Origin of the sequence: Amycolatopsis sp. NPDC051106 (assembly GCF_040682775.1) — a bacterium.
GTDB lineage: Bacteria > Actinomycetota > Actinomycetes > Mycobacteriales > Pseudonocardiaceae > Amycolatopsis.
Map to the genome: position 1 here is coordinate 57,226 of NZ_JBFBBQ010000009.1, position 54,207 is coordinate 111,432.

Annotated in this window: 57 protein-coding genes and 1 pseudogene (2 of these 58 cut by a window edge); 39 read left to right on the top strand and 19 right to left on the bottom strand. The window is 71.4% G+C overall.

Annotation, left to right across the window (positions count from 1 at the left end):
- Together AB0M83_RS10060 and AB0M83_RS10065 are read right to left on the bottom strand one after the other, a co-directional pair.
- Positions 1 to 1,514 carry the 5' portion of a SpoIIE family protein phosphatase gene (locus AB0M83_RS10060; protein WP_364515188.1) on the bottom strand. The gene continues 481 nt to the left of window position 1, outside the view, so only the first 1,514 of its 1,995 coding nucleotides appear in the window; its start codon is at positions 1,512 to 1,514; the stop codon falls past the left edge of the window.
- On the bottom strand, positions 1,511 to 1,897 hold the full coding sequence (locus AB0M83_RS10065) for an STAS domain-containing protein (protein ID WP_364515190.1): 387 nt from the start codon (positions 1,895 to 1,897) through the stop codon (positions 1,511 to 1,513). The genes AB0M83_RS10060 and AB0M83_RS10065 overlap by 4 nt, the downstream gene beginning before the upstream one ends.
- A 361-nt stretch (positions 1,898 to 2,258) precedes the next feature.
- Between AB0M83_RS10065 and ctaD the strand changes: the two genes are divergently transcribed.
- From ctaD to AB0M83_RS10080, 3 genes are all read left to right on the top strand, one after another.
- Complete coding sequence (gene ctaD / locus AB0M83_RS10070; RefSeq protein ID WP_364515193.1) at positions 2,259 to 4,031, top strand: cytochrome c oxidase subunit I; 1,773 nt, start codon at positions 2,259 to 2,261, stop codon at positions 4,029 to 4,031.
- Between the two features lie 412 nt (positions 4,032 to 4,443).
- Positions 4,444 to 5,574 carry a zinc-dependent alcohol dehydrogenase gene (locus AB0M83_RS10075; protein ID WP_364515418.1) on the top strand — a complete coding sequence of 377 codons (1,131 nt, stop codon included), beginning with the start codon at positions 4,444 to 4,446 and terminating at the stop codon, positions 5,572 to 5,574.
- A 14-nt stretch (positions 5,575 to 5,588) separates the two neighbouring features.
- Positions 5,589 to 6,197: a hypothetical protein gene (locus AB0M83_RS10080; protein WP_364515195.1), complete on the top strand. Its 609-nt coding sequence runs from the start codon at positions 5,589 to 5,591 to the stop codon at positions 6,195 to 6,197.
- A gap of 762 nt (positions 6,198 to 6,959) precedes the next feature.
- Here AB0M83_RS10080 and AB0M83_RS10085 read toward each other — a convergent pair.
- Together AB0M83_RS10085 and AB0M83_RS10090 are read right to left on the bottom strand one after the other, a co-directional pair.
- Positions 6,960 to 7,856: an SDR family oxidoreductase gene (locus tag AB0M83_RS10085; RefSeq protein ID WP_364515198.1), complete on the bottom strand. Its 897-nt coding sequence runs from the start codon at positions 7,854 to 7,856 to the stop codon at positions 6,960 to 6,962.
- Positions 7,857 to 8,137: 281 nt separating this feature from the next.
- Positions 8,138 to 8,812, bottom strand: coding sequence for a uracil-DNA glycosylase (locus tag AB0M83_RS10090; protein WP_364515201.1), 675 nt, complete (start codon positions 8,810 to 8,812; stop codon positions 8,138 to 8,140).
- 705 nt (positions 8,813 to 9,517) lie between these two features.
- On the opposite strand from AB0M83_RS10090, the gene AB0M83_RS10095 reads away from it, so the two are divergent.
- Positions 9,518 to 9,880, top strand: a complete 363-nt coding sequence (locus tag AB0M83_RS10095; protein WP_364515204.1) for an FG-GAP repeat protein — start codon at positions 9,518 to 9,520, stop codon at positions 9,878 to 9,880.
- A gap of 152 nt (positions 9,881 to 10,032) precedes the next feature.
- Positions 10,033 to 11,775, top strand: coding sequence for an arabinofuranosyltransferase (locus AB0M83_RS10100; RefSeq protein WP_364515207.1), 1,743 nt, complete (start codon positions 10,033 to 10,035; stop codon positions 11,773 to 11,775).
- A gap of 35 nt (positions 11,776 to 11,810) precedes the next feature.
- On the opposite strand, the gene AB0M83_RS10105 is transcribed toward AB0M83_RS10100, so the two are convergent.
- Positions 11,811 to 12,713 carry an NAD-dependent epimerase/dehydratase family protein gene (locus AB0M83_RS10105; protein ID WP_364515210.1) on the bottom strand — a complete coding sequence of 301 codons (903 nt, stop codon included), beginning with the start codon at positions 12,711 to 12,713 and terminating at the stop codon, positions 11,811 to 11,813.
- Positions 12,714 to 12,837: 124 nt separating this feature from the next.
- Between AB0M83_RS10105 and AB0M83_RS10110 the strand changes: the two genes are divergently transcribed.
- The 6 genes and pseudogenes from AB0M83_RS10110 to AB0M83_RS10135 all read left to right on the top strand — a co-directional run bounded on the left by AB0M83_RS10110 (position 12,838) and on the right by AB0M83_RS10135 (position 16,801).
- Complete coding sequence (locus tag AB0M83_RS10110) at positions 12,838 to 13,455, top strand: TetR/AcrR family transcriptional regulator (protein ID WP_364515213.1); 618 nt, start codon at positions 12,838 to 12,840, stop codon at positions 13,453 to 13,455.
- A 353-nt stretch (positions 13,456 to 13,808) separates the two neighbouring features.
- Positions 13,809 to 14,558: an SRPBCC family protein gene (locus AB0M83_RS10115; RefSeq protein ID WP_364515216.1), complete on the top strand. Its 750-nt coding sequence runs from the start codon at positions 13,809 to 13,811 to the stop codon at positions 14,556 to 14,558.
- Positions 14,555 to 14,812 (top strand): hypothetical protein, encoded by a 258-nt coding sequence (locus AB0M83_RS10120; protein WP_364515218.1) that lies wholly within the window; start codon positions 14,555 to 14,557, stop codon positions 14,810 to 14,812. Before AB0M83_RS10115 ends, AB0M83_RS10120 begins: the two co-directional genes overlap by 4 nt.
- A pseudogene (locus tag AB0M83_RS10125) lies at positions 14,809 to 14,964 on the top strand (alcohol dehydrogenase catalytic domain-containing protein); the annotation flags it as partial. The gene AB0M83_RS10120 and the pseudogene AB0M83_RS10125, both read left to right, overlap by 4 nt.
- Positions 14,965 to 15,062: 98 nt before the next feature.
- Positions 15,063 to 15,962: a zinc-binding dehydrogenase gene (locus AB0M83_RS10130; RefSeq protein ID WP_364515221.1), complete on the top strand. Its 900-nt coding sequence runs from the start codon at positions 15,063 to 15,065 to the stop codon at positions 15,960 to 15,962.
- On the top strand, positions 15,959 to 16,801 hold the full coding sequence (locus AB0M83_RS10135; RefSeq protein WP_364515224.1) for a hypothetical protein: 843 nt from the start codon (positions 15,959 to 15,961) through the stop codon (positions 16,799 to 16,801). The genes AB0M83_RS10130 and AB0M83_RS10135 overlap by 4 nt, the downstream gene beginning before the upstream one ends.
- Before the next feature lie 35 nt (positions 16,802 to 16,836).
- Here the strand turns inward: AB0M83_RS10135 and AB0M83_RS10140 are convergent, their stop codons facing one another.
- On the bottom strand, positions 16,837 to 17,793 hold the full coding sequence (locus AB0M83_RS10140) for an SDR family NAD(P)-dependent oxidoreductase (RefSeq protein ID WP_364515226.1): 957 nt from the start codon (positions 17,791 to 17,793) through the stop codon (positions 16,837 to 16,839).
- 93 nt (positions 17,794 to 17,886) lie between these two features.
- Between AB0M83_RS10140 and AB0M83_RS10145 the strand changes: the two genes are divergently transcribed.
- The 6 genes from AB0M83_RS10145 to AB0M83_RS10170 all read left to right on the top strand — a co-directional run bounded on the left by AB0M83_RS10145 (position 17,887) and on the right by AB0M83_RS10170 (position 21,193).
- On the top strand, positions 17,887 to 18,741 hold the full coding sequence (locus AB0M83_RS10145; protein ID WP_364515229.1) for a helix-turn-helix transcriptional regulator: 855 nt from the start codon (positions 17,887 to 17,889) through the stop codon (positions 18,739 to 18,741).
- Positions 18,742 to 18,808: 67 nt separating this feature from the next.
- On the top strand, positions 18,809 to 19,306 hold the full coding sequence (locus AB0M83_RS10150; RefSeq protein WP_364515232.1) for a helix-turn-helix domain-containing protein: 498 nt from the start codon (positions 18,809 to 18,811) through the stop codon (positions 19,304 to 19,306).
- Positions 19,307 to 19,318: 12 nt separating this feature from the next.
- Positions 19,319 to 19,669 (top strand): hypothetical protein, encoded by a 351-nt coding sequence (locus tag AB0M83_RS10155; RefSeq protein ID WP_364515235.1) that lies wholly within the window; start codon positions 19,319 to 19,321, stop codon positions 19,667 to 19,669.
- 348 nt (positions 19,670 to 20,017) lie between these two features.
- On the top strand, positions 20,018 to 20,380 hold the full coding sequence (locus tag AB0M83_RS10160; protein WP_364515238.1) for a BlaI/MecI/CopY family transcriptional regulator: 363 nt from the start codon (positions 20,018 to 20,020) through the stop codon (positions 20,378 to 20,380).
- Positions 20,381 to 20,489: 109 nt separating this feature from the next.
- Positions 20,490 to 20,813, top strand: a complete 324-nt coding sequence (locus AB0M83_RS10165; protein WP_364515241.1) for a hypothetical protein — start codon at positions 20,490 to 20,492, stop codon at positions 20,811 to 20,813.
- Positions 20,814 to 20,833: 20 nt separating this feature from the next.
- On the top strand, positions 20,834 to 21,193 hold the full coding sequence (locus AB0M83_RS10170; RefSeq protein ID WP_364515244.1) for a hypothetical protein: 360 nt from the start codon (positions 20,834 to 20,836) through the stop codon (positions 21,191 to 21,193).
- Positions 21,194 to 21,197: 4 nt separating this feature from the next.
- Here AB0M83_RS10170 and AB0M83_RS10175 read toward each other — a convergent pair whose 3' ends face one another.
- The 4 genes from AB0M83_RS10175 to AB0M83_RS10190 are packed head-to-tail and all read right to left on the bottom strand — an operon-like array spanning position 21,198 to position 24,925.
- On the bottom strand, positions 21,198 to 23,450 hold the full coding sequence (locus AB0M83_RS10175; protein WP_364515247.1) for a heavy metal translocating P-type ATPase: 2,253 nt from the start codon (positions 23,448 to 23,450) through the stop codon (positions 21,198 to 21,200).
- An 18-nt stretch (positions 23,451 to 23,468) separates the two neighbouring features.
- On the bottom strand, positions 23,469 to 24,380 hold the full coding sequence (locus AB0M83_RS10180; RefSeq protein ID WP_364515250.1) for a hypothetical protein: 912 nt from the start codon (positions 24,378 to 24,380) through the stop codon (positions 23,469 to 23,471).
- 30 nt (positions 24,381 to 24,410) lie between these two features.
- Positions 24,411 to 24,617 carry a heavy-metal-associated domain-containing protein gene (locus AB0M83_RS10185; RefSeq protein WP_364515253.1) on the bottom strand — a complete coding sequence of 69 codons (207 nt, stop codon included), beginning with the start codon at positions 24,615 to 24,617 and terminating at the stop codon, positions 24,411 to 24,413.
- Positions 24,618 to 24,643: 26 nt separating this feature from the next.
- Complete coding sequence (locus AB0M83_RS10190) at positions 24,644 to 24,925, bottom strand: metal-sensitive transcriptional regulator (RefSeq protein ID WP_364515256.1); 282 nt, start codon at positions 24,923 to 24,925, stop codon at positions 24,644 to 24,646.
- Positions 24,926 to 25,505: 580 nt separating this feature from the next.
- On the opposite strand from AB0M83_RS10190, the gene AB0M83_RS10195 reads away from it, so the two are divergent.
- From AB0M83_RS10195 to AB0M83_RS10235, 9 genes are all read left to right on the top strand, one after another.
- Positions 25,506 to 26,558, top strand: coding sequence for an NlpC/P60 family protein (locus tag AB0M83_RS10195; protein WP_364515259.1), 1,053 nt, complete (start codon positions 25,506 to 25,508; stop codon positions 26,556 to 26,558).
- A 191-nt stretch (positions 26,559 to 26,749) separates the two neighbouring features.
- Positions 26,750 to 27,091, top strand: coding sequence for an NADH-quinone oxidoreductase subunit A (locus AB0M83_RS10200; protein ID WP_364515262.1), 342 nt, complete (start codon positions 26,750 to 26,752; stop codon positions 27,089 to 27,091).
- Positions 27,082 to 28,119, top strand: coding sequence for a hypothetical protein (locus tag AB0M83_RS10205; protein ID WP_364515265.1), 1,038 nt, complete (start codon positions 27,082 to 27,084; stop codon positions 28,117 to 28,119). The genes AB0M83_RS10200 and AB0M83_RS10205 overlap by 10 nt, the downstream gene beginning before the upstream one ends.
- A complete protein-coding gene (locus tag AB0M83_RS10210; protein WP_364515268.1) occupies positions 28,112 to 29,041 on the top strand; it encodes a complex I subunit 1 family protein in 930 nt (309 codons plus the stop codon). The genes AB0M83_RS10205 and AB0M83_RS10210 overlap by 8 nt, the downstream gene beginning before the upstream one ends.
- 18 nt (positions 29,042 to 29,059) lie before the next feature.
- Positions 29,060 to 29,623 (top strand): NADH-quinone oxidoreductase subunit J, encoded by a 564-nt coding sequence (locus tag AB0M83_RS10215; RefSeq protein WP_364515271.1) that lies wholly within the window; start codon positions 29,060 to 29,062, stop codon positions 29,621 to 29,623.
- On the top strand, positions 29,620 to 29,925 hold the full coding sequence (gene nuoK, locus AB0M83_RS10220) for an NADH-quinone oxidoreductase subunit NuoK (RefSeq protein ID WP_364515274.1): 306 nt from the start codon (positions 29,620 to 29,622) through the stop codon (positions 29,923 to 29,925). Before AB0M83_RS10215 ends, nuoK begins: the two co-directional genes overlap by 4 nt.
- Before the next feature lie 4 nt (positions 29,926 to 29,929).
- A complete protein-coding gene (locus tag AB0M83_RS10225) occupies positions 29,930 to 31,744 on the top strand; it encodes a proton-conducting transporter membrane subunit (RefSeq protein ID WP_364515276.1) in 1,815 nt (604 codons plus the stop codon).
- Positions 31,745 to 31,761: 17 nt separating this feature from the next.
- Complete coding sequence (locus AB0M83_RS10230; RefSeq protein WP_364515279.1) at positions 31,762 to 33,240, top strand: NADH-quinone oxidoreductase subunit M; 1,479 nt, start codon at positions 31,762 to 31,764, stop codon at positions 33,238 to 33,240.
- Positions 33,241 to 33,245: 5 nt separating this feature from the next.
- On the top strand, positions 33,246 to 34,652 hold the full coding sequence (locus AB0M83_RS10235) for an NADH-quinone oxidoreductase subunit N (protein WP_364515282.1): 1,407 nt from the start codon (positions 33,246 to 33,248) through the stop codon (positions 34,650 to 34,652).
- Positions 34,653 to 34,658: 6 nt separating this feature from the next.
- On the opposite strand, the gene AB0M83_RS10240 is transcribed toward AB0M83_RS10235, so the two are convergent.
- The gene (locus tag AB0M83_RS10240) at positions 34,659 to 35,261 is read right to left on the bottom strand and encodes a TetR/AcrR family transcriptional regulator (RefSeq protein WP_364515284.1); all 603 of its coding nucleotides are present in this window, start codon (positions 35,259 to 35,261) and stop codon (positions 34,659 to 34,661) included.
- 136 nt (positions 35,262 to 35,397) lie between these two features.
- On the opposite strand from AB0M83_RS10240, the gene AB0M83_RS10245 reads away from it, so the two are divergent.
- The 3 genes from AB0M83_RS10245 to AB0M83_RS10255 all read left to right on the top strand — a co-directional run bounded on the left by AB0M83_RS10245 (position 35,398) and on the right by AB0M83_RS10255 (position 37,750).
- Entirely contained in the window at positions 35,398 to 36,132 is a 735-nt protein-coding gene (locus tag AB0M83_RS10245; RefSeq protein ID WP_364515287.1) for an SDR family oxidoreductase, read from the top strand.
- A gap of 42 nt (positions 36,133 to 36,174) precedes the next feature.
- Positions 36,175 to 36,798 (top strand): NAD(P)-binding domain-containing protein, encoded by a 624-nt coding sequence (locus AB0M83_RS10250; RefSeq protein ID WP_364515290.1) that lies wholly within the window; start codon positions 36,175 to 36,177, stop codon positions 36,796 to 36,798.
- 61 nt (positions 36,799 to 36,859) lie between these two features.
- Positions 36,860 to 37,750, top strand: a complete 891-nt coding sequence (locus tag AB0M83_RS10255) for a TIGR03619 family F420-dependent LLM class oxidoreductase (RefSeq protein WP_364515293.1) — start codon at positions 36,860 to 36,862, stop codon at positions 37,748 to 37,750.
- 40 nt (positions 37,751 to 37,790) lie between these two features.
- Here the strand turns inward: AB0M83_RS10255 and AB0M83_RS10260 are convergent, their stop codons facing one another.
- Positions 37,791 to 38,696: an oxidoreductase gene (locus AB0M83_RS10260; protein ID WP_364515296.1), complete on the bottom strand. Its 906-nt coding sequence runs from the start codon at positions 38,694 to 38,696 to the stop codon at positions 37,791 to 37,793.
- A 129-nt stretch (positions 38,697 to 38,825) separates the two neighbouring features.
- Between AB0M83_RS10260 and AB0M83_RS10265 the strand changes: the two genes are divergently transcribed.
- Both AB0M83_RS10265 and AB0M83_RS10270 read left to right on the top strand, forming a co-directional pair.
- Complete coding sequence (locus AB0M83_RS10265) at positions 38,826 to 39,737, top strand: helix-turn-helix transcriptional regulator (RefSeq protein ID WP_364515298.1); 912 nt, start codon at positions 38,826 to 38,828, stop codon at positions 39,735 to 39,737.
- A gap of 14 nt (positions 39,738 to 39,751) precedes the next feature.
- The gene (locus AB0M83_RS10270; RefSeq protein ID WP_364515300.1) at positions 39,752 to 40,693 is read left to right on the top strand and encodes a pentapeptide repeat-containing protein; all 942 of its coding nucleotides are present in this window, start codon (positions 39,752 to 39,754) and stop codon (positions 40,691 to 40,693) included.
- Here the strand turns inward: AB0M83_RS10270 and AB0M83_RS10275 are convergent.
- A complete protein-coding gene (locus AB0M83_RS10275; RefSeq protein WP_364515303.1) occupies positions 40,648 to 41,406 on the bottom strand; it encodes a helix-turn-helix transcriptional regulator in 759 nt (252 codons plus the stop codon). The genes AB0M83_RS10270 and AB0M83_RS10275 overlap by 46 nt on opposite strands.
- Positions 41,407 to 41,459: 53 nt before the next feature.
- Between AB0M83_RS10275 and AB0M83_RS10280 the strand changes: the two genes are divergently transcribed.
- Positions 41,460 to 42,704, top strand: a complete 1,245-nt coding sequence (locus tag AB0M83_RS10280; RefSeq protein WP_364515306.1) for an MFS transporter — start codon at positions 41,460 to 41,462, stop codon at positions 42,702 to 42,704.
- Between the two features lie 6 nt (positions 42,705 to 42,710).
- Here AB0M83_RS10280 and AB0M83_RS10285 read toward each other — a convergent pair whose 3' ends face one another.
- Positions 42,711 to 43,535 carry a DUF72 domain-containing protein gene (locus AB0M83_RS10285; protein ID WP_364515421.1) on the bottom strand — a complete coding sequence of 275 codons (825 nt, stop codon included), beginning with the start codon at positions 43,533 to 43,535 and terminating at the stop codon, positions 42,711 to 42,713.
- 65 nt (positions 43,536 to 43,600) lie between these two features.
- Entirely contained in the window at positions 43,601 to 44,125 is a 525-nt protein-coding gene (locus AB0M83_RS10290) for a helix-turn-helix domain-containing protein (protein WP_364515309.1), read from the bottom strand.
- 61 nt (positions 44,126 to 44,186) lie between these two features.
- Between AB0M83_RS10290 and AB0M83_RS10295 the strand changes: the two genes are divergently transcribed.
- The 6 genes from AB0M83_RS10295 to AB0M83_RS10320 all read left to right on the top strand — a co-directional run bounded on the left by AB0M83_RS10295 (position 44,187) and on the right by AB0M83_RS10320 (position 49,395).
- Positions 44,187 to 45,107, top strand: a complete 921-nt coding sequence (locus AB0M83_RS10295) for an alpha/beta fold hydrolase (RefSeq protein WP_364515312.1) — start codon at positions 44,187 to 44,189, stop codon at positions 45,105 to 45,107.
- Between the two features lie 90 nt (positions 45,108 to 45,197).
- A complete protein-coding gene (locus AB0M83_RS10300; RefSeq protein ID WP_364515315.1) occupies positions 45,198 to 46,217 on the top strand; it encodes a D-isomer specific 2-hydroxyacid dehydrogenase family protein in 1,020 nt (339 codons plus the stop codon).
- Positions 46,210 to 47,244 (top strand): D-alanine--(R)-lactate ligase, encoded by a 1,035-nt coding sequence (gene vanA / locus AB0M83_RS10305; protein ID WP_364515318.1) that lies wholly within the window; start codon positions 46,210 to 46,212, stop codon positions 47,242 to 47,244. Before AB0M83_RS10300 ends, vanA begins: the two co-directional genes overlap by 8 nt.
- Complete coding sequence (vanX, locus tag AB0M83_RS10310; RefSeq protein ID WP_364515321.1) at positions 47,241 to 47,849, top strand: D-Ala-D-Ala dipeptidase VanX; 609 nt, start codon at positions 47,241 to 47,243, stop codon at positions 47,847 to 47,849. Before vanA ends, vanX begins: the two co-directional genes overlap by 4 nt.
- Positions 47,850 to 47,865: 16 nt before the next feature.
- Positions 47,866 to 48,279: a GNAT family N-acetyltransferase gene (locus AB0M83_RS10315; protein WP_364515324.1), complete on the top strand. Its 414-nt coding sequence runs from the start codon at positions 47,866 to 47,868 to the stop codon at positions 48,277 to 48,279.
- Positions 48,280 to 48,282: 3 nt separating this feature from the next.
- Complete coding sequence (locus AB0M83_RS10320) at positions 48,283 to 49,395, top strand: UDP-N-acetylglucosamine--N-acetylmuramyl-(pentapeptide) pyrophosphoryl-undecaprenol N-acetylglucosamine transferase (RefSeq protein ID WP_364515327.1); 1,113 nt, start codon at positions 48,283 to 48,285, stop codon at positions 49,393 to 49,395.
- Here the strand turns inward: AB0M83_RS10320 and AB0M83_RS10325 are convergent.
- Together AB0M83_RS10325 and AB0M83_RS10330 are read right to left on the bottom strand one after the other, a co-directional pair.
- A complete protein-coding gene (locus AB0M83_RS10325) occupies positions 49,372 to 50,451 on the bottom strand; it encodes a HAMP domain-containing sensor histidine kinase (protein ID WP_364515330.1) in 1,080 nt (359 codons plus the stop codon). The genes AB0M83_RS10320 and AB0M83_RS10325 overlap by 24 nt on opposite strands.
- A 16-nt stretch (positions 50,452 to 50,467) precedes the next feature.
- Positions 50,468 to 51,127 carry a response regulator transcription factor gene (locus tag AB0M83_RS10330; RefSeq protein WP_364515332.1) on the bottom strand — a complete coding sequence of 220 codons (660 nt, stop codon included), beginning with the start codon at positions 51,125 to 51,127 and terminating at the stop codon, positions 50,468 to 50,470.
- A gap of 87 nt (positions 51,128 to 51,214) precedes the next feature.
- Here AB0M83_RS10330 and AB0M83_RS10335 point away from each other — a divergent pair, with 87 nt between their 5' ends.
- Positions 51,215 to 51,664, top strand: a complete 450-nt coding sequence (locus tag AB0M83_RS10335; RefSeq protein ID WP_364515335.1) for a M15 family metallopeptidase — start codon at positions 51,215 to 51,217, stop codon at positions 51,662 to 51,664.
- On the opposite strand, the gene AB0M83_RS10340 is transcribed toward AB0M83_RS10335, so the two are convergent.
- Together AB0M83_RS10340 and AB0M83_RS10345 are read right to left on the bottom strand one after the other, a co-directional pair.
- The gene (locus tag AB0M83_RS10340; RefSeq protein WP_364515337.1) at positions 51,650 to 53,476 is read right to left on the bottom strand and encodes an NAD-dependent epimerase/dehydratase family protein; all 1,827 of its coding nucleotides are present in this window, start codon (positions 53,474 to 53,476) and stop codon (positions 51,650 to 51,652) included. The two genes, AB0M83_RS10335 and AB0M83_RS10340, sit on opposite strands and share 15 nt — an antisense overlap.
- Positions 53,473 to 54,207, bottom strand: partial view of a ScbA/BarX family gamma-butyrolactone biosynthesis protein gene (locus tag AB0M83_RS10345; protein ID WP_364515340.1) — the 3' portion only. 174 nt of this gene lie beyond the right edge of the window; the window shows 735 of its 909 coding nt (coding positions 175–909); its start codon lies off the right edge, out of view — the gene reads right to left on this strand; the stop codon is at positions 53,473 to 53,475. The genes AB0M83_RS10340 and AB0M83_RS10345 overlap by 4 nt, the downstream gene beginning before the upstream one ends.

A 54,207-nucleotide genomic window follows, 5' to 3' on the forward strand; every position in this document is an offset into this window, starting at 1 on the left:
GAGATCAGCTCGTCCCACGCCGCCTCCCGGTCGGGCGCTTCGCGTACCCGGGTGATTCCCTCCAGCAGCCATTCGATACCGACGGTGAGGTCCCGGGTGCGGCTTTCGACCAGGCCGTCGGTGTAGAGCACCAAGTCGACCCCGGGCGGGAACGCCGTCATCCGCTGCGGGAATTCGCTGCCGACGCCCAGTGGCTGGGCCAGCGCTTCGCCGATCTGCTGAACCTCACCGTGCGGCGCGATGAGCACAGCGGGGAGGTGGCCGGCGTTGGCGTAGGTGAGATTGCGCCGGCCGGGATCGTGCACGGCATAGAAGCACGTGACGAAGCTGGCATCGAACAGCCCCGCGGCCAGCTGGGAAACGTTGCGCAGGACCTCGGACGGAGCCAGCTCCAGCAGGGCGTAAGACCGGATGGCGGTACGGATCTGCCCCATGATGGTCGCGGCGGTGACCCCGTGCCCGACGACGTCGCCGATGACGAACGCGGTGGACCCCGACGACAGCGGGATGACGTCGAACCAGTCGCCACCGACCTTGCTCCCGGTCGTCGCCGGCAGGTACCGCGTCACCACATCCGCCCCGCTGACGTCGGGAACGACCGGCAGCATGCTGCGGGACAGCTCGGTGGCGAAGATCCGTTCCCGTTCGTACAGCCGCGCGTTGTCCAGGGCGATGGCCGCGTACCGGGCAAGACTTTCGGCGAGGAACTCGTGACGTGCGGTGAACCGGTCCGCCTGCGGATGGCCGAAGAAGAAGCCGCCCAGCACCTCCTCGGTCGTCGGGCTGATCACCGGGACGGCGAGGTAGCTGCGCACCGGCAGGTGGTCTTCCGGCATCCCGTGGTACGGCGCGTTCCGGCCGAACCGGGGATCCTGGGTGATGTCGGGACTACGGACCGTGCCGACGCCGTCGAACGTGGGGCCGAACACCGCAGTGTTGCGGGGCATCGGGAACCGGGAAAACGCCTCCCGCGGCACCCCGGAGATCGTGTACAGCGTGTAGGACTCACCCAGTTCGTCGACCAGGTTGTAGAAGAACGCGCCGAACTCGGCACCGGTCGCCTTCGTGGCCGCGTCGGTCGCTTTCTGCACCAGCCGGTCGACGTCGAGCTGAGCGGTCAGCTCCCGTCCCACCGAATGCAGCAGGTCCAGGACGGACGCTTCGGCGTGCAGTTCCCGGACCAGCCCGGCGACCGGGCCGGTCACCAGGCCGGCCCCCTCCACGAGAGCCCGGTGGCGCTCACTGACCGGGTCGGTGGCGAACATCAGCACACCTTCTCCACGGCTGAGGACGCCCACGGCCGCGGACACCGGCACGCCGGGCAGCAGCTCGTCCAGCAGCACGCCGCCGGGAACGACCAGTGCCAGGCCCTCGTCCGGGTCACCGCCGGCCAACCGGCGCCGCTCGGCGTCAGCCAACCGGAGCGTCTTCACTTCGACCAGCTCGCCCTCGCTGCCGACGAAAGTGCCGCGCAACGCGTCGATCAGGTCATCGAACCCGCTCTGGCCGGTCACGCGGGAGCCAGCGCGGCCGAGAGCGTGGGAGCGATCACCAGTTCGTCGGTCAGCCGCGTGAGCTGGAGCGGGCGCACGGTGACACGTCCGGTGGCCACGACCCGCACGGCGATCGACGGCGTGCTGCGATGGGCTCGTACCAGTTCCGCCATCCCCGCGGATGCCAGGAAGCTGACCTCGGACAAGTCGATGACCAACACCGAGGGGGCCAGCCGCTGCGCGCGATCGACGAACTGACGGAGCTTCGGCGCCAAAGACAGGTCCAGCGCTCCGGTTACCCGCAGGACCAGCGCCTCGTCCCGCTTTTCGAGTGTCACCCCGTCCGCCGCGCCGCCGTCATCCCCCGACGGCTCCTGGATCTTCGAATCAGGCGTCTCGAACATGCCGCAATTCTGCCTCGACCTCGTCGCAGGTGCTTATCAGATGTCGCGGTGCCTGCCCGGCCGGCCGGGCCCTCCGCGGCATCGGCGCAGCCAGAAATCCGCGGCGAACACCCTGGCCCGCGCTCGAATCGCCAGCACTGCCGGCGTGTTCCGAACGAACGCGCGTGGCCAGGAGCCGCGTTCGATCGCCCTCAACCGCCGGGCATCAGACCGTGACCCGGGGTTCGGCCGGTCCGTCGCCGCTCCTCCCGCAGTTTCGCGCGACCCGGCTACCCGGCGCGCGCGAAACAACCCGGGAAAACGGGTGTATCGCCAAGCGGCTCGGGTAAGCGCGGGCGACGCCGACGTACCGGAGGACCGCATGACCGACACCGCTGCCCGGCCGACCCCGATCCCCCACCGCCCGGCGTGGCGCGCCCCGCGCGGCTCGACGATCCTGAAAACGCTGCGCACCACCGACCACAAGACGATCGGCGTGCTGTACCTGACGACGTCGTTCGGGTTCTTCCTCATCGGCGGCCTGACCGCACTGCTCATGCGCGGCGAACTGGCACGGCCCGGCCTGCAATTCCTCTCCCCCGAGCAGTACAACCAGCTGTTCACCATGCACGGCACCATCATGCTGCTGCTCTACGCCACCCCCAACCTCTTCGGCTTCGCCAACTTCGTCCTGCCCCTGCAGATCGGCTCACCGGACGTCGCGTTCCCCCGGCTCAACGCCTTCTCCTACTGGCTCTACCTCTTCGGCGGCCTCATCGTCCTCTCCGGCTACCTCACCCCGGGCGGCCCACCCGACTTCGGCTGGACCGCCTACACCCCGCTGTCCAACGCCATCCACTCCCCCGGCGTCGGCGGCGACCTCTGGATCGCCGGCCTGATCATCACCGGCCTCGGCACCATCCTCGGCGCGGTCAACATGATCACCACCGTGGTCTGCCTGCGCTGCCCCGGGATGCTCATGTGGCGGATGCCGATCTTCACCTGGAACATCCTGTTCACCTCGGTGCTGATCCTGCTCGCCTTCCCGATCCTCACCGCCGCCCTGTTCGGGCTGATGGCCGACCGGCACCTCGGCGCCCACGTCTTCGACCCCGAAAACGGCGGCGCGATCCTCTGGCAGCACCTGTTCTGGTTCTTCGGCCACCCCGAGGTCTACGTCGTCGCCCTGCCCTACTTCGGGATCGTCACCGAAATCATCCCCGTGTTCAGCCGGAAACCCCTGTTCGGCTACAAGACGATGGTGTTCGCGACCCTCGCGATCACCGCGCTGTCCGTCGCGGTGTGGGCGCACCACATGTTCGCCACCGGCGCCGTACTGCTGCCGTTCTTCTCCTTCATGACCTTCCTCATCGCCGTACCGACCGGCATCAAGTTCTTCAACTGGATCGGCACCATGTGGAAAGGCTCGGTCACATTCGAGTCACCGATGCTGTGGTCGGTCGGGTTCCTGGTCACGTTCCTGCTCGGCGGCCTCACCGGCATCATCCTGGCGTCGCCGCCGCTGGACTTCCACGTCCACGACACCTACTTCGTCGTCGCCCACTTCCACTACGTGCTGTTCGGCACGATCGTGTTCGCCACCTTCGCCGGGATCTACTTCTGGTTCCCCAAGATCACCGGCCGGATGCTCGACGAGGGTCTGGCGAAGTGGCACTTCTGGACGACGTTCCTCGGCTTCCACACCACGTTCCTCGTCCAGCACTGGCTCGGCGACGCGGGCATGCCGCGCCGCTACGCCGACTACCTCTCCAGCGACGGCTTCACCGGCATGCACACGGTGTCCACGATCGGCGCGTTCCTGCTCGGCCTGTCGGTGCTGCCGTTCATCTGGAACGTCGTGAAGACCTACCGCTACGGCGAGCCGGTCGACGCCGACGACCCGTGGGGCTTCGGCAACTCCCTCGAATGGGCCACCACCAGCCCGCCGCCGCGGCACAACTTCCTCGAGCTGCCGCGGATCCGCTCCGAACGGCCCGCGTTCGAACTGCACTACCCGCACATGATCGAGCGGATGCGCGCCGAAGCGCACATCACGAAGGGGCACCCGAAGGACGCCGCATCCCCGTTCGAGGTCGCCGCGGGCGCCACCCAGCCCGACGAGCAGGGCGAGACCGAAGACCCCCGCGGCCGGTGAAAGGAGAGTCGTGCCAGACCTGCCGTTGCCGCACTACGACCAGCGGCGCGGGCGGCCCTGAGTGGCCGGACGCCGTGAACCCGCCGTGGCCGCGTCGGACCAATGGCTCGACGACGAAGGCGTGCGCGAACCCCGCGGGTCCGTGCACGCCTGGCGGATCGGGACCAACCAGACGCTCTGCGGCATCCCCCTGCGCAAAGCCGGGCTGCGGCGCTTCCCCCACGTGCTGTGGCTGGACGCCCACCGGCGAGCCGTGCCTCCGAAGTCCGCGGGCCCGGGCGGGGCAGGGCACGGTTACGGGACAAGGACCGGGGTATTCCGCCCGCTCGGCCCGGATGACCCGCCGTCGCGACGACCGGCTCGTCCCGGGCTCCCGCCGAACCGATCTGCCGGAGGAGGCGCCGTGCGTGCCATGGTGTATCGCGGACCGTACAAGATCCGTGTCGAAGAGAAGGACGTTCCGCCGATCGAACACCCCGGTGACGCGATCGTGCGGGTCACGACGGCCGCGATCTGCGGCTCCGACCTGCACCTCTACCACGGGATGATGCCGGACACCCGGGTCGGCATGACCTTCGGCCACGAGTTCATCGGCGTGGTCGAAGAAGTGGGCTCCGGCGTGCGGAACCTCCGGCGCGGCGACCGGGTCATGGTGCCGTTCAACGTCTACTGCGGGACGTGCTGGTTCTGCGCGCGCGGCCTGTTTTCGAACTGCCACAACGTCAACCCCAACGCCACCGCCGTCGGAGGCATCTACGGCTACTCCCACACCACCGGCGGCTACGACGGAGGCCAGGCGGAGTTCGTCCGCGTCCCGTTCGCCGACGTCGGCCCTTCGGTGATCCCGGACTGGCTGGACGACGAGGACGCCGTCCTGCTCACCGACGCCCTCGCCACCGGGTACTTCGGCGCGCAGCTCGGCGACATCGTGGAAGGCGACGTCGTCGTGGTCTTCGGCGCCGGCCCGGTCGGGCTCTTCGCGGCGAAGTCGGCCTGGCTGATGGGCGCGGGCCGGGTCATCGTCATCGACCACCTCGAATACCGGCTGGAGAAGGCCCGCACCTTCGCCCACGCCGAGACCTACAACTTCGCCGAATACGACGACATCGTGGTGCACCTGAAGAAGATCACCGACCACCTCGGCGCCGACGTCGCGATCGACGCGGTCGGCGCCGAGGCCGACGGCAACTTCACCCAGCACGTCACCTCGGCCAAGCTCAAGCTGCAGGGCGGGTCGCCGGTCGCGCTCAACTGGGCCATCGACGGCGTCCGCAAGGGCGGCACCATCTCGGTGATGGGTGCCTACGGCCCGATGTTCAGCGCCGTCAAGTTCGGCGACGCGCTCAACAAGGGGCTGACGCTGCGGATGAACCAGTGCCCCGTCAAGCGGCAGTGGCCGCGGCTGTTCGAGCACATCCGCAACGGCTACCTCAAGCCCAGCGACATCGTCACCCACCGCATCCCCCTCGAGCACATCGCCGAGGGCTACCACATGTTCTCCGCCAAGCTGGACGGCTGCATCAAGCCGCTCATCGTCGTCTGAGAAGGGCAACGACCATGACCTATACCTCGGAGCGGCCGCCGATCGCCGAGTCGAGCGACGAGCTGCGTGCCCGGATCCCCGGCTGGGGCGCCGACCTGGACCCGAAGGACCGGCCGTCGGTGCCCAAGCTGCAATGGCAGGAGGACCGCTCGGGTGCTCACTGGGAGTTCCCCGAACGGCAGCCGGAGAAGTGGCCGCGGGAACGGTCGATCGAGCACAAGTTCCTCACCCCGGTCTTCGGGACCTCGTGCCCGCCGAGGGGCATTTCCGGCGCGCTGCGCAAGCTGTCCTACCGGAAGTACAGCGAAGGACGAGCCGCGCACTGGCTCCTGCTGCTGGCCGCCGACCGGGTGGACGCGTGGGAAAGCCACCTGCGCTCGTTCGGCACGCTGCGCCCGGACAACCCGATCACCGAGACCGGCGTGCTGAGCGAGTTCCGCCGGCACGGGATCTCCTCGCGGCTCGGGAAGAACCGCGCGGACGTCAAGCACCAGCTGCTCGACCCGATCATCGTGGCGGGCCCGTGGGTGCTGGCCGGCGGTCTGGCCTTCTCGGCCGTCCGGAAGCTGGTGCGCCGGACGGCGAACAGGGCGAAGGCCGGGAAGGGATCCGGCCCGCGGTGACGACGTCTCCGGCGCGGGCCGTGCCCCTCGGCCGCGCCGGAAGGTCCCGGTCGAGTTCGAGCCGCTCCTGTCGTTCCGAACAACGCGTCCTCTTCGGAGGGTCAGCGTCGAGGACGACTCCGCGGCCGGGTCCGGGCGCTCCTCGGCGAGCCGCTCCCCCAGCGGTGCTCGGGGAGTGACCGCGATTCCGGGTGTCTGACCCTCCGGCGCTGTCGGACTCGACTTCGCCAGAAGGACGTCGTATGCCGAACCGGGTGTTGGTCAGCCCGGACACCAGCCCCATTCCGGGTGAGGGATGCGGCCGGGACACCCTTTACGTCGCCAGGGTGGTCTCCGGCGAGGGCACCCTCCTCGGCCGGGTCATGGTCTGCACGTCCTGTTGGCAGGACCGTCCGGCGCACCGGTCCAGGCGCGGCGCGTAGCGGCCTCGAACCGGCCGTTCCGGATCCTCGTCGGCGCCTCCCAGCACGGCAACATGAACTGCACCAGGTCACCGCCGGGATCTGTGAGCGACGCACGTCACGCCCGTCGCGGTCGGTGGACGGGAACACCGTGCTGCGGCGGGCGTTGGAAGGGGTGTCGGTACGGCGGAGTCCCCGGGCCTCACCCCTTCCGCCCTCCCGGAACACCGGTTCACCCCGGAGCCGGGTCGCGCATCCGCCGAGAGGCGACCCCCGTACCGACCCTTCAGCCACCGCTTCCGCTCGCAGGTCTCCCCCACCCTTTGCCGAGCGGAAGCGGTTCTCCGTCGCCGGAACCCGGTCAGGTCAGCGGCTGCCCGCCCGTGACACCGAGAACCTCGCCGGTGACATAGCTGGACTCCTGGGAAGCGAAGAACACGAACGCCGGAGCCAGCTCGGCCGGTTGCCCGGCCCGGCCCATCGGAGTCTGCTCGCCGAACGAGTCCACCTTCTCCTTCGGCATGGTGGCCGGGATCAGCGGCGTCCACACCGGACCCGGTGCCACCGAGTTCACCCGGATCCCCTTGTCCGCCAGGTCCTGGGCCAGCCCCTTGGTGAAGGTCACGATTCCCCCCTTGGTCGTGGCGTAGTCCAGCAGCTCCGGCGACGGCTGGGACGCCTGGATCGACGACGTGTTGATGATCGCCGACCCCCGGGGCATGTGCGGCACGGCCGCCTTGCACAACCAGAACATCGCATACAGGTTGGTCTTCAGCACCCGGTCGAACTGTTCGGTGGAGATCGCGAGCAGGCCTTCTTCCTGTGCCATCTGGTAAGCGGCGTTGTTCACCAGCACGTCGATGCCCCCCAGTTCGGCAACCGCCGTGTCGATGACGTGCGTGCAGTGCTGCTCGTCGCGAATGTCGCCGGGCACCAGCACCACCCGCCGGCCCGCCTCGCGCACCAGCTCCGCCGTGCGCTCGGCGTCGTCCTGCTCCTCCTCCAGGTAGGACAACACCAGATCCGCGCCCTCACGGGCAAACGCAATCGCGACCGCCCGGCCGATCCCGGAGTCCCCACCGGTGATCACCGCCCGGCGACCCTCCAGCCGGCCGCTACCGCGGTAGGACTCCTCACCGTGGTCCGGTGCCGGGTCCATGGCCTCGCCCGAGCCGGGGTGCGGCTGCTCATGGCCCTGCTGCTCCTCCGGGCTCGGGTGCCGCTCCGCGGTCTCCTGGCTGTGCTGGTCTTCGGTCATACCCGCCTCCTCAAGGTCTTCCTGGTGGCCTGTACCCGATTCGGCGACGTCCACGCCGCCGCCGAGATTTCCGGTGGCCGCCGGTGGCGACGCATCGATCACGTGACGCCCGCGGTTACCGTCGCCTCCCCGAGAACGGCGTCACCGGGACGGCGGCGGACCGGGACCACCCGGCCGGCATGAGGACGGCGACCAGCGCGGCCGGACGCGCTCGGCAAGGCCCTTTGACGGGCTACCCAGGATCGCGTGGCCAGGCGGGGAGCGAAAGCCGGCACCGGGGCTCAGGTGAAGCCGGCGAGCCCGCACGCCTGGGCGAACACTTCGTCGAGCATCGGCTCGGTGAGCAGGCCGGTGTGCACGTTGCGCGGACTCGGGTGATAGCTGCCCAGCAGCACCAGCCCGCTGCCCAGCCGGTGTTCCCCGCCGTGGGCGAACGCCGGCTTCGGCCGAACCCCCGCCCAGTGCAGCGCGGCCCGCCAGGCGAACCCACCGAGGCAGACGAGCACGCGCAGATCGTCGAGGGCAGCCACTTCGGCCGAGAGGTACGGCAGGCAGTTGTCGCGCTCGGCCGGCGTCGGCCGGTTGGCCGGTGGGGCGCAGCGGACGGCCGAGGCCAGCCACGTCCGGTGCAGCCGCAGCCCATCACCGGCGTGGTCGGACACCGGCCGGTCGGCGAGCCCCGCCCGGTGCAGGGCCCGCATCAGAAGACTCGCCGTGGGGTTCCCGGTGAAGGCTCGTCCGGTGCGGTTTCCCCCGTGCGCGGCCGTCGCCAGCCCGAGCACGAAGATCCGAGCGGCCGGGTCGCCGAAACCCGGGACGGGCCGGGCCCAGTACGCCTGCCCGGAATAGCGGTCGGGCGCCTGGGCCGCGACATCCGTTCGCCAGGCCACCAGGCGAGGGCAGCGGACACAGGAAACGATCCGGGCGCCGACCCGGTCGAGCTCGGTCAAGGACACAGCCCCAGTCCAGCACGACTTGCCCACCACCGCCGACTTCGGTTGACGAGACCGAAGACCTGGGGCGCACAGAGCCTGCCTTACCCCTCCACAATGCCGTCCGCACCAGACAATGCGCGGCGGCCTGGCCACGCTTGCCGCGCAGAAGCTCTGCGTGAGCACGATCGCCGGAGTCATGTCTTGTGCTCAGCCGCACCGGGCGGGCACCAGGCCGTCCTTGATCTCGCCGAGCCGGGAAACGTCTGGAATATGGCGAGTCCGGCGCACGACATCCGAGACGGATCGGCGATTCTCTCACTGATTTCACTGGGGCACAGCTGGGGCAAACCCCCTCTCAGGACTGCGGCGAACGGCGCTGGCAGTGAGGGAGTCAGGGGTTCGAGTCCCCTTAGCTCCACAGTGACGAAACACCGCCCACCGGATCTGAAGATCCAGGTAGGGCGGTCTTTCGTTGTGGCGGACCTTGAGTTTCGTCATGGGGAAGTTCAGCCACCGGTCGGTAGCGGGGGCAAAACTGGGGCACGACGCCGACGGCGCTCTGCCCGCAGTAAGCCCGACGCCCGCGTGAGTCGACCTCGATGCGGTTCGCCCACCGCCCGTCTCCTTCGGTGCGGTTGAGCGGTTGACCGCGACCATGTGCCGTCGCTGACATGCCGACGGCTGGGTCGAGGGTGCGGCGGCGTACCTGGCGACGGCAAGGCCGACGTGGTCACGTTCAGCCGCGGGAGCACCGCCGATGCCTACGTCACACTCTCCGACGGCACCAAGTTCGACGGCAACGGCTCGATGTGGCAGGACTACTTCGCTGCCAACAACGAAGTACCCGTGGTCGGAGACTTCAACGGCGACGGCAAAGACGACATCCTCACCTACACCCGCGGCACCGCCGGAGACGTCTACGTAGCTCTGTCCACCGGTACGAGTTTCGCGGCCAGCTCACCCTGGCACGGGAACTTCGCTTACAACAGCGAAGTTCCCGTCCCTTGGGCGATCGCGATCCTCTGGCACCATGCGGGTCCGGCCGGGCCCGCAGTCCGGTTGATAAGCTCCGCACCGAGCGACGAGTGATCATCGTGCGGTGACTCTCTCTGACCAGGGGTCGGACACCAGCAGTACCCACTCCTCGCGTTCGCCATGTCCGATCTGAAGCTCCGACGCAGGTGTGGGTGCCCGGACGGCTCAACCAGGCATCACCCATCGGCAAAAGGAGCGGTCCGCAGATGAGCACGGTCGTCGCCGACGAATCACCCGCCCTGCCCGATGAGCTCGGCGGGGTGCGTCGGGCTGCGCTGGGGACCTGGCTGTTGCTGGGACTCACCGTAGCTGTGTTCGCGGTCCTGGCCTGGAACCGGCGCTGGATGAGCGACGACGGCATGATCGTCCTGCGCACAGTCCGCCAGATCCTCGCCGGCAACGGACCCGTCTTCAACGCCGGCGAACGCGTCGAGTCCAACACCAGCACCCTGTGGACCTACCTGTTGGTTGCGTTCGGTTGGATCCCCGGCCTGCGCCTCGAGTGGCTCGCCGTGATCCTGGGACTACTCTGCTCCATCGGCGGCCTGCTCCTCGCACTCGACGGCACCCGGCGACTGGTCAGCGCCACGCGTCCCGCGCTCGTCGTCCCGGCCGGGGCGCTCGTGCTGATCGTGCTGCCGCCCTCCCTCGACTTCGCCACCTCAGGCCTGGAAACCGGCCTGATCACCCTGTGGCTCGGCTCGACCTGGTGGCTGCTCGTCCGCCACGCCCGCCGGACACCCGCCTGCCCGGTCGCGGTCACTGCCCTCGTCGTCGGACTCGGTGTGCTGGTCCGGCCGGACCTGGCGCTGTTCAGCGCCGTCGCCGGCGTCGGGCTTCTGGTGCTGGAATGGCGAGGCTGGCGCCGCGCCCTGCTGTGGATCGCCGCGGCCGCGGCCCTGCCGATCGCCTACCAGGTCTTCCGGATGGGCTATTACGGCCTGCTCACCCCCAACACAGCCCTGGTCAAGGAAGCCTCCGGCGCATTGTGGGGCCGCGGGTGGAACTACCTGACCGACTTCACCGGGCCCTACTACCTGTGGATCCCCCTCGTCCTGTGTGCCCTGCTCGGCGGCCTGCGCCTGTGGCGAACCCGGGTAGACCGGCCGGTCGCGGTCGTCGTGGCAGTGCCCCTGCTCGGCGGACTGGCCCTGGCCACCTACGTGGTCCGCGTCGGCGGCGACTTCATGCACGGCCGCATGCTGCTACCGGCGCTGTTCAGCCTCTTGCTGCCTGTGCTGGCCGTGCGGCTGACCCGGGCGACCGCCGTACCCGTCGTCGCGCTCGCGGTGTGGGCAGTGGTCGCCGGCGGGTGGCTGCGCACCGCCACCGACCTGAACGGGCTTGCGAACGACACCATCGACGTCGCCGACGAACGGGCCGCGTACGTCGCCGCCAGCCACCACGAACATCCGATCCTGGCCGAGGACTTCGACGAGTTCACCGCGATGGCCGGCCCCCTCAACGCCATGCTCGCCACCGGGCAGGAACCGGCCGTGCTCGTCCAGAACAAGCAAGGCGTCTGGCACCGTTACCCCACGACCAACGGACGCACCGTTGTCCAGTTCTTCAACATCGGCGGCCCCGGCATGCTCCTGCCCCTGGATATCTGGGTCCACGACCCGATCGGCCTGGCCAACCCGACCGCCGCGCATTCCACTCCGTACCCGGAACGCCGGATCGGCCACAACAAATACGCCGGCAGCGTCTGGGACATCGCCGAGCTGAGCAACGAAACCTCGACCGAACTGACCCGGTACGGCGACGTCGTGGACACCAGCATCGACGCGATCCGCGGCATCTTCGCCTGCTCACCTGATCGGGAAATGCTCGAGTCCGTCCGGGCGCCACTGACGCCCGAGCGCTTCTGGCAGAACCTCATCCACGCCGTCGGGCGCAGCAGCCTGCGTTACGACCACGACCCCCGCCAGGCACATCACTGCAGCTGAGACCCGGGGCGAAGGACCGATGGATCGCGCGAGCTTCAGCGGACCTCGGCGCGGATGGCGGTGTCGAGGTCGGTGGCCGTCAGCTGGAAGGTACGGGCCGTCTCCGTCGCGTCCATATGGAACGGCGCATACCACTGGTAGTCCATTTCGGACACTTCGCGGGCCATCGGCACGATCAGTCCGGCCGTGCGCATCACGAAACGCGGCAGCCGGATCAGCTTGATCGGTGGCCGGTCCGCCGCGACGGCGTAGCGCTGCGCCAGGTCGCGGATGGTGACGGCCGGGGGCGACGGCACGTGCCAGGCACGGCCCCATGCCCGCTCCTCCGAGGCCAGCCTCACGAGGGCCCGTGCCATGTCGACGTTGACGGTGAAGGTGTGCGGCACGTCCGGGTCGCCGGTGATCCAGGCCGGCTTCCCCTTCCGCAGGGCCTGCTCGAGGAGCAGGGAGTAGAGGCCGTTGGCGTCCTTGCCGATGTAGTCGGAGCCGCGGACCTCGACGGTGCGGATGCCCGCGGCGAGCGCCTGCTCCCACATGCGCCTGCGCAGGCGCCCCTTGTGCCCGGCAGCGGCCATCGGGGTGTGCTCGTTCATCCGGCCATCGGGCTGCGGGCCGTAGGCGTACAGACTGCCGGTCAGCGCGAGGACGGCGCCGTTCGCTTTGGCCGTGGCGACGGCCGCCGCCTGCAGGGGTGGCAACAGGCGCTCCCACGACGTGTACGACGGCGGGTTGGCGCAGTGGTAGATCACCTCCGCGCCGCGGGACAGCTCAGTCAGGCGGGACGGGTCGGACGCGTCGGCGGCGACCCGGTCGATCAGCCGGTGCTCGGGACCGGAACCGCTGCGAGTGATGATGCGGACGGTCTCCCCCTGCTCGACGAGCAGACGGGCGACGTTGGATCCGATCGACCCGGCGCCGATGACGACGTGCTTGGCCATGACGAGCTCCTCGCTTGCTAACGCTGTTAGATTTTCTAACGACGTTAACTCTGACGCTCTTCGCCGGCGCGGTCAAGGGCGGTGGCTAGTGTTCGAGGACACCCTTGAAGCGAAGTGACGGACCATGTCGACCAGCACGAGACGGGCCCGCGAACGGGCGAAGACCCGCGAGCGGATCATCGAGGCCGCACTGCACGTCCTCGAGACCGAGGGCATCACGGCCTTGACGATCCGGCGCATCGCCACCGACGTCGAATACTCCGCGCCCGTCGTCTACCAGCACTTCGCCAACAAGGACGCGCTCCTGCTCGAGCTGGTCGCGCACGGCCACCGCCTGATGCTGACCGAGTTCCGCGAGGCCGCCGAGGAGCCCGACGCGGATCGGCGCATGACGCGCATCGCGTCGGAGTACGTACGGTTCGCCGGCGAGCACCCCCACCTCTACCGGGTCATGAACGACCCGGTGGTCGACGGGGACGAACGCCGGCGCGTCGTGGAGCCGGCCATCGACGTCCTCAAGGAATTGCTCACCAGCTGGTCGACGGCCCACGACGTGGTGCTGGCCGATCCGGACCAGGCCTGCGAGATCCTCTGGGGCACACTGCACGGCATCGCGTCGCTCGGCCACCTCGGCCGAATCGGCAACGACCGCGCCCGCCGCCTCGCCGAACAGGCGCTCCACGCGATTCTCCTCGGCTGGCGAACCGAAGCGCCGGCAAACGATCGGGCGGCGAGCGGCTAGCAGGGCAGGTCGAACCAGGTTGTCTACAATGGACAACTAGCGTGATGGGTGGTCCGGTCGGGGTCCAGCCGGACGAGGGTGGCGCGTGCCGGGCCGCGGCCGCGGGTGCGCTCGCCCCAGCACCAGCGAGGCTGAGCACCAAGGGCCAAAACGATCTTCTGCACGGCCTCGCCTTCCGAGTCGACGGCCCTATCGCGTCGTGGCTCAAGCGGCCCCGCGACGGCCACTTGCGGGCGACCCAGCTGGTACGAACGGCTGTCTTCTCCGCGCCGTGGCCGATCGGTGGGTTAGCCGATTGCCGAGGGGTAGCCGGGCCGGGATCGCACGCACCCAGGCACGTTCGGATACGGAGGTTGCCCACGACCGCATCGCCAAGCCGAACGGCGAGACAAGCCAGGCACGACGAGGTCCAGCGGCAGGGCCGTCGGCTCGGGTGGCTGAGTCTCGGTCTGGGCGCGGCGCAGCTGGCGGCGCCGGACACGGTGCGCCGGATCAGCGGTGTGGACGATTCCGCGAGGTCCCGGGCGGTGGTGCCGGCCGTCGGGGCGCGGGAGCTGGTCCACGCGGCCGGGCTCCTGACGAGCCGGCGGAAGGGCGTCTGGGCGTGGACCAGGGTCGCGGGCGACGCGATGGACCTGACCGCGCTGGGGCTGGCCATCGCCCACCGTGGCGGGCGCCGCCGGCGGCGGCTCGTCGGGGTCACCGGCGCCGTCGCCGGGATCACGGTGCTGGACCTGCTGACCGCGGTGCGGGCCAGTCGCGCGAAGAACATCGGCTCCGCGCCGGCGGCGCGCGACGCACGCAAAGGAGGATCCATGGAGTTGACCGCGACGACAACCATCCGCAAACCCGCGTCGGACGTCTACACGTTCTGGCGCGACCTGGAGAACCTTCCGTCGTTCATGGCGCACCTCGAGCAGGTGCGCACCACCGGTGACCGGACGAGCCACTGGTCCGCCAGTGCCCCGTTCGGCAAGAACGTCGAGTGGGACGCGGAAATCCTCGACGAGACGCCCGGCGAGAGGATCGCGTGGCGGTCGACCGGAAAGCCGACGTGCCGAACGCCGGCACGGTGTGGTTCGCGCCCGCCCCCGACGGCGTGAGCACCGAAGTGAACGTCGTCCTGGTGTACGAGATCCCGGGCGGCGCGGTCGGCAAGGCCGTCGCCAAGTACTTCGGCGAAGAACCGCACCAGCAGCTCGACGACGGCCTGCGCCGGCTCAAGCAGGTCCTGGAAACCGGCGAGGTCGTCCGGTCCGACGGCGCCCCCTGGGGCAAGCAGGCGCGCAAGGAATTCCCCCAACGTCCGGCGCAGCCGCTGTCGGACGCCGAGCTCGAGAAGGGAGCGGACGCATGAGGGCGACCACCTGGGCGGGCCGCAACAAGGTCGAGGTCCGGGACGTGCCGGACCCGAAGATCCTCAACAGCCGCGACGCGATCGTCCGGATCACCTCCACCGCGATCTGCGGCTCGGACCTGCACCTGGTCGACGGGTACGTACCGACCATGCGGGACGGCGACGTCCTGGGCCACGAGTTCATGGGCGAAGTGGTCGAGGTCGGCCCGGCGTCGATCCGGGCCGGCTGCGCGTCGGCGACCGGGTCGTCGTGCCGTTCCCGATCGCGTGCGGCGCGTGTGGTGCTTGCGCCGCGGAGCTGTACTCCTGCTGTGAGAACACCAATCCCAACGCCGGGATCGCGGAGAAGATGTTCGGTCACCCCGTCTGCGGGATCTTCGGCTATTCGCACCTGACCGGTGGTTTCGCGGGCGGTCAGGCGCAGTACGCGCGGGTGCCGTTCGCCGACGTCGGCCCGCTGAAGATCGAGTCGGACCTGACCGACGAACAGGTGCTGTTCCTCTCCGACATCCTGCCCACCGGTTACATGGGTGCCGAGATGTGCGACATCCAGCCCAGCGACGTGGTGGCGGTCTGGGGCGCCGGCCCGGTCGGCCAGCTGGCCATGGACAGCGCCCGGGTGCTGGGCGCCGCGAAGGTCATCGCCATCGACAAGGAGCCGTACCGGCTGGACATGGCGGAACGGGCGGGGTACACGCCCGTCAACTTCGACGAGGTCGACGTGCGGTCCCGGCTGCTGGAACTGACCGGTGGCCGCGGACCCGACAAGTGCATCGACGCGGTCGGCCTGGAGGCCACCCACGGCAGCGCGCACATCGCCGCGTACGACCGGGTCAAGCAGGCCGTGCGATCGGAGACCGAACGTCCGCACGCGTTGCGCCAAGCGATCCTGTCGTGCCGCAGCGGCGGCGTGGTGTCGGTGATCGGCGTGTACGGCGGGCTGCTGGACAAATTCCCCGCCGGCGCGTGGATGAACCGGTCGCTGACCCTGCGGACCGGGCAGTGCCACGTGCAGCGCTACATGAAGCCGCTGCTGCGGCGCATCGAACGCGGGGAGCTCGATCCGACCCGGATCATCACCCACACGCTGGCGCTGGACGAGGCGGAACGCGGCTTCGAGATCTTCAAGAACAGCACGGGGTCGCGATGATCTCGCTGCCCGCGCTCGGTGCCGTCCTGGTGCGGCACCGGGCCCGGGCGTTGCTCGTCCGCGTGGTGCGGCAGCTGGTGTCGCGGCCGCTCGGGATCGACGGGGACCACCGCGGGCGGGGGATGGTGGCGCGGCTGCGTGAGGCGCTGGCCCCGACGCAGCGCGTGTCCGCCGACCGCGAGTCGGCCGCGACGCACCTCGCTCTGGTCGGGCTGCGCGGCCGGCTGCGGCTGCTGGCCGGGATGGTGCGGGACAACCGCCCGTGGCGGCTCGTCCCGCACCTCGCGGGAGCCACCGCGGCCGCGGCCGGGACCGCCGCCTACGGCATCATCACCAGCTCGTTCTGGAAGCTCGCGGACGCGCTGTCCCCGCTGCGGCTGGCGGCGATCACGGTGGTCACCATCCTGGTCATGACGGTGTGGTTGACGGCGTACAACCACCTGTGGGAGCGGCCTTCCGGAGCCGACGAACGACGCAAAGCCATGCTGTACAACGTGTCCACGGCGACCACACTGGCGATCGGGGTGGCGTGCATGTACGCGATCCTGTTCGTGCTCGCGCTGCTCGCGGCGGCCGTGCTGATCGACAGCGGCTATTTCGCGCAGAGCCTGGGGCACCCGGTCGGGGTGGGTTCGTACTTGAACCTGGTGTGGCTGTGCAGTTCCGTCGGGATCGTCGCCGGTGCGCTCGGGTCGAGCCTGGAGGATGAGGAGACCGTCCGGAACGCGACGTACGGCCGGCGGGAACGGGAACGTCAGGAACGAAACCGGCGCCGGCAGGAAGACCGGAACTCCGCGGACAGCGCCCGCTCCACCCGAAACTCGCGCGAGGACGAGTAAGCGACAGCGGCGTTACGCGGGTCGGCCTCGCCCCGTCATTTCTCCGTGCCTGGAGTACGCGACGCGCCCGCCCGTTCCAGGAGCTCGGCGGTCGCCTCCCACAGGCGCCGCTCGCGGTTGCGGTCGTGGGCGACCGGCTGGACCTCTGTCAGCTTGGTCTTCAGCACGAACGCTCCGTCACGCAGGTTCGCCCACCGCTCGTCGAGGGCCATCGCGGCCAGCAGCGGCCCCGAGCGCTGCGGCGTCGAGACGCCGGGCATCCGGCCCAGGGCGCGGCTCATCGCCTGCAACGCCGCGGGCGCGCCGCGGCCCAGTGCGGTGCCGGGCATCCAGCCCGGCTCGAACACCGACACGTTGATGCCCGCGCCGGCCTGACGCTGCAGCTCGTGGGCGTAGTAGAGGATCGCGAGCTTGGCGTTGGAATACGCGACACCGGAGGCCTCCATGCCCGGCGCCTGGTCGCCACCGGCCGGGCGGGCGAGCTCGACGGGGTCGGCCCACTTCGCCTCCGGCACGTGCAGCAGCTTGCGCCAGAAGTTGGCTTGGTAGGTGTTCGAGCCGATCAGCACGATCCGCGCCGGGGCGGTGAACGAGGCGAGCAGGTCGCCGATGAGCTGCGCGTGGGCGAGGTGGTTGACGGCGAACGTCAGCTCGTAGCCGTCGGCCGAGGCTCGCCGGGTGTCGGCCGACATGGTGCCGGCGTTGGCGACCAGCGCGCGCAGCGGACGGACCGCGCCGCCGGCGATCAGGCCGCGGGCGGTGACCGCGGCGGCCCGGACGTCGGCCAGGCTCGCCAGGTCGCAGCCGATCGTGTGCACGCGCGCCCCGAGGGCGCGAGCCTCGTCGGCGACCGCGGTCAGGTCGCGCCCGGCGCGGCCGACGAGCAGCAGGTCGGGCCGCTGCCCGTCCGGGCGGCCGGCCATGGCCAGCACGGCGTGCCGGCCCAGGTTGCGCGTGGGGCCGGTGATGAGGACGGTTCCGGGTTCGGTCATGGCTCCAGCCTGCGAGAACGGCGCGACCGCAGCCAGTCGTCCGGTTTTCGTAGGACTGCCAGGACCAGGACAACCGGTGCGGGCTCGTCCAGAATGGACCTCGTGGAAGCGTGGGAGTTCGGCCGGACGGTGCGCCGCTGGCGCGACCGGGTGGCCCCCGAGACCGTCGGTGTCCCGGCGGGCCGGCGGCGCCGGGCCAGCGGGTTGCGCCGCGAAGAACTGGCCGCGCTCGCCGGCATCTCGGCCGACTACCTGACCCGTCTCGAGCAGGGACGGGCGACCGCGCCGTCGACGCAGGTCGTCGAGTCGCTGGCCCGCGCGCTGCGCCTGGCCGACACCGACCGCGACCTGCTCTACCGGCTGGCCGGGCACGCCGCGCCCGGCCCGGACGTCGTGCCGTCGCGGGTCACCCCGAGCGTGCAGCGGCTGCTCGACCGGCTGTCGCACACGCCGGTGGTCGTCTACGACGCCAGCTGGACGCTCGTGCTGGCCAACGCGCCCTACGACGCGCTCATGGGCGACACGACCACCTGGCGCGGGCTGGACCGCAACGCCGTGTGGCGCAACGTCGCCCGGCTGCCGTCGAGGGTCGTGCACACCCCGGCGGAACAAGCCGAACACGAAGCCCGGCTCGTGGCCGACCTGCGCCTGACCGCGTCGCGCTACCCCGCCGACCGCGCGCTGCGGCGCCTGGTCGCCGACCTGGCCGCCGGCAGCCCGCGGTTCGCCGAACTGTGGGACGCCGAAGCCCCGCCGCCCCTGCCCGACCCGTCGCGGCGCAAGACCATCGACCACCCCGCGGTCGGCACGCTCACCCTCGACTGCGACACGCTGCTCGTCGCCCTCGACGACCTGCGCATCAGCGTCTACACCGCCGAGCCCGGCACCGAGGACGCCGACCGCCTGGCCCTCGCCGCCGTTCTCGGCACCCAGTCGCTGCGGCCCTGACCACGGATCCACTTTTGAGGAACGGTCGTTCTTGACTGATCGTTCCTCAAAAGGCTAACGTCGTGGCATGGGCAGGCAACGGGCGTTCGACGAAGACGAAGTGGTGCGGGCCGCCGTGAAGTTGTTCGGTGGCCGCGCGTACGACGGGGTGTCCGTCGACGACCTCGTCACCCACCTCGGCGTGCACCGCAACAGCCTGTACAAGACGTTCGGCAGCAAGCGCGGTCTCTACCTGGTCGCCCTGCGCCGCCACCTCGCCGACGTCCTCCCCTTGACCGAAGCGCTCGCCGCGGCACCGGATGCCGCGACCGCGCTCCGGCTCGTCACGTCGGCCGACCTCGGCCTGCTGCTGCTCGCGGCGGTCGAACGGGCACCGGCCGACGAGGAGGTGGCCGCCGAGGTGGCCACGGCGTTGACCGCCATCGACCAGGCGATCGCCGACGCGCTCGACGTCCCTGCTCCCCTGGCCGCCGGCCTCACGGCGGCCGCACTGGGCATCCTCCTGCGCGGCAACCCCGACGGTGTCGGCGCCGCGCTCACCCAGCGCTTCGATTCTCCCGACTGACAAGGAAAAGCCATGGCACTGGTCCACATCGACGGCGACGACCTCGTTGTCGTGATCGAAGGTCTCGACAAGCTCTGGGCCTTCAAGAGCAGCCTCACCATCCCGCTGGCCAACGTCCGCGGCGCGACCGCGGACCCCGGCATCGCCGCCGACCCCAAGGGAATCCGCGCGCCGGGCGCCCACCTGCCCGGCGTGATCACGGCGGGCACGTTCCACCTCGACGGCGAAAAGGTGTTCTGGGACATCAAGGATCCGTCGAAGGCCGTCGTGATCGAACTCGCCGACGAGCGCTACGCCCGCCTCGTCCTCCAAGTCGACGACCCGCGCGCGACGGTCGCGCTGGTCGAAGACGCTCTGCGCTGAAAGAGACAAGCCGATGCTCTCCCCCTCGCCACGGTCATGGTGTCGCTGGCCGTCGACGCCGACCACCCGGACACCCTCGCCCCGGCCGCGCTCGACGCCTTGCACCGGTTCGCGCGGCGCTGAGGACGGCCTGGGGATCATGTACGAGGTGGCCGCAGGGCAGTCGTAGACATCCGCACATTCCGCCTGGAGCTCACCTGCGAACCTTGCGGTGTGGCCCGCCGCGCCTCGGCGCCTGCAGCGGCAACGACTCCCTGTCCACAACGGACAATAGGCAGTTCGGCACCGTCCCGGCGATGGGCAGGCCGTTCACCGCCGCGGGACGTATTCTTGCCCACCGGAGGTGTCATGCTGGGTCTGGGCGAGCTCGAAGCGTCGGTGATGGACGTGCTCTGGAGCACGGCGGAGCCCCTGCGGGTCCGTCAGGTGCTCGACGAGCTCAACCAGCACCGCGACCTGGCCTACACCACCGTCATGACCGTCCTGGACAACCTGCACCGGAAGGGCTGGGTCGTCCGCGACCTGGAGAACCGCGCCTACCACTACCGCGCCGTGACCACGCGCGCCGAAGCCACCGCGCGGAGCCTGCGGGCGGTGCTCGACTCCGTCGACGACCGCGAGTCGGTCCTGCTGCACTTCGTCAGCACCGTCACGGAGGAGGAGTCGGACGTCCTCCGCCGGGCGCTGCGCCGGAAGCCGCGAAAGCGGTGATCCTCGCGGCGGCGTTGCCGCTCGGCGGCATCGCGGTCGGCTGGTGGTCGCCGCCCCTGCTGAGCCGGCTGGTCTCGGCGAGAACCGATCCCGGCACGGCGATCGCCTGGTGGCTGCCGGCCGCCGCGGGCGTGGTCACCGCGACGGCCACGGCCCCGCCGGCGCGATCGTCCAGCTGCTCCACGACTGCTGGTCAGCGGTCGGTCACGACGACTTCCCCGCACTCGACCCGGTCGTCGGCGGCGTCTCCGGCGCCGTTCTGGTCGCCGCGGCCGGGCGGCCGGCGGTCACCTCGCTCGCCCGGCGGTGCCGGCGCACCGTCCTGCGCCGGCACCACCTGACCGCGCTGCGGCTCACCGGCACCCACGACACCCGGCCGATCCCCACGCTGTGGCTGCCGGACGACCGGCCCCTCGCGTACAGCCCCGGCTGACGGCGCGGGAGCTGAGCGCCGTGCCGGCGCACGAGCGAGCCCACGTGCGGGGCCACCACCACCTGCTCACCGGCTGTTCGGTGGTGCTGGGCCGGACGGTGCGCTTCGTGCCGCTGATGCGCGACCTCCCCACGGCCGTCCGGCTGCTCGTGGAGCTGTCCGCCGATCAGGCGGCGGCCGCGCACTGCGGACGCGAGCCGCTGCGTTCGGCGCTTCTGTCGATCCAGGCGGTGGACGGGCCGCGGCGCGCCCTCCCGATGGCGGGTGGCGACACGGCCATCCGGCTCGACACCGCGCCGTCGTCGGCAGGGCGGCGGCCGGCGACCGCGCTCAAGGCCGTGGTCCTGGTCGGGGCCGGCAGTCCCCTCGTCTGTCCCTGAGCGGTCAGGCCTGGGACGAGCGGGAGGTGAACCCGCGCAGGCGCAGGCTGTTGCCCACCACGAACACCGAGCTGAACGCCATCGCCGCGCCCGCGATCATCGGGTTCAGCAACCCCGTCGCGGCCAGCGGCAACGCCGCCAGGTTGTAGGCGAACGCCCAGAACAGGTTGCCCTTGATGGTCCGCAGCGTCCGCCGCGACAGCCGGATCGCGTCGGCCACCGCGCGCAGGTCGCCGCGCACCAGCGTGATGTCGCTCGCCTCGATCGCGACGTCCGTGCCCGTGCCCATCGCCAGCCCCAGATCGGCCTGGGCCAGCGCCGGCGCGTCGTTCACGCCGTCGCCGACCATCGCGACGACCTTGCCCTCGTCCTGCAGCCGCTTGACGACGTCGAGCTTGCCCGACGGCAGCACCTCGGCGATCACCTCGTCGATGCCGACCTCCGCCGCCACCGCCCGCGCGACCGCCGTGGTGTCCCCGGTCAACAGCACCGGAGTCAGCCCAAGCTCGCGCAGCTGCGCGATCGCCTCGGCCGAGGTCGGCTTGACGGTGTCGGCGACCACCAGCACCCCGCGGGCCGCGCCGTCCCACGCCACCGCGACCGCCGTGTGCCCGCGCTCTTCGGCCGCCACCTTGGCCGCGGCCAGCTCGTCGGGCAGCGGCTGGCTCCAGTCCTCCAGCAACGCCGTGCGGCCGACCAGCACCGCGTGACCATCGACGATGCCCTGCACACCGAGTCCCTCCACGTTCGTGAAGTCCTCGATGGCGGGCAGCTCGACACGGTCCCGGGCGCCGCGGGCGATGGCCGCGGCGATCGGGTGCTCGGACGCGTCTTCCAGGGCACCGGCCAGCCGGAGCAGCTCCGCCTCGTCGACACCCTCGGCGACGTGGACGCCAACCAGGGTCATCCGGCCGGCGGTGACCGTGCCGGTCTTGTCCAGCACGACGGTGTCGACGCGGCGGGTCGACTCCAGCACTTCCGGCCCCTTGATCAGCACGCCCAGCTGGGCGCCGCGGCCGGTCCCGACGAGCAGCGCCGTCGGCGTGGCCAGCCCCAGCGCGCACGGGCAGGCGATGATCAGCACCGCGACCGCCGCGGTGAACGCCGCCGCCGTGCCGGCGTCCGTGCCGAGCCAGAACCCGAGCGTCGCGACCGCCAGGCCGATGACGATCGGCACGAACACCCCGGAGACCCGGTCGGCCAGGCGCTGGACCTCGGCCTTGCCGCTCTGGGCGTCCTCGACCAGCTTCGCCATCCGGGCCAGCTGCGTGTCCGCGCCGACGCGGGTGGCCCGCACGACCAGCCGGCCACCGGCGTTGACGGTCGCCCCGGTCACCGCGTCGCCCTCGCCGACCTCCACCGGCACCGACTCGCCGGTGAGCATCGACGCGTCGACCGCGGACCGGCCGTCCTCGACCACGCCGTCGGTGGCGATCTTCTCGCCCGGCCGCACGACGAACCGGTCGCCCACCGCCAGCTCCGACGCCGGGACGCGGACCTCGGCGCCGTCGCGCAGCACGGCGACTTCCTTCGCGCCCAGCTCGAGCAACGCCCGCAGCGCGGCGCCGGCGCGGCGCTTGGACCGCGCCTCGAAGTAGCGGCCCGCGAGGATGAACGTCGTGACGCCCGCGGCGACCTCGAGGTAGATGTTGCCCGCGCCGTCGGACGGCGCGATCGTCAGCTCGAACGGGTGCACCATCCCCGGCGTCCCCGCGGTGCCGAACAGCAGCGCCCACAGCGACCACGCGAACGCCGCGAGCACACCCATCGACACGAGCGTGTCCATTGTGGCCGCGCCGTGGCGCAGGTTCGTCCACGCCGCCCGGTGGAACGGCCACGCGCCCCACGTCACGACCGGCGCCGCCAGCGTCAGCGAGATCCACTGCCAGGAGGTGAACTGCAGCGCGGGCACCATCGCGAGCAGGATCACCGGGACCGCGAGCGCCGTGCTGGTGATCAGCCGCTGCCGCAACGGCCTGGTGGGATCGTCTTCGGCTTCCTCGTGCCGGGGCTTTTCCGGCTGGGGCAGCGTCGCGTGGTACCCGGCGGCTTCGACCGTGGCCACCAGCGTGGCCGGGTCGACGCCTTCGGGAGCGTGGACGCGCGCTTTTTCCGTCGCGTAGTTGACCGACGCGGTGATGCCGTCGAGCTTGTTGAGCTTGCGCTCGATGCGGTTGGCGCAGGACGCGCAGGTCATGCCACCGATCGCGAGTTCGATCTCGGTCACCGGGCCGGATTCGGCCGTGGTACTGGTCATGATCGTCTCCTTTCGCGGTCAGTGGCCGTGGCCGTCGGCGGGCGCCGGCGTCGGCGTCGGCGCGGGCGTTCCGGCGGTCGTCAGGGTGAAGTCGGCGGTCCGCACGACGCCGCCGTGCTTGAAGTCGAGGAACAGCCGGTAGGTGCCCGCGCTGGGGACTTCGGCGGCGAACTTCACCCGCGGTCCGGCGGCCGTCCTGCCGTCGCCCGGTTCGCCGTCGGGGTGGACGTGCAAGTAGGCGAGGTCACCGCCGCGCAGCACGACCAGGTGCCCGTAGGCGCCGAGGTAGGGCTGCAGGTCGGTGACCGGGACGCCGGCCCGGCTGACGGTCAGCGTGAGCGGCGAGGTCTTCCCCGCCGTCAGGTCGCCGGCGAGCTCGACGGTGTAGCCGTCGACGTGCGCCGTGCGGCTGGGCGCGTAGGCCGCGGGCTGGTAGTTCCCGGCGACCGAGAGGTCGGCGCCGAGCGTCATCGGCTTCCCGCCGGTGGGTGCGAAGTCGGCGAACGCCCGGTACGAGCCGGCGGTGGGCAGGGTCAGCGGGACGCTCCAGGTGCCGTCCGGCGCCAGTTCCGGGTGCACGTGCTGAAAGCCGGCCGTATCCCGGCGGACCACGATCAAGTGCAGCTTCTTCTCGTGCTCGACGTCGTAGGCGGTGACCGGCTTGCCGTCCGGGCCGGTGATCGTGAAGGAGAACCGCCCGGGTTCCGGCGTCGGATTGGCGAGGACGAAGGTGTAGCCGTCCTTGCTCGAGGCGAGGCCGCCCGGCAGGTCGTCCGCCGCGGCCATGCCCTCGTGGTCCGGCATGGCCGCTTCGTGGCCGGCGTTCTCGCTGGCCGAGACCGGGCCGGCCGTCTTCCCGACGACGAACCCGCCGGCGGCGAGCAGGGCGAGCGCTCCCCCGAACACGGCCAGCCGTGCTGTGGTGTTCATGGCAACTTCCCTCGGTTTCGGGTCGCCGGTTCAGCCGGCGAGGGTGTAACCGGCCTCCTCGACGGCGGCGCGGACCCGCGCTTCGTCGATCGGCTCGGCACTGGTGACGGTGACGGCCCCGGTGGGCAGGTCGACCGCGACGCCGGTGACGCCGTCGATCGCGCCGACCTCCTCGCCGACCGAGGCGACGCAGTGCGAGCAGGTCATGCCGGTGACGGTGTAAGTGCGCTGGCTCATGACGGTTCTCCTCCGTGAGATGCGGGTCAGGACTTGACGAGGCGCGCGATGGCCGCGCTCGCTTCGGCGACCTTCGTGGCCGCGACATCGCCGCCTTCCGCGGCCGCCTCGGCGACGCAGTGCCGCAGGTGGTCGTCGAGCAACCCCAGCGCGACGGCCTCGAGGGCCTTCGTCGCGGCCGAGACCTGCGTCAGCACGTCGATGCAGTACTTGTCGTCGTCGATCATCTTGGCGATGCCGTGGACTTGCCCCTCGACGCGTCGCATGCGCTGCAGCAGGGCGTCCTTGTCGTGGCTGTATCCGTTCACGCCTTCAAGATACCCCTAGGGGGTACCGGTATCAAGTGGCGTGCGTCTCAAGCAGGCCCGCGACGATGGGGACCATCGACGGCGAAAGGGGGATCAAATCCACGCGAAGGACCACCGGTGGACGATGCACGTCCACTGTGGATAGAGTGCGGTGCTTGCCCGGCCGATCGTCGGCCGCCGGCGATCGCCGCGAAGTCGATCTACTATACGCGATAGCAGAAAGTACTATCCGCACTAGCGGACAGTGATCAATTGGCCGGCCGAGTTTTCGCTCCCCACCAGCACAAAAGCGAATGGGGCGAACTTTCTTCCCCCGAATGGTAGACGCCGCCGACGTCCCTTTCGTAGCCTGTCCGTGATCTCGCGGCGACTGCTGTCGAACGGACGGCGACGCGAGATCTCCGCCGGGCAAGGCTTTGTCGGGAAGCCGGAAACCGGAAGCACACCGCGCGCATCACCTGGTGCAGCTGAAGCTGCCCGAAAGCGGCCGATGCGCGACGGGACAGCGAGCAGAGGACCCCCGACCTCTTCGTCCCGGGTGCCGGCCGGCGGACGACCAGCAAAGGAGACCCGCGCGACCGTGCAGTCGCATTCCCTCAGGCGCGTGGTTTCAGGTGCCCTGGCAGCAGTTTCGGTGATCTTCGTGGTCACCGTCGCCCAGCCGACGGCCACCGCCGCCCCAGTCCCCTTCCTCCAAGCTCCGCCCACCGGGTCGGACGCACTGGCCAAGTACCGCGATCTCGCGGCCCAGGCCGAAAAGCTCAACGAAGACCTGCTGAAGGCCCAGGAAGACCTGAAGGCCAAGCAGGCCGACCTCGACAAGGCCACCGGCGACGTCAACGCGGCGAAGAACCAGGCCGCCACGGCGAGCGAGAACCAGAAGAAGTACCAGGCCGAGGTCGACGAGTTCGCCGGCGCGTCGTTCACCAGCGGCGTCCAGCTGAACAAGCTCTCGGCGCTGCTGTCCGGCACGTCCACGCAGGACTTCCTGGACCGGTCGTCGGCCCTGGAAGTGCTCGCGACGGACAAGAACGCCGCGGTGGGCAACCTCACCGACGCCGTCCGGCAATCCACCGCTGCCGCCGAGAAGGCCAGTGACGCCGCGAAGCGCGCCACCGACGCGCGCGACGCCGCGGCGAAGCTGACCGAGGACATCAAGGCCAAGCAGAAGACGCTCAACACCCAGATCGACCAGGTCAAGGCCGCCGACAAGACGCTGAGCGCGGCCGACAAGGCCGTCCAGCGCGACACCGGCGGGAAGGCGCCCAACGTCAAGGCGCCGACGGCCGCCGCCCAGACCGCGGTGAACGCCGCGCTGAGCAAGCTGGGCAGCCCGTACGTCTGGGGCGCCACCGGACCGGGCACGTTCGACTGTTCGGGGCTGATGCTCTGGGCGTACGGCAAGGCCGGCATCTCCCTGCCCCGCAACTCCGCGGCGCAGGCGCAGTACGGCACCCCGGTGTCCCGCGACCAGCTGCAGCCCGGTGACCTCGTCGCGTACTACTCGCCGGTGTCGCACATCGGCATGTACATCGGCGACGGGAAGATGGTGCACGCGCCGACCAGCGGTGACGTCGTCAAGATTTCCCCGCTGCAGAGCCAGTACGCCGGGGCGACCCGGCCCACGGCCTGACCTCGAAGCACCGGAACGGGGTGGCATCGCGGCTGCGATGCCACCCCGTTTTGTTTCCGCGACAGCCCGGCCGGATCGGGTCTGAAATACACGTACCCCCCACCGGTATGTGTATCATCCGCTTCCGGGGTGCTCCGCCCGGTTCACCCCCCTAGGCTGCTCAGTGGTCCGGCGTGGCCCGAGGAGGTGCGGTGCAAGGTGCTCTCGTAGTGCTCGTCGGTGTCGCCGCGCTGGCCGCCGCCGGGTACGGCATCGCCAGGCTGGTCCGGCTCGCGCCGGCGGCCCGGGACGTGCTGCCGTTCCTCTCCGGCGGTTCACCGGCCGAGCACGCGGTGTCGCGCTACCACGTCCGGTGGTACACGATCACGATGGTCTTCCTGGCCTTCGACATGGAGATGGTCTTCATGTACCCGTGGACGCTCGTCGTCGCGGAGGTCGGGACGACCGCCGTCGTCGAGATGTTCGCCTTCCTCGCCGTCCTGTTCGCCGGAGTCTGGTACGCCTGGCGAGAAGGCGTTTTCCGATGGACCTGACGACCTGGCTGCTGAGCCGCACACCGGTCAGGCCCCTGGTCGCCACCACGGTCGGCGGGACCGGCGTCCGGCTGGCCGTCGAGCGGGAGATGCGCCGGCGTGGCTGGCGGCCCGCGCTGAACCCGGCGGAAGCGAACCTGCTGATCGTCACGGGCCCGGACGACCCGGCGATGACGCCGTTCGTCGAGGCGGTCTGGGAGCAGATCCCGGTGCCTCGCGCGCGGGTCAGCCTGGAAACGCCGGCGGAAGTTGCAACCGCGCTGTCCGAGGCTGAGCGTCGGATGCGCTCGCGGGACGAGCAGCACCCGGCGTCCACCCCGGAACCGGCCGCCGCGAAGGCCGAAGACCACCACGACCACGCACAGCACGGCGAACACCACGAGCACGACATGGCCGACATGGAGATGCCCGGCGGCGTCCCGATGGCCGATCGGGCCGACGACCGCGACGGCCTGAAGCTCGACCGGCTGGCTGTTCCCCTGGGCCCGCTGCTTCCGGCCTGGCCGCCGGGCCTGCTGGTGCGCACAACCCTGCAGGGCGACGTCATCCAGGAAGCGACCGCGGAGGCAGTGATGACCGCGGCGCACGGACCGGCGCCATTCTGGGACAGCGTGACTTCCGACCGGATCGCGGCGCGCCGGCTCGACAGCTGCGCGCGACTGCTGACCATCGCGGGCTGGGAGTACGCCGCCGTCACCGCGGCACGTCTGCGTGACGACCTGCTGTCCGGCGCTGACGTCGAAGCGCGGTTCGCGCGCTGGGCGAGGCGAGTCCGCCGCTCGCGGGTCCTGCGGTGGTCCTTGACCGGGATCGGCGCCCATGCCGGCTCCGACGCGCTGGACCGCCTGACTCACTGGATCGACCAGGCAACAGCCGCAGGCGCCTCGGACTCGACTGCCACCGAAGATCCGGCCGAAATCCTCGACGCCCTGCCGAGCCTGCTGACCGGAACCGAATTCGCGACGGCCCGGCTGGTCGTCGCGAGCCTCGATCCCGACCTCGAGCGCCTGCGGGTGTCCCATGGTTGACGAACTCCCGTGGTGGGGCGGCCTGCTGCTGCCCGTCGTGCTCGCGGCCTTGGCCGCGGCGACCGCGTCGGGGGACGCCGTCCTGCACGACCGGGCGAGCGGCGGACCCGGCCCGCGGGCCGCCGTGACGCTGCCGCTGCGCGAAGCCGGCGGGCTGCTCGTCCAGCAACGCCGCCGCACGGTCGGGGCCGACGTCCTCCTCGCGCGTGGCGGTGCCCTCGCGCTGCTGCCGGCCGCGGTGCTCGCCTCGCTGGTGACGCCGCTCGGGCGGTGGGCGGTGGCGGACCTGTCGATCGGGATCGTCTGGTTCAACGCGATGGAGGCCGTGGCGTGGGCGGCCGTGTGGCTGGTCGGCTGGGGCGCCAACTCGGCGTACGGCCTGGTCGGCGGCTACCGGTTCATCGCGCAGGGCCTGGCTTACGAGCTGCCGCACATGTTCGCGCTGATCACCGCGGCGCTCGGGGCCGGTTCGCTGCGGGTGGCCGACGTCGTGGCGGCCCAGGACCCGGTGTGGTTCGTGGTGTGGATGCCGGTCGCGTTCGCCGTCTACCTGCTGTCGGTGCTGGCCATGTCCTTCTGGGGGCCGTTCGACCAGCCGGTCGGCGCGGACGCCGCCGGGGGCGCGTCGGCCGAACTGTCCGGAGTGGACCGGCTGGTGTTCGTGGCCGCCCGGTGGCTGCTGCTGACCTCGGGGGCGGCGTTCGCGGTGCCGTTGTTCCTCGGCGGGGGTGCCGGCCCGGTGCTGCCCGCGTGGCTGTGGTCCCTGCTGAAGACCCTGGCCGTGCTCGCCCTGCTGGTATGGGTCAAGCGCCGGATCCCCGCGTTGCGGATGGAGCGCTACCAGGAGATCGCCTGGGTCGTGCTCATCCCGGTGACCCTCCTCCAGGCCCTGGTGGTCGCCGTCGTCGTCCTCGCCCGCTGACGAAAGGAGCACTGTCGCATGTGGACACAGATAGTCTTCTGGGTGTGCGCGGCCGGCGCGGTCGTGACCGGCGTGGCGGTGTTCCGTGTGGATTCGATGGCGCGTGCGACGTTCGCGCTGCTGGCGTCCTTCTTCTTCGCGGCCGGCACGATCCTGCTGCTGAACCTGGCCTACCTCGGCATGCTCGTCGTCCTCATGATGATCATGGAGATGGTCGTCATGGTCGTCTTCATGATCATGTACATGATGAACCCGGCCGGGCTGATGCCGATGACCATGGTGCACAACCGGAAGGGCTCGCTGGCCATCGCGGGCGGGGTGTTCGCCGCGCTCGCCACCGGCATCCTCCTCATCCCGTGGCCGACCTCGGACCAGCCACGCCCGGCGGACCCGACGCGCGCACTCGGCGAGGCGCTGATGGGGTCGAAGATGCTGGTGATGATGGTGCTCGGGCTGTGCCTGTTCGCCACGATGGTCGCCACCGTCGTGCTCGCCACCCACCGCGGCCGCTACGACCGCTACGGCGACGGCCTCCGCGCGAAACGGCCGGACGACCCGGTGCGAGGAGGCTTGGACCGATGACGCTGCAGGAGTATCTGCTGCTGGCCGCGGCGCTGTTCAGCGTCGGCCTCTACGGTGCGCTGTCCCAGCAGTCCATCGTGATGGTCATGATGGGGCTGGAGCTGATGGCCAACGCGGTCATCGTGGGCGGCGCGGCTTTCTGGTACTTCGCCTCGCCCACGCGCCCGGACGGTCAGGTCGTCGTCCTGGTCGCGGTGACGCTGATGGCGGTCGACATGGCGATCGGCTTCGCCGTGACGACCGCGATCTTCCGCCGACGCGACGTGGACCTGACCGACTCCGCCGCGGACCTCAAGGGCTGAGCTGATGACGCTATGGCTGCTGATAGCGCTCCCCCTGGTCACCGGGGCCGCCTTGCTGGTCACCGGACGCCCGGCCGGCCGCGTCGCCCCGGCCGTAGGGGTCGGAGCCGCGGGCCTGACCCTCGTGCTGGCGGTGTTCGCCGCGGTGACCCGCCCCGAGGTCTCCGCGCCACTGCTGGCGGGGCTGCGGATCGGGCTCGCCGTGGACGGGTTGTCGGCGGTCATGGTGCTCACCGTCGCCGTGGTCCTGGTGGCCGTGCTGGTGTTCGCGGCCGGCGAGTTCGGCGCCGCCGAGTCCCGCGCCCGCTTTCACGGCCTGATGCTGGTCTTCGCCGGGGCGATGCTGGTGACCGTCACCGCCCGGGACCTCGTCGTGCTGCTGATGGCGTGGGAGGTCATGGGCGCCTGTTCCTACGCCTTGATCGGGTTCTGGTGGCGCGAAGACCACCGCGTGGACTCCGGCGCGATCGCGTTCCTCACCACCCGCGCGGCCGACCTCGGGCTGTACCTCGCGGCCGGGGCCGCGGTGGCGGGCGGCGTCGCGAGTCTCACGCTGGCCGGGCTCCCGGCCGCGGCCGGCGGCTGGCGGGACGTGGTCGTCGCCGGTGTGGTGCTGGCGGCCGCCGGGAAGTCCGCGCAGCTGCCGTTCAGCTTCTGGCTCTCCCGGGCGATGGACGGCCCGAGCCCGGTCTCGGCGCTGCTGCATTCGGCGACGATGGTCGCGGCCGGGGCCTACCTGCTGATCCGGCTCGAACCGCTGCTGGCGGCCACGACGTGGGCGCCCACCGTGGTGGCCTGGCTCGGCGTCGTCACCGCGCTGGTGCTCGGGGCGATCGCGGTGGTGCAGCGCGATCTCAAGCAGGTGCTCGCCGCGTCGACCTGCTCCCAGCTCGGGTTCGTGGTGCTGGCCGCGGGTGCGGGTGGCCCCGCCGCCGGGACCGGGCAGCTCGTGGCGCACGCGGCGACGAAGAGCCTGCTGTTCCTCGGGGCCGGGGCCTGGCTCGTCGGCCTCGGCACCAAGGACCTGCGGCGGCTCGACGGCGCGGCCCGGCGTTACCCACTCCTCGGCATCGTCTTCACCGTCGGAGCGCTCGCCCTGGCCGGGGTCCCGCCGCTGTCCATCTGGGTCACCAAGGACGCGGTCCTCGCCACCGCCTTGGCGGATTCACCGGCGTTGTACGTCGCCGGCTTGGCCGCCGCGTTGGTGAGCGGCGTCTACGTCGGCCGGGTCCTGGCGATCGTGTGGAAACCGGCCGGCGCGGCCCCGGAGCGGCTGAACCGCCTGTTGCTCTGGCCGTTGCCGGTGCTCGCGGCGGCGGCCGCGCTGCTGGGGATCGGCGGCCTGCCGGTCCTGGCCGAACGGTTCTCGCGGCTCGTCGGCGGTCCGGCGGTACCGGCGCCGACGTGGTCCGAACTGGCCGCGTCCGGCCTGATCGCCGTGGCCGGTGTCGTGGCCGCGGCCTCCTGGAAGCGCTCGTTCCGCGAGATCGGTGTCCTCGCCGACTGGCTGCACCTGGAGCGCGTGGCCCGGGCGGCGGTGGCGCGGCCGGTGGGCCGGCTGGCCGTGGTCCTCGCCCGGTTCGACGACCGGGTCGTCGACGGCGGCGTGCGCGTGGCCGCGGCCACGGGCGCGGCCCTCGGGCGGCTGGCGAGCCTGCGCGTCGAGGTGTCGCTCGACGCCGTCGCCCGCGGAGTCGCCGGTGGCGCACGCGCGCTCGGCCGGTGGGCGCCGCGTCCGCAGACCGGGCAGCTGCACCACTACTACGCCCAAGCGGCCGTCGCGCTGGGCGTGCTCGCCGTGTTGTTGCTGGTCCTTTGACGAACGTGAGGTAGCGCGTGCTCAGCGTCGTGGTGTTCCTGCCGGTGGTGGCGGCCGTCGTCCTGCTCGCGGTGCCGCGTGCCGCCGGCCGGTTCGTCTGCTGGTGGTGGATCGGTGCGTCCATTGTGGAGCTCGCCCTGGTCGTCGCGCTGTGGATCGGCTACCCCGGTGGCGACGGCTACGCCTACGAGGTCGACCTGCGGTGGATTCCCAGCGTCAGTTCCGGCTACCACCTCGGCGTCGACGGCCTGAGCCTCCCGCTGATCGCGTTGACCGCGGTCCTTTTCCTCGCCTGCGCGGTGTACTCGCTTCGGCAGGACGACCGGATCCGGTCGTTCGCGGTGCTGTTCCTGTTCTTGGAGACGGTCTGCGTCGGCTTGTTCGTCGCGCTCGACCTCATCTTGTTCTTCGTCTTCTTCGATCTGTCCATTGTGGGCATGTACTTCGTGATCGCCGGCTGGGGCCACCGCGATGCCGCACGCGCCGCGCTGAAGTTCTTCCTCTACACGTTCGTCGGTTCGCTGGCGCTGCTCGTCGGATTCATCGCGCTGTACGTCACGGCGTCGCCGCACACCTTCGACATCGTCGAGCTGACGCGGCAGACGCCCCTGGCCGGGCAGGGCTGGGCGGCGGGGCTGGTGCTGCTGGCTCTCGGCGCCGGCTTCGCGATCAAGACCCCGACCGTGCCGTTCCACACGTGGCTGCCGCCGGCGCACACCGAGGCCCCGGCGGCCGGGTCGGCGATCCTGGCCGGGGTCCTGCTGAAGATGGGCACCTACGGGTTCGTGCGGATCGCCATGCCGATCCTGCCGGACACGTGGCGCCGCTACGCGGTGGTGTTCGTCGTGGTCGGTGTCGTCAGTGTCCTTTATGGAGCGCTGGTCGCGCTCGGCCAGCGTGACTTCAAACGCATGGTCGCCTACACCTCGGTCAACCACATGGGGTACATCGTGCTGGCCATCGGCGCGGCCGGTCTCGTCGCGCACTCGGCGGCCGAAGCACGCCAGCTCGCGGTCACCGGCGCGGTCACGCAGATGGTCAGCCACGGCTTGATCACCGGCGCGTTGTTCCTCCTCGCCGGAGTCCTTTACGAGCGCGGCGGCACCTACGACCTGGACCGCTACGGCGGGCTCGCGGGGAGCGCGCCCCGGTTCGCCGGGCTGACCGCCGCCGCGGCGTTCGCGTCCCTCGGCCTGCCGGGGTTTTCCGGCTTCATCGCCGAGTTCCAGATCTTCACCGGGTCGCTCGGTGCCGCGCCGGTGGCCACGGTGCTCGCCTTCCTCGGCATCCTCGTGACCGCCGCGTTGTTCCTGCGTGCCTTCCAGAAGCTCTTCCTCGGCAAGCCCGGCACCCCGGCCGCCGACCTCACGGTCGCCGAAGGCGTCTCGATCACGCCGCTGCTGGTGCTGGCCGTCGTCGTGGGCGTCTTCCCGCGGTTCCTGCTCGACGTGATCGAACCGGCTTCGCGGTCGGTTCTCGACCTGCTGGCCAGGTGACGCTGATGAACGAGGATCCCCTGGCGCTGCTCCCCGAGATCATCCTCGCGCTGGCCGCGGTCGCCGGGCTGCTGCTCGGGTCCTACCTCCCGCGGCACCGGCAGTGGCCGGTCCGGCTGCTGACCGCCCTCACGTGCGCCGGCGCCCTCGCCGCGACCATCGCGGTCTGGTCCGGCTCGCCCCGGACGGTCTTCGGCGGCACCTACGCGATCGACGTCGCCACCAACGCCGGACGGGCCATCGTCCTGGTCGCCGTCCTGCTGACCTTGGGCGTCACCGCCGGGGAGTTCCGGTCCTCGCCGCGGGAGAGCGAGCTCTACGTCCTGATCCTGCTCGCCGCGCTCGGCACGATCGTGCTGACCGGCGCGAACGACCTGCTGCTGCTCGTGGCCGGCTACCTGCTCGCCAGCATCCCGCTCTACGCCATCGCCGGGTTCGCCAAAGACGACCTCGGCACCGAGGGCGCGTTGAAGTTCTACTTGCTCGGCGCGCTGCTGGGCATCACGATGCTGGCCGGCGCGACGGTGCTCTTCGGAGTCGGCGGCGCGAGCGCGTACGCCGAACTCGATCTCGGGGCCGCCCCCACGGCCGCGGTCGCCGTCGGGTTCGTCGGCGTGCTCGCCGGGCTGCTGTTCAAGATGGGCGCGGTGCCGGCGCACTTCTGGGTGCCGGACGTCACCGAAGGCACCCGGTCCCCCGCGGCCGCGTTCCTCACCACCGTGCCCAAGATCGGCGGTGTGCTCGCCGCCTACCGGCTCGTCTCCGCCACCATGGCCGGCACGACGGTCGGCTGGCCGCTCCTGCTGGCGATCGTCGCCGCGGCGACCATGACGCTCGGCAACCTGGCCGCGTTCTTCCAGCAGGACGTGCGCCGGCTGCTCGGGTATTCGACGATCAGCCAGGTCGGCTACCTGCTCATGGCCGTCACCGTCGCGACCCGCGGCTCTCTCGCGCTCCCGAGCCTGCTGCTGTACCTGGCCGCCTACGCGCTGACGAACCTCGGCGCCTTCGCCGTCGTGTGCGCGCTCCCCCGCGCGAAGACGATCGACGACTACCGCGGGCTGCTGCGCCACCGGCCGTGGCTCGCGGTCAGCCTCGTGGTCTGCCTGCTGGGGCTCGTCGGCACCCCGCCGACGGCGGTGTTCGCCGGGAAGCTGACGGTCTTCACCGCCACGCTCGACGGCGGGTACGGCTGGCTCGTCGTCGTGGCCGCCGTCAACACCGTGGCCAGCCTCTTCTACTACCTGCGCTGGATCGTGGGGGCACTGCGCCCGGCCGGGGCCGAGACGGAACCCGCGGTGGACCCGTGGTCGGCGACCACGGCCTACGTCACAGCCGCCGCGTCGGTCATCGCCGGGCCGCTCGCGGGGCTCCTGCTCGCCTCGTTCCGCGGTGCACTCGCGCTGATGTGAAGGCTCTCACCGCCCGGCGGGCGCCGAAATCGCGTTGTCGATCAGGACGGCGGCGATGGCGGCGGCGGTGGGGAACGTTTCGGTGTTGAGGGCCCGGTTGCGGGCCGAGGCACCGTCGAGGAGTAGTGCCAGTTGTTCGCCGAGCTGGTCGGGGTTGACGGCGCCGGCTTCGCGTGCGGTCGCGGCGAGCCGCGCGGCGACGGCCAATTTGTAGTCGTGTGCGCGCTGCCGTACGGGGTGGTGCGGGTCGGGGATTTCGACGGACGCCGCGATGAAGGGACACAGGGGCGTGATGTCGTCCTGCGTCGCGGTCGTCGGCAGGTCGAAGGCCGCGAGGAGCCGTTCGCGCGGGGTGAGGTCAGGGCGATCGAACACCGCCGCCATGACGCCGGGATCGAACCGGCGCAGGTATTCGTCGACGAGCTCGTCCTTGCCGGCGAAGTGCTGGTAGGCCGTGCGCTTCGACACCTGGGCCTCCGCGCACAGCTGGTCCATGCCGGTCTGGTTGATGCCTTGCTCACGGAACAGTCGTAGTGACGCGCTGAGGATGCGCTCGCGCGCGCCCCTGCCGCGACGCAGGCCTTGAGGGCCCTTCTCCAACTCCGTCATACCCCGAGCATAGCTCAATGGGTAACGCCCGGTGTACATAGCTTGCGGCCCGCGCGGCCGTCCGCTACGTTAAGGACACCGATCGGTGTACATAGTCGGCACCGGGTCGAAGATTCGTCCAATCACTGGAGTGCTCGTGGGAAAGCTCGATGGCAAGGTCGCCGTGATCACCGGCGGAACGAGCGGCATGGCGCTGGCCGGCGCCAAGCTGTTCGTCGACGAAGGCGCGCACGTCTTCATCTCGGGCCGGCGGCAGGAAGCGCTGGACGACGCCGTCGAGCAGATCGGCCGGAACGTCACCGGCGTGCGGGGCGACGCGGCCGACCTGGCGGACCTGGACCGGTTGTTCGACACGGTCAAGCGGGAAAAGGGCGCGATCGACGTGCTGTGGGCCAGCGCCGGGACGGGCGAGCAGCGCCGGCTCGGCGAGATCACCGAGGAGCACTTCGACGCCGCCTTCGGGCTCAACGCGCGCGGCACGCTGTTCACGGTGCAGAAAGCGCTGCCGCTGTTCAACGACGGCGGCTCGATCTTCATGACCGGGTCGAACGCTTCGCTCAAGGGTTATCCCGAGTGGAGCGTGTATGCGGCGAGCAAGGCCGTGCAGCAGGCCTACGCCCGCGTGTGGCTGTCGGAGTTGAAGGACCGGCGGATCCGGGTGAACGTGCTGACCCCCGGCCAGGTCGCCACGCCGAAGCAGGAGGAGTTGTTCGACGAGGCCACGAAGCGGCAGTTCGAGTCCCTGATCCCGCGGGGAGAAATGGGCCGCCCCGAGGAGATCGCGTCGGTCGCGCTGTTCCTCGCCTCGGACGACTCGAGCTACGTGAACGGGATGGAACTGGCCGTCGACGGCGGCACCGCGGCGATCTGAACAGGCAACCCTTTCCAGCGTCAGTCAAAGACGGGACAAACCATGAGCAGCATCAGCATCATCGGCACCGGGAACATGGCCCGCACCATCGGCACGCTGGCGGTGGCGGGCGGCAACACCGTCGAGGTCATGGGCCGCGATCAGGCCAAAGCCGCCGACCTGGCCCAGGCTCTCGGCGGCGGCGCCACGACCGGAGAATGGGGCACCGTCCCGGCCGGGGACATCGTCGTCGTGGCCTTGCTCTACGCCGGCGTCGTTCCGGTCGTGACCCACTACGGCGACGCCCTCGCGGGCAAGGTCATCGTCGAAATCAGCAACCCGTTCAATGCCGCGGCCGACGGGCTGGCCCACGGCGAGGGCACCTCGATCGCGCAGGAGGTCGCCAAGGCGGCCCCGGCGAGCGCCAACGTGGTGAAGGCCTTCAACACGATCTTCCGCCATGTCCTCGAAAAGGGCCGCCCCGCCGTCTTCCTCGCCGGCGACGACACGCAGGCGAAGGCGAGCGTGGAGGCGTTCGTCGAGAGCCTCGGGCTGCGTCCGCTCGACGTCGGCGGCCTGGAAATGGCGTACTGGCTGGAAGGAGCGGGCGTGCTGACGATGGGCCTCGCCCGCCACGGCGTGGGGAACTGGGACTTCGCCCTCAGCGTCACCGAACTTCCCGGCTGAGCCGTACCGCCCTCGACAGCACCGCCGACCGGCCACGGTCCGTCCGAAAAGGATTCTCGCGATGAAGCTCGGTTTCGCCATTCCCATCGTCGGCTCCGCGGTCAGCGGCGCCGCCGGCCTGAGCGCGTACTGCCGCGGCCTCGAAGACCTCGGCTACGACACGCTGTGGGTCGGCGACCGCCTGGTCACGCCGGTCGAAATGCACAGCGTCTACCCGGGCGCGGAGCAGCCGTACCCGCCGCAGATGACCCGGTACCTCGATCCGCTGCTGCTGTGGACCGTCGCCGCCACGGCGACCAGCCGGATGCGGCTCAACGCCAGCACGCTCAGCACGTTCTACTACGAGCCGCCGCACCTCGCGCGGCTGCTGACCACGCTCGACGTGCTCAGCGACGGCCGCCTCGACGTCGGCGTGGGGCTGGGGTGGATGAAGGACGAGTACGACCTCACCCGCCGTGCGGACTGGTACCGGCGCGGCAAGCTGCTCGACGACCTGCTGGCGTTCCTGCACGCGTGGTGGACGACCACTCCGGTGTCCTGGGAAAGCGAGTTCCTCTCCTTGCCGCCGGTGCACGCCGACCTGCGCCCCGTCCAGGCGGGCGGACCGCCGATCTGGATCGGCGGCGCCAGCGAGGCCGCGATGCGCCGCGTCGGGCGCAGCGGCGTCGGCCGGCTCGGGTTCGAGGGGCTGCCGGACGAGGTCGCCGACCACTTGTGGGACGTTGCCCGCCGCGCGGCGCAGGACGCCGGCCGCGATCCCGACGCGCTGAAGACGGCCATGCGGATCAACCTCGAACCGGGCACGTCCGCCGGCTCGCTGGCCGGCAAGCTCAAGCGCTTCGCCGACGCCGGTGTCGACGAGGCGTTCGTGGATGCCTTCGCGGCGTTCCCCAGCCTTGAGCAGACCCTGGACTTCGCCGGCGAGGTGATCGCCCGCACCGGCAGGCTATGACCACCCGAGCACCCTTCTGTCCAAAGTAGACTGACAGCGTTCAGAGGTAGCTGACGCCGGTCAGTTCCTCGGCCGCGGCCCAGAACCGCCTGCCGATGGCCGGGTCGGCCGCGTCCCGGCTGAGCCGGGCCTCGGTCACCCGGCCGCGCGTCTCCCCGAGCCCGGCCGGGCCGAAGAACTGGCCGCCCCGCACGCCGGGCGCGGTGGCGGCGTGCAACTGCGGCAACGCGCCTCTTTCCACGGACTGGGTGGCCACCAGGCCGATGCGCGCGATCACCTGCCCGGCCCGGCCGCGGTGCTCCCAGGCACGCGGGGTCAGGTTGGTCCGGGTGAGCCCCGGGTGGGCCAGCACGCTGGCGATCGGCGATCCGGCGGCGCGCAGGCGGCGGTCCAGCTCGAGACCGAAGAGCGTGGTGGCGAGCTTGGACCGGCCGTAGGCGGCCGTGGCCCGGTAGCCCCGTTCGGACATCAGGTCGTCGAAGTCCAGGTGCGCGTTCTTGTGGGTGATCGAGCTGAGGCTGACCACCCGGGCCTCCCGCGCCGCGGCCAGGTTTTCGAGCAGCAGGCCGGTTAGGGCGAAGTGGCCCAGCACGTTGGTGGCGAACTGCAGCTCGAAGCCGTCGGCCGAGGTGCGGCGCGGGCCGAGCAGGACCACGCCGGCGTTGTTGACCAGCAGGTCGATCGCCGGGTGGTCGACGGCCAGCTTGGCGGCGAACGCGCGTACCGAGTCGAGGGAAGCCAGGTCCAGCTCGCGCACCTCGGTGTCGCCGTCGATCCGGCGAGCGGCCTGCTCGCCGGCGGCGGTGTTGCGGACGGCGAGGACGACGTGGGCGCCGTGGCGGGCCAGTTCGGTGGCGGTGACCAGGCCGAGGCCCGAGTTCGCGCCGGTCACGACGGCGACGCGGCCGCGCTGGTCGGGGATGCGGTCGGCGGTCCATCCGGTCATCTGCTGCTCCTGGGGGTCGGTGCTCTGTTCCGACGACGTTAGGAGCTGTCCGGGCGATCTCGGTCGGACTCGGTTGCCTGGGTCCGCGAGAACCACCTTGGGCTTCCGCGCGGGAGTCACAATGGAGGGATGAGCAGTCCTCATCCCTACGCGCGCGAGCTCGGGGAATTCCTGCGCGCCCGGCGCACGCGGTTGCGTCCGCACGACGTCGGCCTGGAGCCGGGCGGCCGGCGCAAGGTCACCGGGCTGCGGCGCGAGGAGATGGCGCTGCTGGCCGGGCTGAGCACCGACTACTACCAGCGGATCGAGCAGGGCCGCGACGTCCGCCCGTCCGACGACGTCCTCACGGCGCTCGCCGGCGCGCTCGGCCTCGGCGACGAGGAACGCCGGCACCTGTTCACCCTGGGCCACGCCGCCCGCCGGCCGGTGGCCACCCCGGTGCACCGCGAGCCGGAGCGGGTGCCCGAGCGCACCCGCCGGCTGCTGCGGGTCACGGACACGCCGGCGGTCGTGCTCGGCAGGCACCTCGACCTGCTCGACTGGAACCCGATGGCCGAGGCGCTGCTCGGCGACCCGGCCGCCTACCCGCCGGAGCGGCTCAACATGCTCCTGCTGCAGTTCGACGACACGCTGACCGGCGCGCGGAGCTGCCCGGACTGGGAGCGGCAGGCGCTGGACTACATCGGCATGATGCGCGCCGCCGTCGCCACCGATCCCACCCACCCCCGCGCCACCGCGGTCATCGGCGAGCTGAGCATCCGCAGCGCCGAGTTCCGCCGGCTGTGGGCCCGCCACGACGTCCGCGAGTCGGTGAGCGGAACCAAGACCTTCCGGGTGCCCGAGGTGGGCGACATCGTCCTGGACTGGGACACCTATCCGCTGCCCGGCAACTCCGGACCGGTCATGCTGGTGTTCACCGCCGAGCCGGGCAGCGCCGACGAGGACCGGCTGCGGCTCCTGGCGTCGTTGCACGCGTCCCGTTCCGGGCCCATCGACGGGCTTTCCGGATCACCGAACCGGCACGGAGGACCTGAACGGTGATCTAGGATCTCGCCGTGGCTTCGACAACCGCCGAGCGCAGCCAGACCGCTGGCCTCTGGTCGATGAAGCGGCACATCGTCGCGGTGGTGCTGATCGGCCTGAGCGTGTTCGCGGTCGCGGCGCTGTCGTTGTGGCTGGCGCTGGGTCTGCCGGCCGCGCCGAGCCCGGACACCAGGCTGAACGTCATCAAAATCGCGTTGTCGGTGGTGGCGGGTGTCGGCGGGGTGGTGGCGCTGGTGGTCGCCTACCGCAAGCAACGGATCGGCGAGGTGGCCGAGGCTCGCGAGCGCGTCAAGGTCCTCAACGAGCGCTTCGCCACCGCGTGCGCCCAGATCGGCCACGAGAAGCCGACCGTCCGGCTCGCCGGGGTCTACGCGTTGGCAAGCCTCGCCGACGAATGGCTCGAGCAACGCCAGGTGTGCATCGACGTGCTCTGCGCGTACCTGCGCATTCCGTACGAACCCACGCTGGATCCGTGGTACCACGACGAAGAATCCGAAGTGCGCCTCTCGATCACCAGCGTCATCAGCGATCACCTCCGCCCCGGCGCGCCGGTCGGCTGGCAGGGCCACGAGTTCAACTTCCTTCGCGCCGTGTTCCGCTCCGCGGATTTCGCGGACATCCAGGTGACCGGCGGCCGGCTCCTGTTCAGCCTGGCCCGGTTCCCCGGCGGCTGGACCTCGTTCGACGGAATGCACGTGAGCGGCGGCGAAGTCTGGTTCGGCGGCGCCCACTTCGCCGGCGCCAAGGTGACGTTCGACAACGCCGAATTCAGCGGCGGCCGGGTCCAGTTCGACGGCGCCGACTTCACCGGCGGCGAAGTGACCTTCCACGGCGCCAGGTTCACCGGCGGCGAAGTCGACCTCTCCGGCGTCGACACCGATCACTACACCTCGCCTCCGGTGTTCGATCAGCACCCGGCCCCGCCGCCGGGGCTTCTCTTGCCCGGCGCCTGAAGCGTGGCCCGGTAGCTGCCGGGCGTCCGGCCCATCGTGCGGGTGAACGTTTCGACGAACGCGCTCGGCGTGGCCCAGCCGCAGCGGTGCGCGGTCTGGGTGACGCCGGCGCCCTCCGCGAGCTGGATCATCGCGTGGAACACGCGGGTCGTCGTGCGCCACTGCGGGTACGTCGTCCCGAACTCGAGGCGGAACAGGCGGGACAGCGTGCGCTCGCTGGTGCCGGTGCGGCGGGCCAGCCAGGCCGTCGTGCGGGGGCGGCTGAGGTCGTCGGTGACCAGCCGGCACGCGTGGGCCAGCCGGGGGTCGCGGGCCTCGGGCAGGGTCAGCGGCCGGTCCTGGGCGCGGCGGAGGCGGTCGCGGAGCACCGCGTGGAGCCGGGAAGCCTCGTCGGCGCCGAGGCCGGGTTCGGTGGCGGCGATGAGCAGTTCGCGCAGCAGGGCGCTGACCGCGATCACCGTGGGCGCGGACCCTTCCAGCGGCGCGTCGCGGACGGGAAACATGAGGGTGAGGACGTCGGAGGCGCCGTAGACGCGGTGCTCGTGCCAGGTACCGGCCGGCATCCAGACGGCGCGGTCGGCGCAGGCGACCCACGCGCCGCCGTCGGTCCGGACCGCGAGCACGCCCCGGATGACGTACACCAGCTGGTGTTCGTCGTGCCGGTGCCGCTCGATGACCTGCCCGGCCGCGTGCTCGTGGCGGTTTTCTGACACAAGTCGACAGATTATCGGAAGTGCGACGCGGCAGTGGCTGCGAATGTGAGCGCATGACGACCAGTTCGCCGAAGAACCGCCTGCGCCGGGTCGCCGTCGACACGCGGCCGCTGGCGAATCCGGTGTTCCGCCGGACGTTCTTCGGCCAAGGCGCCGCGATGGTCGGGACGGTGGTGACGGAGGTCGCCGTGCCGGTGCAGATCTACGACCTCTCGCATTCGTCGTTCGACGTCGGTCTCGCCGGGCTGGCCGGCCTCGTCCCGATCCTCGTGTTCGGGCTCTACGGCGGCGCGGTCGCCGACGCCGTGGACCGGCGGCGCCTGTACCTGGCCTCCACGGCGCTCACGTGGACGGTCACGCTCGCGTTGCTCGCCCAGGCGCTGGCCGGAATCGGGTCCGTACCGCTGCTCCTCGCCCTCGTCGCCGTGCAGTCCGGCGGCTTCGCCGTGTCGTCCGCGGTCCGCGGCGCCATCATCCCGGCCCTCGTCCCGCCCGGCCTGGTGCCCGCGGCGAACTCGCTCAGCTACACCGCCTCGACGGTCGGGCAGGTGCTGGGACCACTGGTCGCCGGGGTCCTTCTCCAGCTCCCGAACGGGTTTCGCTACGCCTACGGCGCCGACGCGCTGCTGTTCACCGCCGCGCTCTACGCCACCTTCCGGCTCCCGGCCCTGCCCGCGGCCGGCCCCGTCGGCCGCCCCGGGCTGCGGTCGGTCCTCGACGGCTTGCGCTTCCTCGCCGGCCGCCGAGTCCTGCTGATGTCGTTCCTGGTCGACATCGCCGCGATGGTGCTGGCCATGCCGACCGCGCTGTTCCCCGAAGCCGCCGACACCCGGTGGCACGGCGGAGTCGGCGTGCTGTACTCGTCGATCGCGATCGGCTCGGTCCTCGCCGGGGTGTCCAGCGGCTGGATCGGCCGGGTGCGGCGGCAAGGCGTGGCCCTCGCCGTGGCGGTGGCGGTCTGGGCGGGTGCCGTCGCGCTGGCCGGACTCGCCCCGAGCCTGTGGCTCGCGGTCGCCCTGCTGATCGTCGCCGGTGCGGCCGACCTCGTCAGCGCGGTGTACCGGCAGACGATCCTGCAGACCGCCGTCCCCGACCGGATGCGCGGCCGGCTGCAGGGTGTGTACACGGTCGTCGTCGCCGGCGGCCCGCGCCTCGGCGACCTCCGCGCCGGGATCATGGCCTCGGCCTTACCGCTCACCGTGGCCTGGTCCGGAACCGCGCTGACGTGCGTGGTGCTCGTCCTGGCCGGCGCCGTCCTGGTGCGGCCGTTCTGGCGCTACACACCCGATGGTCGGTGACGACGCTCAGAAGAGGGTCGCGGGCTCGACCGGCTCCGGCTCGGGCAACGCTTCGAGGCCGGGCACCAGCGCGCGCACCTCGTCGTGGAAGCGGCGGGCCAGCGCCGGTGCCTCGTCGTTGTCGGGCGTGTGCACGAAAACCGTCGGCGACCGGCCCTCGCGCAGCCAGTCCGCGACCACCGCGGTCCACGGCTGCCACCCCTCGACCGTCCGCTCGATCGAGTCACGGCCCAGGTAGCGGACGATCGGCCGGTCGGTCAGTGCCCGCGTCCGCCGGGGCAGCCGGGGTTTCTTGGCCCACGCGTCCTGCTCGGCCTCGCTGACCGGCGGGCTCCCGAAGAAGACCGTGGTGTCGAACGGCACCCACTCGGCGTCCGCGTCGGCGAGCGTCCTCTCCAGCAGCGACGTCGAACCCGCGTCGGTGAAGAAGCCGGGGTGACGCACCTCCACCGCGCGCCGGCGGTCGGCGGGGAGCCGGCGCAGAAAACGGCCGAGGGCGTCGACCTCCGCCGGGCCGAACGAACCGGGCAACTGGGTCCACAGGACCGCCCGCTCGCCGAGCGGTTCGATCGCGTCCAGGAACGCCCGCATCTCGGTCTCGACCCCGGCGAACCGGCGCTCGTGCGTGACGACCTTGGGCAGCTTGACCACGAACCGGAATTCGGGGCCGGTCTGCCGCGCCCAGGTTTCGACGGTGGCGCGGGCGGGAGTCGCGTAGAAGGTGGTGTTGCCCTCGACCGCGGTGCACCAGCCGGCGTAGGCGCGCAGGCGCTCGCCGGCCGGCAGCGACGGCGGCAGGAACCGCCCGGGCCACGCCTTGTGGGTCCACATCGCGCAGCCGACCTGAAGACGTGCCACCGGCGTCAGCTCCCCTCGGTCGTGGACGAAATTACCGGTCACTCCGCCGGCATGGTCACCAGGCTGATCATGCGGCGGGTGCGGCCCGGGCCGGGATCCCGGCCCAGCCGGGCGGTGACGGCCTCGCGCAGCGTCGCCAGCAGCTCGGCCGTCTCCTCGTCCGTCAGCCACAGCGCCGCTTGCTGGTACGTCACGCCGTCCGCGGTGGGGTCGGCCGGTTCCCGGGTCAGGTACCGGTCGAAGTCGGCCAGGAGACCGCCCACGAACGCGGTGAACGTCTTGCGGTGGTCCTCGGTCGTCATCGACGCCCGGTCGGCCGGGTCGATCTCCGCGTGGTGCCACGACAGGCGGTACGTGCGTTCGACCGTGCCCCGGACGCGCTTTTCGTCCAGCACCTCGAGCACGCCCGCCGACGCGAGGGCCGCGACGTGGCGGTACATCGTCGCGTGCGGGACGTCCGGGAGGCGCTCGCGCAACTGGGCCGTCGTGGCCGGGTGGCCGTCGAGGAACGTCCGCAGGATGCGGAGGCGGACGGGGTGCAGCAGCAAGTCGAGCGTGGCCATGGACACCATCTTCCCATGTCTGATACTAATATCAAAACTGATACCAATGGAGGTACGCCCGATGGAACGCGGCACGACCACAGAAGATGTGCGGGAACTCCAGCTGACGGTCCCGGCCGCCGACGGCCTCGCCCTCGCCGGCACGCTCACCCTGCCCGCCGGCCCCGGCCCGCACCCCGCGGTGCTCTGCCTGCCCGGTTCCGGGAAGGTCGACCGCGACTCCAACGCCGGCCGGGTGCGGCTGGACCTCGGCGGCCCGCTCGCCGCCACCCTGGCCCGGCACGGCATCGCCTCGCTGCGCTACGACCGCCGTGGCGTCGGCGCCACCCCGGGTGACTGGCACACCGTGGGATTCCTGGACAACCGGGCCGACGGCGCGGCCGCGTTGCACGCCCTGCGTGGCCACCCGGAAATCCGCCCCGGCGCCGTCGGCGTGCTCGGGCACAGCGAAGGCGCGGTCCACGCGATGTGGCTGGCCGCCCACACCCACGCCGCCGCCGCGGTCCTGCTCGCCGGCTACGCCCGCCCCGGCGAGCAGGCCCTGCGCTGGCAAGGTGCCCGGTTGGCGGACTCGCTGCCCCGCCCCCTGGTGCCCGTCCTGCGCCGCGTCGCCACCCGGCAGCTGGCCCGGTTGGCCGCCACCACCACCGACACCGCCCGCATCGGCGGCCTGCGGATCAACGCCCGGTGGTGGCGAGAGCAGCTCGCCTACGACCCCCGCCCGGACCTGGCGCGCATAGCGGTTCCCGTCCTGGCCGTCACCGGCGCCGAAGACGTCCAGGTCGACCCGGGCGACCTGGACGTGATCGCGGACCTGGTGCCGGGCGGGGCCGAAACCCACCGGACCCCCGGCCTGACCCACATCCTCCGCCGCACCGACGGCCCGGCATCGGTGTTCTCCTACCGGCGGCTGCTCCGCGACCCCGTGGACGACGAGCTGCTCACCACCGTCGCCCGCTGGCTGGCCGACCGGCTTCGCTGACCCGGCGGCGGTTACCGGCCAGTAGCATATTGCCGGCCTATCGGAATCCGCATACGGGCCGGCAACACCGCGCCGGTTTGACTGGCCGGCATGACTCACGGCGAACCAGGACGTACCGCGGTGCGCTCGCCGGCCCTGCCTCCGGCGGCGACCGGAATCACGATCTACGGGTGCGAGCCGGCTGAGGCCGTCCTGTTCCGGGAGCTGGCGCCCCGCTTCGGCGTGGTGCCGACCATCACCGATGCCGCGGTTTCCGAAGCCACCAGCGAACTGGCGCTCGGCAACCGCTGCGTCAGCGTCGGCCACAAGACCCGGATCACCGGCCCCACCCTGCTCGCCCTGAGCGAAGCCGGCGTGGAATACATCTCCACGCGCAGCATCGGGTTCGACCACATCGATGTGGACTACGCCCACCGCGTCGGCATTTCCGTGGGCAATGTCGCCTACTCCCCCGACAGCGTGGCCGACTACACGCTGATGTTGATGCTGATGACGGCGCGGAACGCGAAATCCGTCCTCCGCCGCGCGGAGGTCCACGACTACCGGTTGAGCGAAGTACGCGGGAAGGAACTGCGCGATCTGACCGTCGGGGTGATCGGCACGGGACGCATCGGCGCCGCGGTCATCGACCGGCTGCGGGGTTTCGGCTGCCAGACGCTGGCCTACGACAGCCGTCCGCAGACCTCCGCCGACTACGTCACGCTCGACGATCTGCTGGCGCAGAGCGACATCGTGACGCTGCACACGCCCCTCACCGCGGACACCCACCACCTCCTGGACCGCCGGAGGATCGACCGCATGCGCCGGGGCGCCGTCGTCATCAACACCGGACGCGGTTCCCTGCTCGACACCGAGGCCCTGGTCCGGGCGCTGGAAAGCGGAAAGCTGGGCGGCGCGGCGCTGGACGTCCTCGAGGGCGAGGAAGGGATCTTCTACGCCGACTGCCGGGACCGGTCCCCCGGGAGCGAATCCCTGCTGCGGCTGCAGGAAATGCCGAACGTGCTGATCAGCCCGCACATCGCCTACTACACGGACCACGCCCTGAGCGACACCGTCGAAAACAGTCTCGTCAACTGCCTGACCTTTGAAAGCGGGAAGCGGCATGGATAGGTTGAAGGTCGGAATCATCTTCGGGGGCTCGACCGAAGAACACCCCGTCTCCGTCAAGTCCGCGCGAGAGGTCGCGAAACACCTCGACACGGAGAAGTACGAGCCGTTCTGGATCGGGATCACGAAGAGCGGCGAGTGGAAGCTCTGCGACGGCCCCGGCGAGGGCTGGGAGAATAGCCGTCCAGTCGTGCTGTCGCCGGACCGGAGCATCCACGGACTGCTCGTCCTCGACGAAGGGAAGTACGAAACGATCAGGCTGGACGTCGTGCTGCCCCTCCTGCACGGCCGGCTCGGCGAGGACGGCGCGATGCAGGGTTTAGCCGAACTGGCCGGCGTCCCCTACGCCGGCTGTGACGTCCCCAGTTCCGCCCTGTGCATGGACAAGTCCCTCACCTACCTCGTCACCGCGAGCGCGGGGATCGCGACGCCGGAGTTCCGGACCGTCACCGCCGGCGAGACCGTCGATCCCGGCGGGCTCACCTACCCCGTCTTCGTCAAGCCGGCCCGCTCCGGGTCGTCGTTCGGCGTCAGCAAGGTGTCCCGCGAGGAAGACCTGCCGGCCGCGGTGGAGGCCGCGCGGCAGTACGACCCGAAGGTGCTGATCGAGCAGGCGGTCGCGGGCAGCGAGATCGGGTGTTCCGTCCTGGGGAACGACGACGACCTGATCACGGGCGAGCTGGACCGGGTCGCGCTCTCCCACGGGTTCTTCAAGATCCACCAGGAAAGCAACCCGGAAAGCGGTTCCGAGAACTCGACGTTCATCGTTCCCGCGGACATCCCGGCGGAGTCGCGCGCGCTGGTGCAGGAAACGGCGAAGGCCGTCTACCGCGCCCTGGGCTGCCGGGGACTCGCGCGCGTGGACCTGTTCCTGAAGGACGACGGGACGGTGGTCCTCAACGAGGTCAACACCCTGCCCGGCCTGACCTCCTACAGCCGCTACCCGAGGATGATGGCGGCCGCGGGGTTGCCACTCGGCGAAGTGCTCGATCGGCTGGTTTCGCTGGCCTTGACGGGGAAAGCCCGATGAAGGACGACTTCGTCTTCGTGGACGAGTTCGTGCCCGGCATCCGCTGGGACGCCAAGTACGCCACCTGGGACAACTTCACCGGCAAGCCGGTGGACGGCTACCTGGCGAACCGGGTCGTCGGCACGCGCGCTCTGTGCGCGGCCCTCGAACGAGCGCAGGAAAAGGCCGAGTCCCTGGGCTTCGGCCTGCTCTTGTGGGACGGCTACCGGCCGCAACGCGCCGTGGACCGCTTCCTGCGGTGGTCGCGTGAGCCCGAGGACGGCCGGGCGAAGCGGCGGCACCACCCGAACATCGACCGGGCCGAGATGTTCGAAAAGGGTTACGTGGCCGCGAAGTCCGGGCACAGCCGGGGCAGTACCGTCGACCTGACGCTCTACCACCTGGCCACCGGCGAACTCGCGGCCATGGGCGGTGGCCACGACCTGATGGACGCGGTTTCGCACCACGGCGCACCGGGGATCACCCCGGCCGAAGCGGGCAACCGGCACCACCTCTGTTCCCTCATGGAAGCCTGCGGTTTCCGGCGGTACGACCGCGAATGGTGGCACTACACACTGCGGGACGAGCCCTACCCGGACACGTACTTTGACTTCCCCGTCGGATAACCGCGAGATCCGGCCGGTGCGCGCCGCCGACGCCCCGCGGATCACCGGGCTGCTGGCCGAACTCGGCTACCCGGGCGAACTCGGCGCGGTGACCCGGCGGCTGGCGGCCATCCTGCGTTCGGACACCCAGCGGGTCCTGGTCGCGGCCGGCGGTTCCCGCATCGACGGTTACGTCAGTGCCGAGCGGCGGCCGGCGCTCCCGCACCAGGAGGAACTCCTCGAGATCACCGGCCTGGTCGTCGACGCGGCGGCCCGCCGCTCGGGCGTCGGCCGCGCGCTGGTGGAAGCCGCCGAGCAGTGGGCCGCACGGCAGGGCCTGCGCACGATCGTGGTCCGCTCGAACGTCGCGCGCCCCGAATCCCACCCGTTCTACGAGGGCATCGGGTACCGGCGGACGTCGACCTCGCACACCTACCGCAAGGAGCTCTGAGACGTGGCAGCGCCGCGCGTCGTCGTCGCCGGTGGCCATTCGGCCGGGCACATCGAACCCGCGATGAACTTCGCCGACGCGGTGCGCCGGCTGGTGCCCACGGCCGAGATCACCGCCCTCGGCACCGTCCGCGGCCTGGACACCACGCTCATCCCGGCCCGCGGCTACCCCCTCGAGCTCATCCCGCCGGCGCCGTTGCCGCGCCGGCCGGGCCGCGCCCTGCTGCGCACGCCCGGCAAGCTGCGCGACTCGGTGCGAGCGGCCGGATCGGTGCTCCGCCGCGTGCGCGCCGAGGCCGTGGTGGGCTTCGGCGGCTACGTTTCCCTGCCGGCCTACCTCGCCGCCCGCGAGCAGGGCCTGCCGATCGTCGTCCACGAGGCGAACGCCCGGCCCGGCGTCGCCAACCGGCTGGCGGCCCGGCTGACGACGCACGTCTTCGCGGCCGCGCCGGGGGTCCGGCTGCCGCACGCCACCGCCATCGGGATCCCGCTGCGGCCGGCGATCGCCGGGCTCGACCGGCCCGCGCTGCGCGACGCGGCCCGGCAGCGGTTCGGGTTGCACCCCGGCGGGCCGGTCCTGCTGGTCACCGGCGGTTCGCAGGGCGCGCGGGCGATCAACACCGCGGCGTCCGGCGCGGCCGCCGCGCTGCGGGCGGCCGGCGTGCAGGTCCTGCACATCACCGGGCCGCACCACGCGGTCGCCGTGCCGGCCGGCGAGCCGCCCTACGTCGTCACCCCGTACGTCGACGAGATGCGCTACGCCTACGCCGCGGCCGACTTCGCGCTCTGCCGCTCGGGGGCGATGACGTGCGCCGAGCTCGCCGCCGTCGGCCTGCCCGCCGCGTACGTCCCGCTTCCGGACCGCGGCGGTGAGCAGCGGCTGAACGCCGGACCGGTCGTCGCGGCGGGCGGGGGCCTGCTCGTCGACGACGCCGGCCTCGACCCGGCCTGGATCGAGACGACCCTGCTGCCCGTGCTCACCGATCCCGGGCGGGTCGCGGCGATGTCGGCTCGTGCGCGCGCCGCCGGCGCGGCCGACGCGGACGTCGTGCTGGCCCGGCACGTGCTCACCGCGATCGCCGCGCGCCGGGGGTCACCGGAGCCAGGACCGTGGTAGCCGCACCGTGACGCTGAGCCCGCCGCCGGGGCGGGGGGCGAGGGTGAGCGTGCCGTCGTGCGCCTGGGTGATGCTGTTGACGATGGCCAGGCCGAGGCCGACCCCCGCGTGGTCGGCGCGGACGCGCTCGGTGCCGCGCTGGAACGGTTCGACGAGCGTGGAAACCTGCCGCGGGGTCAGCGTCTCGCCGGTGTTTTCGACAGTGAGCGCCACGGTTTTGGGCTGGACGGCGGTCGTCACCCACACCACGCCCCGGTAAGGTCCATTGTGGACGATCGCGTTGTGCACGAGGTTCGTGGTCAGCTGCAGCAGGAGTGCGTGGGAGCCGTGCGTGGGGGCGACCTCGCCGGACGTCTCGATGGTGAGGCCGCGCTTTTCCGCCAGGGGAAGGAGCGTTTCCGTGGCCTCTTCCGCGACGAGGGACAGGTCGACGCGTTCCCGGGTGAAGGAGCGCTGGTCGGCCCGGCTGAGCAGGAGCAGCGCTTCGGTGAGGTCGATGGCGCGGGTGTTGACGGCGTGGAGGCGGTCGACGAGCTCGCCGGACACCTGAGCCGGATCGGTGCGGGCGACCTCGAGCAGTGCCTGCGAGATCGCCAGCGGGGTGCGCAGTTCGTGGGAGGCGTTGGCGGCGAACCGCCGCTGTTCGGCGACGTGGGTTTCGAGGCGGGTGAGCATCGCGTCGAAGGCGTCGGCGAGCTCGCGGAACTCGTCCTTGCGGCCGTCCAGGAGGATCCGGTGGGACAGCGATCCCTCGGTGGCCCTGCGGGCGGCGTCGGTGATGCGGGTCAGCGGGGCGAGCATGCGGCCGGCGAGGATCCACCCGCCCAGCAGCCCGAAGACCAGCAGGAAGACCACGACCACCGCCGCGGCCGAGGTGAAGGTGCTCATCAGGTTGGCGCGGTTCAGCACGCCCCCGGGCATGACCGCGACGTCGGGCAGGTTGCCGCGCAGGAACACCCAGACGGTCATGAGCAGCAGGGCCCCGGCGAGCATGAGGAACCCGGCGTAGCTGAGCGTGAGCTTGAGGCGGACGCTCAGCCCCGGCTTCCGGTCCACGATCTCTTCCCCCACGTCAGGTGCCGATGCGGTAGCCGACGCCGGCCACGGTCGCGATGACCCAGGGTTCCCCGAGCCGCTTGCGCAGTGCCGAAACCGTGATGCGCACGGCGTTGGTGAACGGGTCGGCGTTCTCGTCCCACGCCCGCTCCAGGAGCTCTTCGGCGCTGACGACCCCGCCTTCGGCCGCGACGAGGACTTCGAGCACGGCGAACTGCTTGCGGGTGAGCGCGACGTAACGGCCGTCGCGGAAGACCTCACGGCGGAACGGGTCCAGGCGCAGGCCCGCGATTTCCCGGACGGGGGGCCGGTTGTGGGCGCGCCGGCGGTCGAGCGCCCTGAGCCGGAGCACGAGCTCCCGGATTTCGAACGGCTTCGTGAGGTAGTCGTCGGCGCCGAGTTCGAAGCCGGACGCCTTGTCGTCGATCCGGTCGGCGGCGGTGAGCATGAGGATCGGCATGCCGCTGCCGGAGGCGACGATGCGCCCGGCGACCTCGTCACCGGACGGGCCGGGGATGTCGCGGTCGAGGACGGCGATGTCGTAGGCGTTGACGTCCAGCAGTTCGAGGGCGGTGTGGCCGTCCCCGGCGATGTCGGCGGCGATGGCTTCCAGGCGCAGGCCGTCGCGGACGGCTTCCGCCAGGTAGGGCTCGTCCTCGACGATCAGCACACGCACGGTCCCGATGCTACGAGCGGGGCCCTATCGCCGGCATATCGAAACCGGGATACGGGCCGGCAACACCGCGGTGCCTTGACTGCGGGCATGTCTTCCCGCAGAGCCGGCCCTTCCCCGGCGAAAGTGTTCGACGACTCCCCGGCCGTGGCCAACCTCGATCCCGCGCTGCTCGGTGCCCTGCGCCGGGCCGCGACGGACGCCGGGATCGAGTTCGTCGTCAACGGTGGCCGGCGTTCGCGCGAGTACCAGGCAGAGCTGTTCGCGGCGGCGGTGGTGAAGTACGGATCGCCCGAGGCGGCCGCCCGGTGGGTGGCCACTCCCGACACGTCCGCGCACGTCTCCGGCGACGCGGTCGACGTCGGGCCCGCGGCCGCCCGGGCGTGGCTCTCCGCGCACGGCGCGCGGTACGGGCTCTGCCAGATCTACCGCAACGAACCCTGGCACTACGAGTTGCGTCCTTCGGCCGTGGAGCACGGGTGCCCGCCGATGTACCCCGACCCGACGCACGATCCGAGGATGCGGTCAGCGTCCGAGTGACTCGCGGTACCAGTCCGCGGCCTCGGCCAGGCGCGGGCTCGGGGTGACGCCGGTCAGTTCCCAGATGCGGCTGCTTTCGTACCAGTGGTCCCGCGTGAGCAGGGAGTACTGGTGGTCGGTGAGCGACGGGAGGGCCGCCCGCGTACGCGCCCGGTGCTCGGCCAGCGGCAGGTCGGCGGCGGGCAGCGGCAGGCCGAGCAGCTCGCACACGGCGGTGACCAGGGTCCGGATCGATTCGGGCCGCGGGTCGGCGACGTGGAGGACCTCCCCGGGCCGGCTCAGACCGGGTTCGAGGGCCAGCACGGCGATCGCGGCCGCGAGATCGGCCACGGCGACGAGCGAGGTGCGGGCGATGCCGCCGGCCGCCCAAGCCGGGACGGCTTGGATCCACCGGACGAGCGCCGGCACGACGTGCCGATCGCCGGGACCGTGGACGAGGTGCGGCCGGAGTACCGTGCCGCCGGCCGCGAGGACGAGCCGCTCGCCGGCCAGCCTGCTGCGGCTGGTCGGTGAGGCCGGGTCGGTGACCAGGCCGGGGTGCGGGTGGTCTCCCGTCGGGTCGGTGGTGGTGGGTGGTGCGGCCGCTGTGATCGGCCCGGGGTGCGGGTGGTCGCCTTCCGGATCGCCGGCGCTTGGTGATGAGGCCGGGTCGGTGACCCGCCCGGGGTGCGGGTGGTCGCTCCCTGACCCGCCGGCGCTTGGTGGTGAGGCCGGGCCCGTGACCGGCCCGGATCCAGCTTGAAGGGGCGCACCTGCCGAGCCGCTCCGGCCAGGCAGTGAGGCCGACTTGGACCCGGCCCGTGGGTCAGTGCCCGCCGGCCTGCTGCCGCTGAGCGGCGAGGCCGGGTCCGCGACCAGCCGGGCCCCGGCATGAAGGCCCTCACCTGCCGGACCGCTCTGGCCGGAAAGTGAGGCCGGGCCGGTAACCGGCTCGGGGTGCGGATGGCCGCCCTCCCGACCACTGCGGGCAAGCGGCGAGGCCGGATCCGGGATGGGCCCGGACCCGGCGGGTAAGTCCTCGCCTGCCAGGCCGGTCCGGGTGGCCGGCGGCCCCAGATCCGCCGCCCGCCCGGACTCGACCTTCTGACAATCGCCCGCCGCACCGTCCGCACTGGTCGGCAGCCCCGGATCTGCCACAACCCCAGATCCGCTCCCCTTGCGCTCTGCCGCCGAACCGTCCCCACTGGTCAGCGACCCCAGCCGGCCCCGCAGCAACTCCCCTGCCGAACCGTCCCGGTCGGCCGGCGGCCCCTGCTCCGCCGCCAACCCGCCCCCACTCCCACTCCCCCGGTACTCGGCCGCCGACCCGTCCCCACTGGTCAACGCCCCCGGACCACCCCGCAGGACCTGCCCCACGCTCGCCGCCAACCCGGAGCCGGCCCCCAGGCCGCTCCGGGCTGACGGCGCCCGCCCATCTCCTGGCACCTGCGCGCCCTGGTGGACTCCGTCGCGGTACACCGCGCACGTGCTCAGGTACAGCACGCTCGCCGTGCCCGCTCGGTGGGCCTCGGCCAGGAGGTTCGCCGTTCCGCCCTCGTTGACCTCCGTGCAGCGGGCCGCGTCGCCGCCCACCTGGGAGGCCAGGTGGACCAGCGTCGTGATCCCCGTGCACAGCCCCGCCAGGCCGCCGGCTTCCGTGAGGTCGCCGGCCCACGTCGTCACTCCGCCGTCGGTCATCCACCGCGGCACCGGCCGGCGGACGAGGATGCGGATCCGGGGCCCCATTCCCCGCCCGACCAGCTCGCGCAGCACCGCCGTGCCGACGAAGCCCGTGGCGCCGGTGACCAGGATGTCCGGCTCGGTGGCCGTCACGACAAACGCATCCCCAGCGTGCCGCTCGCGGCCGTCGTGCCCTTCTGGCGGGCCTCGACCCGGACCGTCCGCGTGCGGTCCGGCCCCTGCTCGTGCGCCTTGACCACCAGCAGGCACTCGGAGTCGAACTCGACGTACGAGTCGAACCGGAAGTCCGCGCGCGCCGGAAGCGCGTACGGGTCGCCGATCGCCAGCAGCGCCGCCTGCCGCGCGCCTTCGATCAGCACCATCCCCGGCACGTGGTCGGCCGGGTGGTCGAACAGCACCGCGTGGTCCGGGTCGAAGCGCAGGGCCCACGTGCCGTCCGTCGGCGTCGCCGCCAGCAGGACGTCCTCTTCCCGGTCGCGGCCGACCGACGCCGGGGCGACCGGCGCCAGGACCGCGGCCTGGAACGGCGTCGCCGCGAAGTGGTCGCCCCGCACCCGGCGGTAGACCGCCGAGGACACGCAGCGCCAGCGCTCCGACGCGGTGCCGATCCGGCGGCCGTCGCGGAAGCACTCGAAGTCCAGCCGCATGCCGCCGACGTTCTTGCCGCGGTACTCGACCTCGTGCGCGGTGACCCTCAGCACCACGTCGACCGGGCGGCCGAGCGTGGCCAGCCCGGTCTCCTCGACCGCGTACTCCTTGTGATCGGAAAGAAAGCTGTGGCTGAGCGGTACGCCGTACGCCCGGTGCGCGATCAGCAGTGCCGCCTGGCGGATCGTCTCCGCGTACAGCATCGGATCGTGGAA

What these genes read in the sequence shown, in the direction of transcription:
- AB0M83_RS10080 (WP_364515195.1), top strand. Translation starts at nt 5,589, where the DNA reads ATGACCTATACCTCGGAGCGGCCGCCGATCGCCGAGTCGAGCGACGAG.
- AB0M83_RS10085 (WP_364515198.1), bottom strand. Translation starts at nt 7,856, where the DNA reads ATGACCGAAGACCAGCACAGCCAGGAGACCGCGGAGCGGCACCCGAGC.
- AB0M83_RS10140 (WP_364515226.1), bottom strand. Translation starts at nt 17,793, where the DNA reads ATGACCGAACCCGGAACCGTCCTCATCACCGGCCCCACGCGCAACCTG.
- AB0M83_RS10105 (WP_364515210.1), bottom strand. Translation starts at nt 12,713, where the DNA reads ATGGCCAAGCACGTCGTCATCGGCGCCGGGTCGATCGGATCCAACGTC.
- AB0M83_RS10335 (WP_364515335.1), top strand. Translation starts at nt 51,215, where the DNA reads ATGTCTTCCCGCAGAGCCGGCCCTTCCCCGGCGAAAGTGTTCGACGAC.
- vanA (WP_364515318.1), top strand. Translation starts at nt 46,210, where the DNA reads ATGGATAGGTTGAAGGTCGGAATCATCTTCGGGGGCTCGACCGAAGAA.
- AB0M83_RS10160 (WP_364515238.1), top strand. Translation starts at nt 20,018, where the DNA reads ATGCTGGGTCTGGGCGAGCTCGAAGCGTCGGTGATGGACGTGCTCTGG.
- AB0M83_RS10240 (WP_364515284.1), bottom strand. Translation starts at nt 35,261, where the DNA reads ATGACGGAGTTGGAGAAGGGCCCTCAAGGCCTGCGTCGCGGCAGGGGC.
- AB0M83_RS10180 (WP_364515250.1), bottom strand. Translation starts at nt 24,380, where the DNA reads ATGAACACCACAGCACGGCTGGCCGTGTTCGGGGGAGCGCTCGCCCTG.
- ctaD (WP_364515193.1), top strand. Translation starts at nt 2,259, where the DNA reads ATGACCGACACCGCTGCCCGGCCGACCCCGATCCCCCACCGCCCGGCG.
- AB0M83_RS10205 (WP_364515265.1), top strand. Translation starts at nt 27,082, where the DNA reads ATGGACCTGACGACCTGGCTGCTGAGCCGCACACCGGTCAGGCCCCTG.
- AB0M83_RS10135 (WP_364515224.1), top strand. Translation starts at nt 15,959, where the DNA reads ATGATCTCGCTGCCCGCGCTCGGTGCCGTCCTGGTGCGGCACCGGGCC.
- AB0M83_RS10210 (WP_364515268.1), top strand. Translation starts at nt 28,112, where the DNA reads ATGGTTGACGAACTCCCGTGGTGGGGCGGCCTGCTGCTGCCCGTCGTG.
- AB0M83_RS10290 (WP_364515309.1), bottom strand. Translation starts at nt 44,125, where the DNA reads ATGGCCACGCTCGACTTGCTGCTGCACCCCGTCCGCCTCCGCATCCTG.
- AB0M83_RS10145 (WP_364515229.1), top strand. Translation starts at nt 17,887, where the DNA reads ATGGACCTCGTGGAAGCGTGGGAGTTCGGCCGGACGGTGCGCCGCTGG.
- AB0M83_RS10260 (WP_364515296.1), bottom strand. Translation starts at nt 38,696, where the DNA reads ATGACCGGATGGACCGCCGACCGCATCCCCGACCAGCGCGGCCGCGTC.
- AB0M83_RS10150 (WP_364515232.1), top strand. Translation starts at nt 18,809, where the DNA reads ATGGGCAGGCAACGGGCGTTCGACGAAGACGAAGTGGTGCGGGCCGCC.
- AB0M83_RS10225 (WP_364515276.1), top strand. Translation starts at nt 29,930, where the DNA reads ATGACGCTATGGCTGCTGATAGCGCTCCCCCTGGTCACCGGGGCCGCC.
- AB0M83_RS10175 (WP_364515247.1), bottom strand. Translation starts at nt 23,450, where the DNA reads ATGACCAGTACCACGGCCGAATCCGGCCCGGTGACCGAGATCGAACTC.
- AB0M83_RS10215 (WP_364515271.1), top strand. Translation starts at nt 29,060, where the DNA reads ATGTGGACACAGATAGTCTTCTGGGTGTGCGCGGCCGGCGCGGTCGTG.
- AB0M83_RS10155 (WP_364515235.1), top strand. Translation starts at nt 19,319, where the DNA reads ATGGCACTGGTCCACATCGACGGCGACGACCTCGTTGTCGTGATCGAA.
- AB0M83_RS10280 (WP_364515306.1), top strand. Translation starts at nt 41,460, where the DNA reads ATGACGACCAGTTCGCCGAAGAACCGCCTGCGCCGGGTCGCCGTCGAC.
- AB0M83_RS10185 (WP_364515253.1), bottom strand. Translation starts at nt 24,617, where the DNA reads ATGAGCCAGCGCACTTACACCGTCACCGGCATGACCTGCTCGCACTGC.
- AB0M83_RS10295 (WP_364515312.1), top strand. Translation starts at nt 44,187, where the DNA reads ATGGAACGCGGCACGACCACAGAAGATGTGCGGGAACTCCAGCTGACG.
- AB0M83_RS10285 (WP_364515421.1), bottom strand. Translation starts at nt 43,535, where the DNA reads ATGTGGACCCACAAGGCGTGGCCCGGGCGGTTCCTGCCGCCGTCGCTG.
- AB0M83_RS10265 (WP_364515298.1), top strand. Translation starts at nt 38,826, where the DNA reads ATGAGCAGTCCTCATCCCTACGCGCGCGAGCTCGGGGAATTCCTGCGC.
- AB0M83_RS10100 (WP_364515207.1), top strand. Translation starts at nt 10,033, where the DNA reads ATGAGCACGGTCGTCGCCGACGAATCACCCGCCCTGCCCGATGAGCTC.
- AB0M83_RS10235 (WP_364515282.1), top strand. Translation starts at nt 33,246, where the DNA reads ATGAACGAGGATCCCCTGGCGCTGCTCCCCGAGATCATCCTCGCGCTG.
- AB0M83_RS10255 (WP_364515293.1), top strand. Translation starts at nt 36,860, where the DNA reads ATGAAGCTCGGTTTCGCCATTCCCATCGTCGGCTCCGCGGTCAGCGGC.
- AB0M83_RS10065 (WP_364515190.1), bottom strand. Translation starts at nt 1,897, where the DNA reads ATGTTCGAGACGCCTGATTCGAAGATCCAGGAGCCGTCGGGGGATGAC.
- AB0M83_RS10250 (WP_364515290.1), top strand. Translation starts at nt 36,175, where the DNA reads ATGAGCAGCATCAGCATCATCGGCACCGGGAACATGGCCCGCACCATC.
- nuoK (WP_364515274.1), top strand. Translation starts at nt 29,620, where the DNA reads ATGACGCTGCAGGAGTATCTGCTGCTGGCCGCGGCGCTGTTCAGCGTC.
- AB0M83_RS10110 (WP_364515213.1), top strand. Translation starts at nt 12,838, where the DNA reads ATGTCGACCAGCACGAGACGGGCCCGCGAACGGGCGAAGACCCGCGAG.
- AB0M83_RS10300 (WP_364515315.1), top strand. Translation starts at nt 45,198, where the DNA reads ATGACTCACGGCGAACCAGGACGTACCGCGGTGCGCTCGCCGGCCCTG.
- AB0M83_RS10075 (WP_364515418.1), top strand. Translation starts at nt 4,444, where the DNA reads ATGGTGTATCGCGGACCGTACAAGATCCGTGTCGAAGAGAAGGACGTT.
- vanX (WP_364515321.1), top strand. Translation starts at nt 47,241, where the DNA reads ATGAAGGACGACTTCGTCTTCGTGGACGAGTTCGTGCCCGGCATCCGC.